Below are 52558 nucleotides of genomic sequence, written 5' to 3'. Positions count from 1 at the left end.
ATTCGGGGCATTCCGCGCAATGGCGCAGCAACTCGGGAGGGCGGTATGAGCACGCTGGCGCTCGACCTTGGCACGGCTACCGGCTACGCGCTGGGCGTCGGCAACGCAGCCGGAAGCGGCACCATGCACTTCCCGCGCCGCCCGAAGGCCCACCCAGGCGCGCGCTGGTCGGCCTACCGGGAGTGGCTGCACAACCTTGTGAGCGTGCAGCGCGTTTCGCTCATCGCCTACGAGGACGTCAAGAGCCACAAGGGAGCACTCGCGGCGCACTGCTACGGAGCGTTCTTGGGCATGACGGAGATGGTCGCCCAGCAGCACAGCGTGCCGCTCCTGCCGCTGGGCGTTGGGCAGATCAAGCGGGCATGGACGGGCCGCGGCGACGCCAACAAGGCGCTGATGATCCAGGAGGCGATCAAGCGCGGCCACGAGACCGACGACCACAACGAAGCTGATGCTTTGGCCATCCTCAACCTTGCAATCCAACTGCGCGCCAAGGAGGCGGCATGAGCCAAGAGATCTACGGATGGCACGTCATCCACGCTGAGACAGGAATCCCAGTCGCGTTTTGCATGCGCGGGGCAACGAGCGGCTGCTGGACGGAAAGCGATGTTCTTCAGGATGGACTGGACCCGAACGATTACAAGCTGGTGCCACTCGTTCGCGCCGGGAGGCTGCAATGACCATCGACCGCGAATCCCTGCGCCCGGCGTTCGAGCGGGCATGTCCGGTGCCGCGCGACGTGTACTGGCACCAAGGAGTATCCCGCTACTGCACAGACCAAGCCCTGATCGAGTGTGTGCAGCAGCAAAGCCGCTGGGAGGGCTTCTGCGCCGCCTTCGAGAGCCTGGGCGAGCCGGTGGGGAAAGTCGGCATCAGGGAGCCAGTGGAGGTGCCGGGGAGGCCAAGCGCTACTCGCATCAAGACCCGTTCCGTGAACGTCTACCGCATTCCGGAGGTGAAGGCATGAGGCCGCTGAGTCTTTTTACGGCACTGGGCTTCTTCATCGCCGCTCACTTCCTGGCGGTAGACGTGGCGACCATGATCTTCGCGTATGCGCTCGGCGTCCTTTGGATTGCTGATGGGATCTGCCATGCGATCAGAGACAGGTGAGCCCATGACCAACGACCAACGCCAGAAGATCGCAGAGCACCTGCGCGCCATCGGCGACGTGCTGACTGAAGTTGGCAAGGGCGACTATGCGGTGGAAGTGCGCAGCTTCAACAAAGCCACCCTTGCGAATCCAAGCGAGGGCAGAGCCTACAGCCTCGAGATGACCGTGCACAGCCAGGAGGTGATTCAGTGACCAAGCACAGCCACTACCACAAGCCCGTCGCGCACCTGCAGACGATCGACGTCTACCGCGTGCTGGACCTGTTTGGCGTCACGAACCCGGCCGTACAGCACTCAATCAAGAAGCTCTTGTGCGCCGGCCAGCGAGGCGGGAAGGACTACGAGCAGGATCTGCGCGAGGCGGCGGACTCGCTCCATCGAGCGCTGCAGATGATCGCGGAGGATTGCAACAAGGTGCCGCAGGCGAGCGAAGGAGAGCGCGCATGAGCAGCAAGAAGAAGCAAGAGTCCGCCGAGCACGACGACACCACCGACGGCTTCGCCCGCATGGTCAAAGACGCCCAGGGCGACATGCGCGGCTACCAGATGGACCCAGCCATGCGCGCGGTGGCAGAGCGGTGCAGCGGCGGGCGGATCGTGACGATGACGAGCAAGATCCCGGGCGAGGACGAGGCGCGGAGGGTGCGGCGATGAGCAGATTTGAAGAAATCCGAAATAGCTTGATTGGGCAAAAGTTCGGTCGCCTCTTGGTGACCAGTTTTGCTGGTACAGACAAACGGAAATCACTTTTCTGCTGTACGTGCGATTGCGGTGCGGTCATACAAGCATCAATCACGCATCTCAAATCAGGGAACACGAAGTCTTGCGGTTGCGCCAGGAGGAATCATGGGCAGACAGGGTCGAGAACTTACTGGATATGGTCCGGGATGAAAGGTCGCTGCGATCGCGCTTCTGATGACGCTTTCGATAACTACGGAGGAAGAGGTATTTCCTACGACAAATCCTGGAGTTCGTTCGAGGCTTTTCTGGCGGACATGGGTGACGCGCCTGATGGAATGAGCCTAGATCGCATAGATGTAAACGGAAACTACGAGAAAGCCAACTGCCGATGGGCCACCAGAATTCAGCAGCAGAACAACATGCGCACCAACAGGCACGTAGAGCACGATGGCAGGCGGCTGACTATTGCGGAGTGGGCTAGAGAAACTGGGCTGGCGCCCCATGTCATTCGAAAACGGCTCAACAAGGGCTGGTCAGTCGAGGCCGCACTGCTGACGCCCAAGAGCGAGAGGCACGCCCATGCAAGTGTATGACTGGATCCAATACCGCGATCCGGTCTTGGTTCTGGAGCGCAAGCAGGAAAGAGAGGCGCGCCAGGTTCGCATGAGCCCGGAGCGCAAGAAGCTGGAAAGGCTGTTCGAAGGAGAGACCGACATGGGCCGCAAGCTGGAAATCCCGATGCACATCACCGCCGTCATGCACCAGTGGGGCGAGTGGGCCGCGCGCCCGAACTTCTGGGCGGACCTGCGCATCACGCCGTTCTGCAAGCTAATGGGCATGGCAAGCGCTGGCAGCCGGGAGCCGAAGGTGCGATTGGACCCGCAGTCGCAGGCCATCCACCGCGCCTACCTGGGCCTCGCCTGCGAGAAGACGAGGGCGGTGCTGTTCGCCTATTACGTCATGGGTGCATCGTGGGATGATCGCCCCGAGTTGTTCGGCCGGATCGGCATTTCGCGTGACCGCTTCTACAAGCTGTTGCGCACGGGCAGCACGATGGTAACCAACAGGGCGCAAGTCAGTTACACAAAACCCCAAACTATTCCGCATGTGATACCATCAAAAGCAGATAGTGTGTGCAAATTGCGCCACGATGAATCGGAGGCTTCATGTCAGGTCGCGGCGGTCGCTTAATTCCTGTGGAAATGGAGTACGCCGAGAAGACAGAAGCCAAGCGCCAGTTCGACGATTTGCTCAAGACGTCCTCGTATTTTCAGGACGTGATCAACACAGTCCGCACTGGTGCGGGTGCAGCGGTTGGCGCTGTTCTCGCGGAAGTTCTTCGCGACAAGCCAGAAGAGGCCTTGAGGGTTCTCGAGGCTTTGCGGGCTGGGGACCGCGGCAGGACTATCCGATTCAACGAGGGCCCGAGCGGGCGCGGGGCGATGGAGTTGGTGCTCCGGGCCGCTGCTGACCGGCTTCAGGTCGAGATGACCGGCAAAAAGAGTGAGGATTGAGCGTGGGGAGCCTGATGGGCTCCCTTGTCATGCCCGGAGAAAATGAGGCCAAGCATGAGCGAAGTCATCAAGTGTAGCGGCGGCAGTGTCCTCGATTCGTTGCGTCGCGTACTTCACGACGCTAAGTTCAGCGGGAATCCGTTCAAGGAAATCAGGCTGAGCGAAGACGACTATATGCGCCTGCGCTATGAAGACATCCACGGATTTGTGAGCGGCGATCCCCCGCATGGCCTCAGGCTGTTCGGCCTGCCTCTCGTTGTGGACCGAGGCCGCCAGGCCAGCTAAACAAGACCGAATTCCAGAAGCCCGCCAGCGGAAACGCGAGGCGGGCTTTGTGCTTTCAGCCGCATGCGTTCTTCCCGAGCGCATCCGAGTGGGAGCAGCCGCAGCAACCAACCAGACATTGCCCCGCGGGCACGCCGCAGAGTTGCGGATCACGCTGGCTCTGGCCTGCGCCTGCGACCCACACCCGTTTGCGCGGTGCCCGAGAGGTTGAAGGGTGACGCCGCTACAAGGATCGGTGTGGCGCGGTAGTCGATACGCTGGTCTTCCTGGGGTCGAGTCCCAGCCGTGCAATAAGCGAATTACAGCGACTGCTGGATCAAGACCCATTGTTCGCCGATTGAGAGGGCATCGCTGGTCAGGTGGATTCGACCACTCAGCCCCACGGTAGCCAGTCCTAGCGCTTCAAGCCTCGGCCCCGCGCCGGCGTATGTGCCGCCGCACCACGCGGCATTGCCACCCGGGTCGGCTGGGTAGAAGTCCCGCTTGCCGGACTCATCCATACAAAGCACCGCCCGCCCGAGGTAGGCGGCAACATCAGGGTCGATATCTTTCATGGTCGGCTCTTCTCCAGATTGAGGATGGATTATGGCGCAGACCGGCAAGGCCGCGCCGGATTGGGAACGAATCGAAGCGGATTACCGCGCCGGTGTCTTGTCGATCCGGGAGATCGCGGCATCGCAGGGCATCACTGAAGGGGCGATCCGCAAACGCGCCAAGCGCGACGAGTGGTCGCGTGATCTGCAGCCGAAGATCAAAGCTAAGGCTGATGATCTGGTACGCAAGGCAGAGGTACGCACCCCGGTACGCAATGAACGTGAAGTTGTCGACGCCAATGCCCAGGTCATCGCTGATGTGCGCGTATCGCATCGCAAGGACATCGCGCGGGCCCGTGGCCTGGCTATGAAGCTGCTGGACGAGCTTGAGATCCAGACAGACAACATCGACCTGCTGGAGCAGCTGGAAGCTGCGCTGTCCGGCGATGGGGAGCCAGACGGACTAGCCAAGGCATTCCAGCGCGTGACTTCGACATCAGGCCGCATCGACAGCGCGAAGAAGCTGGCCGAAGCCATGAAGGTGCTCGTGACGATGGAGCGCGAGGCATACGGTATTGCCGAGGCCGCCAAGCTCGAGATCACCAGCCCTGACGGCAGCATGCGCGGCCGAACACTGGACGACTTCTACGCCGCCGATGTACCAGCTCAATCCGAACCTTCGTGAGTTCTGGCGTACTCGCAAACCGTACAAGCTGCTGAAGGGCGGGCGCTTCTCGTCGAAGACCCAGGACGCAGGCGGCATGGCGGCCTTTCTGGCGCGTAACTACTCGGTCAAGTTCCTCTGCCTGCGCCAGTTCCAGAACCGGATCGCGGACTCGGTCTACACGGTCGTCAAGGAGAAGATCGAGTCCGCAGGCTGGCGCGACGAGTTCGATATCGGCGTGTCCACCATCCGCCACAAGGTGACGGGTTCGGAGTTCCTGTTCTACGGCCTGGCTCGGAACATCGAGGAAATCAAGGGTACGGAAGGCGTTGACGTCTGCTGGATCGAGGAGGGTGAAGGCCTGACCGAGCTGCAGTGGTCGATCATTGACCCGACCATCCGCAAGGAGGGGTCTGAGGTCTGGATCCTCTGGAACCCGGACCTGATCACCGACTTTGTGCAGGCCAAGCTGCCGACGCTGTTGGGCGACGACTGCGTCATTCGGCACATCAACTACCTCGACAACCCGTTCCTGTCGGATACGGCGAGGAGGAAGGCTGAACGGCTGAAGGATGCCGACCCGGAAGGATATCGGCACATCTACCTCGGCCAGCCCCGCACGAGCGACGACGCCGCGGTCATCAAGTTCGCTTGGATCGAGGCCGCAATCGATGCTCACAAGAAGCTGGGCATCGACATGTCGGGCGCGCGCGCGGTGGGATACGACGTAGCCGACTCCGGGGCCGACAAGAACGCCTGCGTGGACTTCGACGGCGCGGTCTGCGTGGCGGTGGATGAGTGGGCGGCCCCCGAGGACGAGCTCAACCAGTCAACGAAGCGCGCCTGGTCCCGGGTCGAGGGTGGAATCCTGATCTACGACTCGATTGGCGTGGGGGCGCACGTGGGGTCGACGCTGGCCGACATGAAGATCCGACGCGGCTACTACAAGTTCAACGCCGCGGGTGCGGTGATGAATCCGGACCGCGAGTACGCCCCGAAGATCCGCAACAAGGACAAGTTCGAGAACCTGAAGGCGCAGGCCTGGCAGGACGTGGCCGACCGGCTGCGCAACACGTTCAACGCGGTCACGAAGGGCGAGCAGTTCGGCGCCAGCGATCTCATCAGCATCAGCAGCGATATCGCCAAGCTGGAGCAGCTGAAGGTCGAGCTCTCCACGCCGCGCAAGAGGTACAGCAAGCGAGGCCTGGACATCGTGGAGCCAAAGGAAGCACTCGCCAAGCGCGGCGTCTCATCTCCCAACCTGGCCGACGCTTTCATCATGGGCGCATGCCCGCATCTGATTGACCGCTCGTCGGTAGACATGAAGAGGTTCCTGTAATGGCTCACCAGTTCAGCGACGGGCTGCAGAACTACGTGGCCAACCTGGGCACGGATCGCGACAAGGCGGCGCACACGGTCTACGTGCATCGGCACATGGACACGCAAGAGCTGCTGACGGCCTACCGCAATTCCTGGCTCGCCCGCGCGATCGTGGACTATCCCGCCGAGGACGCCACCCGCAAGTGGCGCTCGTGGCGCGCTGAGTCCGACCAGATCACCGCGATCGAGGCCGTCGAGAAGCGCCTTGGTCTGAGCCGAAAGGTTCAGCAGGCGCTGATTGCCGCGCGTCTGTACGGTGGCGCGGCGCTGTACCTGAACACCGACGAGGCCGACCAGGACCTGCCGCTGGTGCCGGGCGCTGGCGTCGAGATCAAGTCGCTCATCGTACTGACGCCTAACAGCCTGGCTGCCGACGACATCGTGCGCGATATCAACAGCCCGTACTACGGTCGGCCCGAGCGATACCTCGTTGCCTCTGGTGCCCGTCAGGTCTTCGTCCACGCCAGCCGCTTCGTGATCTTCCAGGGCTCGCCAATCCCCGAGGACGCGGCTGCCGTGTCCTCGCTGGGACAGGGCTGGGCTGATAGCGTGCTTCAGTCCACGTTCGACGCCATCAAGCAGGTGGACGCGACGATGGCCAACATGGCCAGCCTCGTTTTCGAGGCCAAGGTTGATGTTTTCCAGTTCGACGGCTTCGCGCAGGGCATGGAGGACGGCGAGGACTCGCTGTGGATCCGCCGCGCGGGCGTGCAGGCGTCGATGAAATCGATCAACGGCGCCTTGGCGATGGACGCGAAGGACGCCTACTCGCAGAAGTCGGCATCGTTCGCCGGGCTGCCCGAGGTCGTCAGCAAGTTCATGGACGCCGTCTCAGGCGCATCGCGGATCCCGGTAACGCGCCTGTATGGCCGCGCCGCCGTGGGCCTTTCAGGATCCGGCGACGGTGACGAGCGCGTGTATTTCGACCGCATCGGACACATGCAGTCCACCGAGATCGCACCGGCCATGTCGCTGCTGGACGACTGCATTCTGTGGCAGGCGCTGGGCAATCGGCCGGAAGAGATCTTCTACGAGTGGAAGCCGCTGCGACAGCTCACCGAGAGCGAGCGGGCCGACATTTTCGTCAAGACGGCCAACGCCGCGAGGAGCATCGCTGGCGCGAACGCCGGCGACATCATCCCTGTCGACGCCCTGTCGGACGCCCTCGTCAACGAGCTGACCGAGCAGGGCGTTCTGCCAGGCCTCGAGCAAGCCATCAAGGACCACGGAACGCTCGCCGAGCAGAGCCTGCCCGCGGGCGGTGGAGAGATTGAATGACCAAGATCACAGACGCCGTGCAGATTGGCGACGCAGCGGTTGACGCCGCTGGCTACCTGCAGGCGAACGCACGCACCGCGCGCACCGGCGTACAGCAATACCTAGGGCGCGAGCTCGGCCGTCCGGATCTCGACGTGGTGAACGTCTATCGCGACGAGGCTGACGTCTTCTCCAAGCGTTCCCTCGATACGTTCTCCCGTCTGCCGATCACCAACGATCACCCGGGCGTGGATGTCGACGCGACAAACTGGAAAGACCTTGCCGTGGGGACTACCGGCGACGACGTCTTGCGCGACGGCGAGTACCTGAAGATCGGGCTGAAGATCACCGACGCCAGCGCCGTGAAGGCCGTGAAAGACGGAAAGCGCGAGCTGTCCGTCGGCTACTCGGCAGAGATCGAGTGGCAGGACGGCGTCGCCCCTGACGGCACGCCGTATCAGGCCCGCCAGAAGAACATCGTCGCAAACCACGTGGCCATCGTCCAGAAAGGGCGAGCAGGCGCCAAGGCCCGCATCGGCGACGCCTGGGGCGCATCGCCCATCCAAGATTTTCAACCGGGCGCATCGCCCAAAACCGTGGAGGAAGGTCGCATGACCGACTCGCTGAAGACGGTTGTCCTGGGCGACAAGGCCGTCCAGGTTGCCGTGACCGACGTGGCTGCCATCGAGCAGTACAAGGCCACCATGAACCAGGCCCTCGCCGACGCCGACGCCGCCAAGAAGAAGGTGGAAGAGGAGAAGGACGAGGAAATCGGCAAGCTCAAGGCCGACCTCAAGAAAGCCGAGGACGCCGCCAAGATCGATGTGGATGCGCTGGTCGCCTCCCGCGCTGATCTGCTGGGCAAGGTCAAGGCGCTCGACGCCGCGATCGATCCCAAGGGCAAGACGGACGCCGAGTTGCGCAAGGCCGCCGTGGCCGCGCGCATGGGCGACGAGGCCGTCAAGGACGCGTCCGATGCCGAGATCGCCGGCATGTTCAAAGCGCTCACGCGCGACGCCAAGCCGGTCAACCCTGTGGCTGGCGTCATCGCTGACGGCGCGCGCGTCACCACCAACGATGCCTGGGCCGATGCTGTGGCCTCGTCCGGCGTCAAGATGAAGAAGGAGGGCTGATCATGCCGATTCTGTACCAAGGCCGCGACACGGCCCACTTCATGGTCTCCGAAACGCCCCCGGGCCACCTGTCCCGCGAGCAGATCGAGATCACCGGCCCGGCCTATGCCGGCCAGGTGCTCGAAGACCAGACCACGACCAGCGGTCTCGAGCTGCCGGTGTGCATCCTCTGGGAGAACATCGCCGACGGCGAGACTGCCAAGCGCACCGTGATCGCCCGCAACGCCGAAGTCGTGGGCGCCGCGCTGATCTACGGCGCCAGCCCCGACGTCGCCCCGACCCAAGCCGCTGTGGCTGCCGCTCACACGGCGCTGGCGGCGGTCGGCATCATCGTCCGCGAACCCTCGGTTCCGGCGAACGCCACTGCCTGAAGGAGAAACCATGGCAACGATGGATATTTTCAACGGCAGCGCGTTCAACACGACCTCGCTGACCGGCCAGATCAACCGCGTGGACTACGCGCCCGGCTTTCTCGGTGCGCTGAACCTGTTCCGACCGGAGCCGGTGCGCAGCCGCACGATCTTCGTCGACGTGCGCGATGGCGGCCTGCAGCTCATCCCGACGTCTGCGATCGGCGCCCCGCCCAAGGAACTGTCTCCGGACAACCGCTCGGCTGTGCCGCTCAAGACCGTGCGTCTGGCCGAGGGCTTCACCATGTACGCCGAGGAGCTGCAGGGCATCCGTGCTTTCGGCTCGGAGAGCGAGACGGTCCAGGTGCAGGCCGAGTACCTGCGCCGCATGGCGCGTGTGCGCCAGGACATGGAGCTGACCCACGAGCACCACCGCATGGGCGCGCTCATGGGCACGCTGCTGGACGCCGACGGCACGACGGTGATCTACGACTTCTACACCGAGTTCGGGCTGACCCGCCCGGCACCCGTGGTCTGGAACCTGTCGAGCCCGACGTTCAACATCCGTGGCGCTGCAGCCGCGCTCGTGCGCAGCATGGTCACCGGCTCGCGCGGGGCGATGACGACCGGCTCGACGGTGCACGCGATCGTGGGTGATGAGTTCTACGACAAGCTCGTGTCGCACCCCATGGTCGAGCGCACATACCTGAACTGGCAGGCCGCCGCCGATCTGCGCAACAACGGCAACCCTTTCGGCGACTTCACCTTCGCTGGCATCACGTTCCACAACTACCGCGGCACGGACGACGGCACCACCATCGCTGTGGCGGCAGACGAAGCCCGTTTCTTCCCGGTGGGCGCGCAGGACGTGTTCGTGCATGCGATGGCGCCGGCCGAGTTCATGCCGTACGTGAACACGCCGGGGCTGGACACCTACGCGATCAACATCGTGGACCGTGACCGCCAGGCCTGGACGCGCGGCGAGCTCTACAGCTACCCGCTGTACCTGTGCCAGCGCCCGGACCTGCTGCGCACGGCAACCGCGACCTGATGGATAGGGCGGCGCTTCGGTGCCGCCCGATCCTCGTGAGGAGTGAACGTGGAATACACCATCAAGAACACGACGAAGCTGGGCCGGGCCTTCCCTGTAAAGGGCGGCGGCCTGCAGATCGTCAAGCCGGGCGAGACTGCCACACTGACGATGCGCGGGCCGATGCCGGATGCTCGCCTGGCCGCGCTCAAGGGCGACGGCATCGAGGTCACGGCGAACAAGCAGCCCGAGCCTGCACAGGGCTCGACACCTGTCGACACCCCTGCCGCGCCCGCACCCGTCACCCCGGCCGTGCCCGCCGATGATGATGTCGACGTCGACATCGACGCCCTGCGTGCCGAGTACCGCGAGCTGGCCGGCGAGGACGCCGACAAGCGCTGGAAGGCCGGCACGCTGCGCACCAAGATCGAAGAGCTGATGAAGGCTTGACCATGGCATACGGCTCGGACGAGGGATTTGCGGCGTGGCTGGCCGGGCAGGGGCTCGAGTTGCCGGACGGGGCGAATGCTGCTTCGCTGCGCACGATCGGCAGCGTCTACGTGGACGCTGCCTACGAGCCCAAGCTGTCGGCGTGCAGCCGTCGCGCTGGTGGCTTCATGCAGGATCTGGCCTGGCCGCGCGCTGGCCTGCGCCTGAATGGTCAACCCGTGCCGTCCGACCTCATCCCGCCCGCCTGGATCAGCGCCAGCTACCGGGCCGCCTACCTGGAGGCGCTCACGCCGGGCTGGGCTACTGGCTCGGCTGACCCCAACCGCATCACGCGCCGCGAGCAGGTCGACACGATCAGCCGGGAGTTCTTCGCGCCGGGCGACACCGGCGGTGGCGCTGCTGCTCCCGGCATAGCCTCTGACGCGATCATCAACGGCATGGTGCTGCCGTGGCTCTGCTCTGGCGTGCGCACCAACCCTCGCTTTCTGGTGATCTGATGGCCTTCTACGACCAGATGCAGGCCATGGCCCGCGACCTGCTCAAGCCCGACAGCCAAGGCGGATTGGGGCAAGGCTCGATCACGCTCACGCACGAGACGGCCGGAACGCCCGGCGCCAATCCCTGGGATCCGGTCACGCCGACGCGGCAAACGGTCCCGGTTCGCGGCGCGGTTCGCGGCGTGAGCAAGGAGCTCGTTGGCACGGAGGTTGGCGGCACGGTGATCGTCGCGTCCGACCGCATGGCCACGTGCGAGGTGCCGAGCATCGAATACGCGCCCGGCGACGTACTCACGGTCGATGGCGTCCCGGTGACGATCATCGGCTTCACGAAGATTCCCGCAGCGGGCACGCCGGCGGCGGTGCGGTTCATCATCAGGGGCTGACATGCAACAAATCCGGATCGTGTGTGACGGGACGACTTACGGCACCCGGGTGTTCGATGGCGACGGAAACGAGATCCGCGGCATTACGAAGATCGAGATCGAACCGCTCGTCGGTGGTGATGACAATCCTGTGCGTGCCCGGCTGACGTTCGACCTGGTGGAGCTGGACATTACCGCCGAGATGCGGCCGGAATAAATGGCGACCCGTCCCAATCGCCCGACGATGTCGCAGGCGCGACTGTTCGCGCAGCTCATCGCCGAGTTCGAGCCGAACGTCCACCGCGCATTCATGGCATCGGTGACTGACTTGCAGGCCAACGTGGATTGGCGCGCGCTGCTGACGGCGCTTGAGCAAGGGGACTTTGAGGGTGCGGTTGCCGCGCTCAATATCGACGCTGCTGCTTGGGCTGAATACTCGTCGATCATGACCGAGGTGTACGCAAAAGCGGGCGCATCCACTGCTGCGTTGATCGTAGCCACCGGTGCCGGCGACATTGGCATGCGGTTCCGGATGACCAACCCGCGCGCCGAGCGATGGATCCGCGAGAACGTGGCCGAGCGCGTCGTCGGCTTCACGCAAGAGCAGATCGAAGTCGCCCGCACTGTGATCGCCAACGGCTACGCCCGGGGGCAGGGGCCACGCAACATCGCTGTCGACCTGGCCGGCCGCACGTCGGGCCGTGGCACTGCCCGCACAGGCGGCGTGCTGGGCCTGGATGGCCCCCGGGCGGCGCGCCTGCAGGCCGTGACCGAGGGCATGCGCAGCGCAGAGGGTGTGCGCGGGCTGGTGATCGAAGGCCAGGACGGGCGCGTCTCGATGCGCTACCGGGTCAACGCCGCCACGGCGCAGCGCATCCTGCGGGCGCACAAAGCTGGCACTGAGGTGCCGGCCGACGAGCGCGCGATCAGCGAGCGCCAGTACAGCAACGCACTTCTGAAGGATCGGGCTGACACCATCGCTGAGACCGAGACGGGGAACGCTGTGATGTCCGCTCGAGACGACGAGTGGCACCAGCTGGCTGAGTCGCAGGGCTTGGACCGGACTGCGGTCATCAAGACGTGGCAGCACCGGCGCGGCGCGGCCAAGGAGCATCGCCCGGATCACCTGGCGATGAGCGGGCAGTCTGTGCGCGGCCTGGACACGCCATTCGTTTTCCCTGACGGCGTCGCGATGCAGCACGCACATGACCCGGCCGGCGGGCCGCGGCACATCATCAGATGCGGATGCGACACCACCTACCGCCTGGATATTTCAGGGGAGCTGCGATGAGCCTGTCGTTCGGCGATCAGGTGAGCGCGTGGGCGAGGGAGTCCGTGGAGCGGCTTACGGCGGTGCGTCGTCGCTCTATTGAGATGCTGGGCGATGAGATGGCGACGACCAAGCCCCAGGGCGGGCGGGTGCCGTTTCAGAGCGGGAACCTTGCGCGATCGCTCTTGGCCTCGACCGAGGGCATGCCCAAGACAAGCGAGAACCCAACCGCCGGCAGCAATGTGGGCGTTGTGACCGCAACCCTGGATCTGAGTCAGCCAATCTGGATTGGCTACCAGGCGATCTACGCGCGGCGTATGAATTATGGCTATGTCGGCGCGGATGCTCTTGGTCGAGTGTTCAACCAGAGCGGACACTACTTCGTTGAGGGGGCTATCGAAAGCTGGCTGCAGATCGTCGCTCAGGCGGCGCAGGAGGTGCAGTCGGCGTCAATGAAGTGACGCCATCAACTGATCATTCATCCAGCCACCGGGTTTAAAATGAACGAGCCCGCAAAGGACTGGCATCCGATGCGGGCTCTAACCACACCATCATTCACTTGGAGAATGACAGCATGGCTGCGCGCATTGTAAACCTCCCGACGCCCGAGCAACTCCGGCAGCTTCTCCGCTACGAACCCGAGACAGGAAAGCTGTTCTGGAGGCCCAGGTGCTTAAGCATGTTTCCAAACGCAAGAATGGCGAAAACCTGGAACACCAGATTCGCCGGGAATGAGGCGCTGGTGAGCGTTGGTCCAGTTGGGTACCGGTACGGTGCGATTCTTGGCCAAAAGCTCTATGCCCATCGGGTTATCTGGGCAATGCAGTCCGGATGCTGGCCCGTCGCTGACATCGATCACGCCAACACGATCCGAACCGATAACAGGTTTGAAAATCTGAGAGAGGCGAGCCGAGCGCAGAACCTCATGAATACCGGGAAAGCTCGAGGCAAAACCGGGATCAAGGGCGTTACCCAGCGCGCCGACGGAGTGTTCGTAGTGGAGATAAGGGCCAACCGGGAAAGGCATTACATCGGACGATTTCGCAGTCTGAGTGATGCAGCTGCAGCCTATGCCGATGCAGCAACAAGGCTGCACGGAGAGTTCGCGAGGACACGGCAATGAGCGCGAAGGTTGAGACGTCTATCTGGCTGGCCCTGAAGGCGCGCGTTGAGTCGCTGCCGCTGGGCCTGCCGATTGCCTGGCCCGGGCAGACGTTCGAGGTGCCGCACAGTAATGGCGTGCCTTCGCCTTACCTGCGCTGCGGCCGCGTGTCGGTCGCGCCGGTGCGCATGATGGTGGCAGACGGCATGCCGCACACCCGCACTGGTTCGCTCATCGTGACGCTCGTGCATCCACTCGGCCAGGACGTGTCGGTCTATGACCAGATGGCCGCCAGCATTGCCGAGCATTTCAAGGACGGCACGCCCATGGGCTTCGGCGCCGTGTGCGTGACCGTGACCTCGTATCCCCACGTCCAGGAAGGCTATGAGCAGGACGGATGGTGGACGGTCCCTGTCCGCATCCCCTGGCGCACCTTCGCGTAAGGAACCCCATGCCCTGTAAACCCTGTCAGGCCCGCCGCCAACTGGCGCGCGAGGCTGCTGCTGACTCACGCCCGCTCGAAGCGGCCAAACACATTGCCAAGGGCGCCGCTGAGGCGCTCGGGCTCAAGACTAAGACTGGCGAGGCCGAGCTGCTGCGAAAGCGGCAATCGGATCGCGGTGGTGGCGCCGCATAGGCGCGGCGGTAACTGGCTCGCGTCGGCGGGCCTTTTTTTATGGAGTGGTGATGAAAGAACTGATGTTCCAAAACCAAACCATCCGGATGGTCGAAAAGGACGGCAAGCACTGGGCAAGCGCGGCAGACATTGCGCGCGCACTCGGTTACGCACGAGCGGATGCCGTCACCCGGATCTACGACAAGCACAAGGCCGAATTTTCGGCATCGATGACAACGATGGTGATGGTCGAGACGGCAGACCCCCAAAACGACGGCCTGCTCCTGAACAAGACCAATGCTCGAGTTTTCAGCCTTCGCGGCGCCCACCTGATTGCCATGTTCGCTCGCACGGCCAAGGCGCAGGAGTTCCGCCGCTGGGTGCTGGACATCATTGAACGTCACCAAGCCGCGCCATCGCTGATCCAGGAGTGGTTTGCCGCAAAGGCGGCAGTCGACGCCCAGGACCGCTTCGCAAGCCTGTGCGGACGCGGCCTGAGCGAACACAAGCGGCAGAAGCCGCCCCTCATGAGCCGATTGCTCACGATAACCGAACGAATGCAGCCGTCGCTGCAACTCACCTGACCCGGCCCAGCGCCGGGTTTTTCATTTGTGCCGCCAGCTTGGCGCACGCCCCAATCCCGGCGCTGCCGGCAACAACGCCCGATAGGGCAATACGCGCAGGAGCAAAACCATGTCGCTACCCACCCTCGCCGATGCCAAGATCTTCATCGGCCGGCAAGTCGAGAACCAATCCGACGACCTCGTCGCCGCCGACTTCACCGGCGCCACGTGGATCGAGATCGGCTACATGACCAACATCGGCCAGTACGGCGACACGCAGAATGTGATCGAGCAGGAGATTCTCGGGCGTGGCCGTGTGCTCAAGGGCAAGGGCATCAGCAACGCCGGGACCCTCGAGAACACGATGATTCCGGTTCCCACCGATCCGGGCCAGATCGCCCTGAAGGCCGCCCAGGCTTCCCGCTGCAACTACGAGTGGAAGATCGAGTACCCCGGCGAGGAGTGCGGTGAGGGCGAGGACACCACGCAAACCGACATGTTTCACGGCTTGGCCCTGCCCGGCGCCCGTCAGGGCGGTGGCGCGTCGGCGGTGAGCTTGCGCAACTGGTCGGTGGGGATCAACAGCAACATCGTCGAGACCTGATCGCCCCAGCAGTCGAGCAAGACAGAAGCCCCGCGCGCGAGCCTGGGGCTTTTTGCTGTACCCGCGAGAGCGGTTAGGGCCGCCGGGCCTGGTTCACCCGGTGGCCCGCCTTACGAACCAGAACCGACAAGGAAATCACGATGGACATCAACGAACTGATCCTCACCGACGAAGCCATGAAGGTCATCGATGAGGGGGTCTGGGTGGGCGATCTCGACGGCGCGCCCGGCGTGGAGTTGCTGGTCACCGGCCTGCGTGCAGAAGCGGCGCAGAAGTGCCTGAACCAGAAGCAGGCCTACTATCGTCAACGCAACCGCGGCAAGCCGCTCACGGCCGACCAGATGACGCGCAGCATGGGCGAGACGCTCGCCGAAGCCGTCCTGAAGGACTGGAAGGGGCTCAAGAGCGGCGGCAAGGATATTCCCTACAGCCGCGAGCAGGCCGAGAAGTGGCTGCTGTCGCGCAACGGCGACAAGTTTGCGGGCCTCGTGATCCAGGCCGCCAGCCGCGTCGACGATGAGGCCAACTCCTTCGTGAGCGGCGTCGAAAAAAACTGATCACCCGGCTCCGCTGGAGCCTGGAGAATGCCGACGCTCAGAAGGTGATCGCCGCCTATGAGCACTACGGCCTGGAGGTTCCTGGCAACCTGATCCCGCCCGAGCTTCACGACGTGGAGCTCTGGTTCTGGGAGGCTTTCTGGGAACTCTCCACCGAGCGCCAGCGGGGCATGAGCGAGGGCCAGATCCCCTGGTCGGCGATCAAGCGGTATGTGGATGCCCGCCCGGTGTTCGACTTCGACGTGGTGTCGCAGATCGTGCGCACCCTGGACGGGATTTACCTGTCGCGTGACGATGACGCAACAAAGCAACGGAACAAAGGTCGCCGAGGCGGTCGCTGAGCGGCTCTACGACTTCTTGCCCGAATTGTTCTGTTACAGTGCCCCATTGCCTTGTAGGGGGACGCGATGAAAGAGGGCTTTCGGAAAGTGGTTAGAGTCTTCGGCTGGATTGCGGCAGCGATCTTCGCTTTGTTCGGCATCGCGCTTCTTGCTCAAGACGTTTTGGCCGGTGGGTTTCTCCTTTTCGTGGCCGGCGCTCTCTTGGCGCCGCCCGTCTATGGCCGAGTGAATACCTTGGCTGGGGGCAGGTCTTGGGCCGCACCCGTCGCGGCATTGCTGATCATCTTGATACTGGTTCCAATCGTTGCGGTCGTGACCCAGCCGAGCCCGGAAGAGGCGAAGTTGCTGGCAGAGGCGCGTGCGGTGAAGGATGCTGAGAAGGCAGAAGCTCAAGCGCGCGACAAGGCGGAACGTGAATCCAAAGCTGAAAAAGCACGTCAGGATAAATTGGCGGCCGAGCAGCGAGCAGCGGCCGAGAAGAGGAGGCGAGATTGCTCGGACACCACAATGGCGTTCATCATGAGCCGCCGTTTCGTGGAGCGGCAATTGGTGGCGCCAAGCACGGCAAAGTTTCCATCTTCGATGGCAGACGGTGTTTCTTCCCGGGTGGCTGGTGACTGCAAGTTCCAGGTGAACGCATATGTAGATTCACAGAACAGATTCGGCGCGATGCTCCGCGCCAATTACTCGATTGACATGGAGTACGACCCCGTCACTGAGTTGTGGCGAGGAACCAACCTTCGCATGTAGCGAAACCTCCCAGAGCCGCCTTCGGGCGGCTTTGTTGTTTCTCGGCCCGCCATGTGCGGGCTTTTTCATGGGCGCAAGATATGGAAGTCGCTGCACTCGGTCTGCGCGTTGACGGCACTGCCAACATCGACCAGGCCTCCGCCTCCTTGGATCGACTGTCTGCCGCCAGCGGCAAGGCAGAGAAGTCTGCGCAGGGGCTGGGGTCGGAGTCTGGCCGCGCCAAGGGCAGGATCGACAGCGTTGCTACGTCCAGCGCTGGCGCCGAATCTCGAATTTCCGCGATGGCAGCCGCGGCTACGCGCGCAGGCGCTTTGCTGGCCGCGGCGTTTAGCGTGTCCGCGCTTAGGAGCTACGCCGATGGCTGGTCCGACATGCAGAGCCGGGTTGGCGCCGCCATAGGAGATATGGATGCGGCAGCGGATGCGATGGGGCGCGTGGTTGACATTGCCAACGCGTCATACTCGCCCTTGCAGCAGACAGTTGCCGTGTATGCGAGAAACGTCGCCACGTTCGCAGACTTGGGGCGCAGCGCGGCCCAGGCGGCCGACTTCACGGAGGCAATGAACAACGCCCTCGTGACGACGGCAACGCGAGGGCAGGACGCAGACGTTGTCGTGAACTCCTTGTCTCGAGCCCTGGCGACGGGCGGGTTGAACGCGATGGACTTCGACACGATCGTGTCGCGAAGCCCGCGTGTGCTCAAGGCGATGGCGGATCAAATGGGCGTGAACACGAGCGAGCTGCGGGCCATGGCAGCCGCAGGTCTTGTCACGAGCGATGTGATCGCAGACGGCTTGGTGGGCTCGCTGGAGCGCCTGCGCGCGGAAGCCGCGTTGATGCCTGCGACGATGGCGGATGCGTTCACGCGGGTCAACACAAACCTGAATGAGTTTATTGGACGGATCGACAAGGCCACCGGGGCTTCAAGCGCCGTGGCTGGCGTAATCCTTGGGTTTGCCGATGGCATTCGCATCGCCGGCGACTACCTGATCCGCTTTGGACAGCTTGCCGCCCCCGCTTTCCAGGCTGTCGGCGCGGGGCTCTCCATGGTCATGGAGTACGCCGACATTGCGGTCGCAGCGGTAGCCGGCTTTGCCGCCCCCGCCCTGATTGGCGGCGTGGGCCTTCTTTCGGCGGCACTCGCTACCGGGCTTGTCGGGGCGATCAAAGCCGTCACGGCGGCGATGCTGGCCAACCCGATCGGAGCTCTGGTGGGCATCCTCGCGGCTGCTGGGTACGCCGCGTACAAGTTCCGCGACACCATCCAGGAAGCGATTGGCGTCGACGTTGTGGACATCGCCAAGCGCGCAGCCAACTACGTCATCGGCTCCTTCGTGGCGGCCTACGAAGACATCAAGTTCGTCTGGAACAACTTCGGCGACATGATGGGTGCCGCGGTGGTCGGCGGCGTCAACTTGGCGATCCGCGCCATCAATGGCCTGCTCGATGCAGCCTTCAGCGGCGTGAATAGCCTTGTCGCTGCGATCCGTAACATCCCGGGCCTTGGTGACATCGGCGACATCGGCCAGGGGCTACGGCTGAGTGAACTCGCAAACCCGGCCAATGACCGACTGGCTGGCGCCGTCCGTGAACGCAACAAAGCGATTGAGCAGGCCCTGTCCCAGGATTATCTGGGCAAACTCTCTACGGCGATGAGCGGCGCTGCTCGCTCCGCTGATGCAGCAGCGGCCGGACTGAGCAAGATGGGCAAGGCGGGCGCAACAACGCCGGCCGCACTTTCCGGATCGACCAAGGCGGTCACCGCGCAGGCGGATGCTCTTGGCGAGTTCATTGCACAGGTGGAGGCTGCAGACTCGGCGTGGCGCCACCACATCAGGACCATCGAAGACCAAGTCACCGCCACAAACGCCCAAAGGATGGCGCTTGAGGAGCAGGCCCAGGCCTACGGCATGACCGAGTCGCAGCTGATGCGCCTGCGTGCGGCTCAGACGATGGATGCCATCACGAGGCTTGAGTCGGCCCGCGCCTCCGCGCTGCTGACCGACGCATCCGGCAATCTGGCAGCGCGGTATGACGTCGAGATCGACCGCCTGCGCGAGCTGTACGAGTCGCGGCAGATGCTGGCCGGCGTCATGGAGAAAGGTGAGGCTCGTCAGGCGTACCAGGCGTTCTCGGATGAGGCCCAGCGCTACAACGAGCAGATCGGCCAGTCCCTGACCGACGCCCTGCTGCGCGGATTCGAGAGTGGCGAGGGTTTCGGCAAGAACTTCATCAACACGATGGAGAACCTGTTCAACACGCTCGTCCTGCGCCCGATCATCCAGCCGGTCGCGCAGGGTGCGGCGAATATCGTGACCAACGCGCTCGGCATGGGCGGGCAGGGCGGCTCTGGCGGGGTTTCTGCTGGGGGCCTGCTGAATGCCGGCTCGTCGCTGTGGTCGGCTTTCTCCGGTGGGCTGACCTCGACGATGGCATCAGGCGTGGCCGCGATTGGCAACGCTATCGGCTCGTCCGCGGTCACGACTTTCGCGTCTGGGATGGCTGGCGTCATGGGCCCAGCGGCGCCTGGCATGGCCGGCATCATGTCGGCCGGCAGCATGGTCGGCGCAGCCCTGCCGTGGATCGGCGCCGGGCTGGCTGCAATCTCGCTGCTGTCCGGTCAGTTCAAGGGCGAAACCCGCTCCGGCGCCCAATACGGCCTGGCTCTCGACGGCGAGCTCTACAACCCGCGTCGCGGCACGACGGTGGCGAGCGCGAACGGCGTGCAGTTCCTGGAGGGGCCGTCAGGCGGGGGCGCATCCAGCGCTGTGCAGTCCGCGATACAGCAGACGGTTGACGCGATCAACGGGGTATTCAGCACTGTAGGTGCGGATGTCGCGTTGTCCGCGTTCTGGGCGGGCTACGAGGGCAGCGAAAAGGGCAGGGGCGGCGTCGGCGCAGGCGGATCGCTCTCGTCCGGCGCGAGCTTCGGCGAGACCGGGGTAGGCGACAACTACCGGGGCACGCTGTTCGATCCTCTGCGCGCTACGTCGCTGACGGCTGAGGAGGCGCTGAACCTGCTGCCCGCGCAGCTCGCGCAGGCGTCCCTGCAGGCGTGGCAGTCGGCGGCAGATCAGATGCCCGAGGCGCTCGCCCGCATGCTGCGCGGCGTGGATCTCGCGGGACTGGGCGACGAGGCGCTGCTTGGCCTGCGCGATCAGTTCGTGGCTGTCGTGGCCCAGGCGGACATGCTGCGCGCGGCGATGGGCGAGCTGCCGTTCACGCCGGTCGTGGCGCAGACGTTCGCCTTTGCTGCTGCCTTGGCCGATGCCGCCGGTGGTGCCGAGAACGCAGCCAACCTCCTTGCCGGCTACTACTCCAACTACTACACCGAGGCCGAGCGCACGGCGCACCTGACCGAGCAGCTGACGGGACGGTTTGCGGAGTTGGGGCTGGCGCTGCCGCAGACGCGGGATGAGATGCGCGGGCTGGTCGAGGCCAACCTGGCTCTCGGCGAAGCGGGCGCGAAGACCGCAGCTGAACTGCTGGCGATGCAGGAGCCTCTGGCGCAGATCCTGGCAGCCCAGGAGCAGGCCGCGCAGGCGATGCAGGCCATCATGCAGGAGCGGCTGGGCCTTGAGGGCCAGTTGCTGCAGCTGATGGGCGACACGGCCGAGCTGCGCCGCCGCGAGCTTGAGCGCCTGGACCCCAGCAACCGGGCGCTTCAAGAGCGCATCTGGGCGCTGCAGGCCGAGCAGGAGGCCGCGACCGCTGTCGCCACGGCCATCGAAGCCGCCACCCGCGCCGCCGAGGAGATGGTGGAGGCGACGTGGCAGCTCGCCGTGTCCGCGGTGCAGGATGCCATGTCGGCCGTCACCAAGGCGGTGCAAGCCGAGCGCGACGCCGCGCAGACGACGCACAACACCGCCATGTCGCGCATGCAGGAGCAGCTGCAGACGGCCCAGCGCGCGGCGTCGGAACTGTCCTCGGTCTACAACTCGCTCAGCGGCGCTCTGCGCTCGATGCGGCTGGAGTCGGATGCGTTCGAGCAGATGCGCCGTGCCGAGGCTCAGGCGCAGATCTCCGCGGCCCTAGCCATCGCCCGCGCCGGCGGGTCGCTGCGCAATCTGGATCTCGGCGACGCGCTGTCGGCTGTGCAGCAGAACAGCACCAGCATGTTTGCCTCGTACGAAGAGTACGCGCTGGACTGGGCCCGCACGGCCAACGAAGTCGGCGCGCTGCAGGAGATCGCGGGCAAGCAACTTAGCAGCGAGGAACGCGCTGTCACCGCTCTGGAACGTCAGATCGAGCTTGCCGGCCGCCAGCACGAAGCCGAGATGGCGCGGCTGCAGGCCATCGTCGACCAGGCGCAAGCCCAGGTGGACGCGGCGCTCGGCATCGACACCAGCGTGATGACCGTCCAGCAGGCCGTGATGGCCCTCGCGCAGTCCATCGGCAAGCTTGCATCGACGCCCCAGCCGCCGGCCCCCACGCCGCAGACCTCCGGGTCCGTCGTGGACGGCTGGTATCGCAACATCCTGGGCCGGCCTGCCGACTCGGGTGGCGCCGCCTACTGGGAATCTGAGATCAAGCGCATCGGCGCTGCCAAGGCGCTCGAGGACTTCCTGTACAGCGCGCGCGGCATCGGCGAACTCGCCAGCTTTGCGGTCGGCACCAACTACGTGCCGAACGACATGGTCGCCCAGATCCACCAGGGCGAGCGGATCATCCCGGCCGCAGACAACGCGCGCCTCATGGAGATGGTGCAGCAGGGCTCCAACCGCGAGGAGATGCGCGCGCTGCGGGCGGAGATCGTGGAGCTGCGCCGCACCGTTGCAGCAGGCAACGCGGACAACCGCCGTCTGGTGGACATGTTCGATCAAGTCTCGGCTGGCGGCAACGCGATCGTCACCGAGTCCGCGCGCGACATCAACGAGATGGCATAGAGGATCACATGGACGTTTTGGTACCCATCAACATGATGATGCCGGGCCGGCTCATCGATTCCTCCGTGCCGCTGCCTGACGTAAACGCCGATCTTGGCGTGGACGACGGTACGCCTTGGAACTCCACAACGACGTACACGGCAGGGCAGGTCGTCTACATCCCCGAGACGCTGGCCAGGTATCGTGCAGCCGACGTCGCCGGCAACCTCAACAAACCTCCGCGCACGAGCCCGACGTTCTGGGTGCAGATTGGCCTCGTCAATCGCTGGACGATGTTCGACGGTCGACTGTCTACGCAGACCGTCGCCAACGACGAGATCTGGGTGGAGATCCGTCCCCAGCAGGCGGTTTCTGGCCTGGCGCTGATGGAGCTCGACGGAACGTCCGTCACGGTGCAGATGCGCGATCCGGTCGCCGATGTTGTGGTCTACGAGCGCACTGAGTCGCTCGACATGACCATCATCAACGACTGGTGGGAGTGGTATTTCAAGCCATTCGAGCGCCGGCGGGACTTGTATTTCAGCGACTTCCCGTCCTACACGAACGGTGAGTTTCGAGTGACGCTGAACGGCACCGGAAGGATCGGACTGGGGATGATGTCGATTGGCACGGCCCGCAACCTCGGGTGTGCGCAGTGGGGTGCCCGAGCGGATTTCAAAGACTACTCGTTCGTGCGCACCGACGACTTCGGCAACACGACGATCGTGCGCCGTCCAAGCGCCAAGAACGCATCGCTGCGCGTCTCGGTCGAGCCCTGGAGCGCGGACTTTGTGACGAGGACGCTGGCCGACGTGCTCTCTGTCCCGTGCATGTGGATCGCCAAGAACGACCCGGGTTTCGAGGCCTTGCGCATCTTCGGCCTGGGCAGCGGCGAGCTTGAATACAACGCCGGAATCTACAACCTCAATCTGTCCATCAAGGGGCTGATCTAGCATGGCAATTGAACCCCCATACAGCGTATCCCCGGCACCGCCCGCGCCTCAGCGGACGCAGCCGCCGGCGGTCTTCGCCGAGCGCGCCGATCCCTTCGTGACGTACATCGCGGGGATGAGCTTTCAGCTCAACGCCCTGGCCGCCAACGTCAACAACAATGCCACTGAGGCTTTCCAGTACTCCGTGCTGGCCGCCTCGATCCGGGACGCGACTCAGACGATTGCCAACCAGGCGATCGCTCAGATGCAGCAGATCGCAGCGCAGGCGAGCACGGACACGCAGGCCATCGCGGATGAGGCCCAGCGAGCCACACGCCGCGAGTCGCAGCGTGCCAGTCGGTACGCGAGCTACGCGCAGGATTATGCGGGGCAGTCGTATGCGCACTCACAGACGGCAGCTGGGCATGCGTCGAGCGCGCAGGCAGCAGCGGCAGCTGCGCAGTCGGCGGCCGGCCTCCCGGCGATTGCGGGCAAGGCATTGCAGGTGCTTCGCGTCAACGCGGCGGGCACTGGCGTTGAGTTCGGCGTGGGCGTGGCCACGGGCTTCGCTCAGTTCACGTCCTCGGCTTCGTGGACACGCCCGTCAGAGGCAACGTGGGTCTGGGTTGAACTGATCGGAGGCGGCGGCTCCGGCGGTGCGCACACGAGCCCTGGGGCCTCAGTGGGCGGTGGCGGCGGAGGGCTGTTCGTCTCTGGCCTGTACAGGGCCTCCGATTTGCCTGCAACCATCTCGATCGTCGTCGGCGCAGGCGGTGCAGCTGTGTCGTCAGCGAACTCCGGCAATGATGGCGGCTCAACGTCGTTTGACGCGCCACGCCTAGTCGCAGCCGGCGGCGGCCGCGGCGCGTCAGGCACCTCGGCAACTAGCGGTGTTGGTGGTTCAGGCGGCGGGATTTACGCCCAGGGCACGTCTGGGAGCCTCGCCGGCGGTGGAGGCTATTCGGACGGTGTGCGCAATGGCGGCGGTAGCGTCTATGGGGGCGGCGGCGGCGGGGGCACCTCTCAGACGGGCGGTTCGCTGGGCCAGGGAGGCGTTTCAGCCCGAGCAGGATCCGGCGGGGCTGCAGCCCGGTCAAGCCTCTCTGGCTCGGCTGCGACCGCCACAAGCGGCTCGTTCCCTGGCGGCGGTGGCGGCGGCGCTGCCTCCAATGGTGGCACCGCGACCTCAGGCGCTGGCGCCGGCGGCGTCGCCAGGGTGTATTGGTGGTGATGGAGATGAAGATGAACGAGAGCGACAACGACAACGACACTGCGATCCTCGACGAGGACGTGACGCAGCAAGACGGCGGCGCGCCGGCCACGCCGCTGGAGCCTGCGCAGCCGGGCGATGGTGGGGCAGGGGATGGCGACCCGCCTGACGTGATCGAGGAGCCCGAGCAGCCAGATCCCGAGCCGCCCGACATCCGTCGCTTCGCCATCGTGGCCGACGGCACCGTGGTCAACGTGACCGAGGCCGATCTGCCGTACGGTGAGGCCCAGGGCTGGATCGAGAGCGACACCGCCGGCATCGGTTGGCTGTACGCGGATGGCGAGTTCACGCCGCCCGAGCCACAGCCCGAGCCCGTGCCGCAGGCCTGCACGCGCCGCCAGGGTCGTCTGGCGCTGCTGCAGGCCGGCCACCTCGATGCCGTCGAGGACGCCATTGCCGCGATCACCGACCCGACCGAGCGCCGCGCCGCGCAGATCGAGTACGAGGCGGACACCTGGCAGCGGTCCAACCAGTTCCTGATCTCGATGTGGGCGCACCTCGGCGGGACCGAGGCCGAGCTCGATGATTTGTTTCGCACGGCGGTGACGCTGTGATCCGCGCCCGCAACCCCATCCCCCGACCCGGCCACGCGCCGGGTTTTGCACATCTGGAGCCCTGATATGGCAACGTCCCCGAAATCCAATCCGATCCGCACGACGGGCAACACGTGGGTGGCGCTCGCCACCGGCAAGCAGGCGATCACCTCCGTGGGCGTCACGCCCGCCGGCGGCACCGCGACCGTCTCCCTCATGCTGCGCCGTGGTGGCGTGGACTACATGATCCAGGGCCCGCGCAGCGTCACCGAGTCGTCCCGCATCTGGACCGACGAGATCGCGCTTGAGACGGGCGACACGCTGATGGCACGCAGCGATGCGCAGGCCGACTGGATCACGTCGGGCTACGTCGAGGTGTGAGCATGATCCTGCCCAACACCCCACGGCCAACGCTGGAGCCGCGAGCGATCACGGCGTTGCTGCGGGCCACGCCGCCAGTGTCGCCCCCGCCCGGGCCGTGGGCGCTCGACCTCGACTTCCGCCGCGACGAGCTGGACCCGCGCCTGCAGATCACCGCGCCCGGCCCGAAATCCTACTGGGACGCCGACGGCATCCTGCGCGTCGCACCGCCGGGCACGTGGCCTATCGAGTGGGATCCGGTGACGCGTGAGCGGCGAGGGAGGAGCGTGTGGGAGGCGCAGACGAACAGCTATATCCGGTCGTCGACCATTTTCACCGGGAATGCGGGCTTCCTTGGAGTCGCTGGAGAGTCTGGCTGGGACGACCCCATGGGTGGTGCGCAGGCGCAGCTGATCACTGAAACCCTGGCGAACTCCGAGCACTTCGCGAACGACAGGTACATCAACCTGACCCAGGGCGCAACGTACACGTTCAGCTGCTACGCGCGGCTGCCCGAGGGGGTCCCGGCCTCACGACTGATGCTGCGCATCGCCGCCGGCAGCAATCAAGGCTGGGGCGCGTTGGACTTGGCGGACGGCCGCACCTGGACGACAGGAGGTGTCAGTTCAGCGACTTACAAGGCGCTCGGCGGCGGCCTCGTGCGCTTCTGGGTGACGTTCACCGCAGCAGCGTCGGCCCTTACCAACATCCGCGTCCAACTGACAGACGAGGCCAACCGCACCTCATACCCCGGGCGCGGCGCGGGTCTGATCTTGTTCGGCGGGCAGTTCGTCACTGGCTCCGTTCCCGGCCCCTACATCCCCACCGAGGGCGCGGCAGTGACGCGTCCGGCTGAGTCGGTGGTTCTGACTCGGGGTGACTGGTTTGATCTCCGGCAGGGAACGTGGATTGTGGAGTACCGAGGGAGCTCACTGGGCACATCTCAGAGGTCATTCGCACTCGGAACATCTCAATCCGGAGAGTTTCTTGAGGTGGTTGCGAAACGAGCCACGTCTGCTATCGGCCGCCATCTGACCGTTGTGTCGGGAGGCACAACCATTGATGTTGGTGTCGGCCTGCCGGTAGCCAGCAATGATCTAGTGCGGATGTCCTTCGCTTACTCAGAGGTGTCCGGCGGTCTAGCAGACTACGCCGTATCCGTAAACGGGGCCGTGGCGCAGGAAAGGAGCGCGGCAGCGGTGGCTCGGGACGCGCAGCAGTTTTGTTTCGGGACAGGTCGATCCGGAGGCGTGCACCTGAACAACGTTATTCAGCGTGTCCGCTACGCCCCCCGCCGCCTGAGCAACGCCGAGCTGCAATCCCTCAGCTCAGCCTAACCAAGCATCTGGGGCAACAGCGGCATCAGCGGAGTGAGCAGCGGCGCGATCACGGTGATGTGGCTTGAAGCCAGGTGCATGAAATCTTCGTAGTGCTGACGAAAGGAAGGCGTGCATGCCGTCGCTCGCATCGCGCTCGCGTGTTGCAGAAGCGTCGGCTTTACGTCTGCAGGGACGTCGGCGGCTCGGACGCTTTCGTGAAGGCGGTTCAGGGCTTCGGCGACCTCGCGGCTCACGATATGATTGCCGGAGGCGTGCGCGTCCCTCACGCCGTTCAGTTCGATCCCGACGTCCAATCCTTCAATTCGGTTGTTTTCGAGGCGGATGTTGCTGCCGCCTTCTACGACGATGCCTTTGGCCATGACCGGCTCCATTGCGTGGTGGGAGGTCGATCATATAGCCAATCCCTCAGCGCCCTGTAGCGCTAGAAGAACATCGATGCGAGAGGACTCACGTATCATGGCCGTACTGCAACTATTGAGGCATCAATCGTGAGCGGCTGGAACGATGCAAAGCGGGAAGTGAGATTGGCGATCAAAGCCGGCGCGTTGCTGTTGATCGCCGCTCTATGCTTGGCCGCTTATCATGGCTCTACTGGCGCCTTCAACTTCGCCATTGTGGTTTTTGTGGTCCTTGCCGCAGTCGTTGCATTTGCCATCCTCGACATCCAGTTTTCCTCGCCCCACCTGTCGCTGCAAAAGCGAGTGGACATGCTGGAGAGAGAGAATAAGGAGATCCGTGAGCTTGCCGAGGCGCTGCTGCGGACCCAATACGTCTTTGCGGACATCGGGCGGTACCCGCTTATGGACGGGCCATCTTTGATGCACACCCAACTGATAGAGCGGTATCTCGATCCTATCCGCAGGCACCTCAACCCGACGCTGGAAGAGGACACCTTTCGAGATATAGCAGCGCTGAACTTGGAGGATGAGGATCTTGATGCGACCTCGCAGATGGCTCTGATCGACCGATTCAGGGCTGTGCGTGGTCTGAAGCCCTAAACACTCGTTTCCGCATTACCCAGCCCGCCACCGCGCGGGCTTTTTTGTACCCGCTACCAGCCCGCCGAGTGCGGGCTTTTTCTTTGCACGCCTGGAGGAGGGCGACCCATGCAGTTGATCCCGCACTGGAGGCAGTTCCATCGCTTCTGGTCCATACGCCTCAGCGCCCTCGGCGCCATCCTCATCGCAATCACCACGGAGTTTCCCCATGCTGCAACGGCTCTTTGGATGGCTCTCCCAGCTGATCTCAAATCTCTCCTCCCGCCCGACTTCGGCCGATATCTCGGGTACGCCATCGTCGCCTGTGGGCTCTTCGCCCGGGTCGTCCACCAGCCCCGGGTTGCCGAGCGTGCCGCCGCCGCGAGTGGTGACGATGGCGTGGGGGCAGAAGGTGAGCCAGACCTTTCGGGACCGAATTACCTGGACCGCTGATGCACTTGGCGTGGAGCTCGACTACCTGATGGCTGTCATGGCCTTCGAGACGGGCGAAACGTTCTCGGCTTCGGTTCGCAATGGCGCGGGAAGCGGAGCGACGGGCCTGATCCAGTTCATGCCGGCCACCGCGAGAGGCATGGGGACAACGACGGACGCACTCGCCGCCATGAGCGCCGAGGACCAGATCGCGTACGTCTACCGTTACCTGCTGCCGTACAAGGGCCGGATGCGGACACTGTCCGACGTCTACATGGCGGTGCTATGGCCGGCCGCCATCGGCAAGCCTGAGAGCGCACCGCTTTGGACGCAGGCAGAGCGGCCCACGACGTACCGTCAGAACGCCGGGCTGGATGGCAACCGAGACGGCACGATCACCAAGGCAGAGGCGGCAGGAAAGGTGCGGGAGAAGCTGGAGCGCGGCCTCATGCCGCTCTATGCATGGACGGGGGCGGTGCACCCCAGCGTCACCAAATGACGCATGAGGCATGGCAGATAGCGCCGGCCAGAAGGAGGGATTGGATGGACGAGGCTATGGCGCTCATGAAAAGCACGCCGTGGTACGTAGGCGTAGGTGCCGGCATGTGGATGCTTGTGTACGCCATCAGCCATGTGCGACGCCTGTTCTCGCGCGATGCCGCTGAGCGTGCCGGAGACGGTGCGCACGTCGGCGCGATCGCGATGCTCCAGAAGCTGCTCGAAGACGAGCGCAAGGAATGCGCCAGCGAGCGCACATTGAGGATCGCCGCCGAGAAACGCTCCGAGGAAGACCGTCAATCACGAATTGAGCTGAAGGAACAGATGATGATCATGGCAGCCAACATGGCGAACCTTGAGCGCACGGTAGCTGCGCAAGAGGTGACCATCCGGCAGTGCAACGACAAAATTGACCACCTGGAGGGCCTGCTCTATGGGTCGAGCACTAAGGGCGCTTAACCACCTGCGCGCAATGCATTTTTTCCGCATCCAGTCGATAGGGCGGTGGCTGGTTGTCGCCATGCTCGTCGCCGCTGCTGGCGTCACTGGCTACTCAATATCCCGGGTGCAGACGGCCGAGACCGTGGCGGCTCTGAAAATGTCGCAGCAGGAAGAACTGGCGACGTATCAGCGGACGTTCGAACTGCAGCAGGAATGGTCCCAATGGGCAATGGCCCGCATGGACGCCCTGATGGATAGAGCCGATCGGACAACGGCTAGGCAGGACGAGGCGACGGAGAAGTTGGAGCGTGTCGAGCAGCAGTCACGTGCGACCACCCTGGCCGCCAGGGCCGCTGCCCGCGCGGCAGCATCTGATCCCGCTATCAGCGACCAGCGTCGGGCCGCACTCAACCGGGTTATCGAGGACGCCAACAAGGCGTTGGTCCAATGAGGGCCGCGTTGCTGTGCCTACTGCTGGCTGGGTGCGCAACCGTGACTCCATGCGCGCCGCTGCCCACGCTAGGGGATGGCGTGGACCCTGTTGAGCACATGGCGGTGATGGCGCAGATGTATGCCGACTGCTCGGCAGGGAGGCGGTGATGGTGGAAATCCTATCTGGTATCAGCGGCTGGCTTGGCGCTGCCCTCGCAGTCCTCGTGGCTCTCGTCGGCACGTGGATCGCCGGCAGGCGGTCGGGTAGCAAGGTGGCGAGCGACGCCGCCGCCGCCCGCCAGGCCGAGCGCGACCGTGCTCAGGCCGAATCCATCCAACGCAATGTTGAGGAGAGACGCAATGCTGAGATTGACGCTGCCCGGCTGCCTGACGGCGGTGCTGCTGACAGGCTGCGGGATCACTGGGCACGCGACTGATAGTGGCTGCCTATGGACCGCGCCGATCTACGTCAGCCGGGCGGACGTGCTGACGGACGGCACAGCCCGGCAGGTCCTGGCGCACAACGAGACGAGGGCGGCGGTGTGCGGGACTCGGTAGTCACCGCACGCGCCGGCGCGACCACGATGCCTCGATCGCGGCCATCTCTGCATCTCGCTTGGCCTTGTCTTCGATCCAGCAAGGCTCGGCGCGCACCTGGTCGCGAAACCGCGCCGCGCCCTGGCGGCCCGCATCGACCATCCCAGGCGCCACCATCTCGCGCATCTCTGACACACGCCACGCCTCGACGACAAGATCCTGCAGCCGGCGGATCTCCCATAGTGCTCTGCGCATCTCTGGCGATGGTGCCGCGGCATACAGGGCGCGCGCCTCGTCCGCAGTCAGGGCAGGGTAGGGGCTAGAACGGCGCGTCATTGTGCAGCTGATCGGCGCGGATGCAGGCCCAGAAGCGGTGGCGGTGTTTCCCGCTACGAGCCGTCATCCGTTTGAACGTCAACAGCACGCGGCCGAGGTCTGGCCCGCCGTCTGCCTCGACGGACACGCGGTCTTTCTCGCACGCAGCGGGATCTGGCAGCAGCTTAATGGCGTCTGCAGCGTAGCCGCCAGGGAGGCGGCGGAGCACGCCGTTGTCAGTTACGAATGGCTCGGTCATGGTTACGATACCTGGTTTTATATCCAGCAATCGTATCGCATTCCCGAGCCCCCGCCCGTCAGCTTGGTAACGCCGCTGTCAGGCCGGCGCGTCCTCTAGCTGCTCGGTAGTGGCTACACATGGCGGTTCCTCCTGCCCCATTGTGCCCTGAAGTGGTGGGGGGAATCTTGCCAAAATGCCTGCGAATTGGGGAACTCAGGGCACTGGATGCAAAGCCAGTCAGCTAGTATTCATGCGGCTCTCCGGGGAGTGCATGCTTTGCACTTGGGACTCGAAATCCGGTATACGTTTAGGCGTATCGTGGGTTCGAATCCCACCCCTTCCGCCAGAAGTTGAGCAAGACACTGAAAAGGCCCTTCGGGGCCTTTTTTGTTTTGGGCTGTCGTTGCCCAACGATCATGGCCTAAAAAATTCCCGCCAACCGGGCCATGTCCTGCAAGGTAAGATACGCCGCCTGCTGGCCGCACCGATGCCGGCGTCTTTCGACCGTTTCCTCTCAAGGATGCCCCGCCCATGGCGATCGACACGCTTCGCAGAATCGTTGCCGCGCTCATGTTGACCTCATCCGGCGGGCTGGCAGGTAGTGCGATGGCCTCGCCGGCGGATGCCGAGCCCCCGATGGTCTGCGTTCAGGATACCAACGTCGACAGCTGCTGGCGTGCGGGTGTGCAGGCTCAGCAGCAGGGCGACATCGCTCAGGCCTTGCAACTGCACGAGCGTTCGTGCGATGCGAGGCTGCAGGAGGCCGGCTGCTATGAGGCGGGCAAGATCCTGCTGCTCAACGCACGCCTGCGCGACGTGCCGGCAGCCGAGGCCAGGTTCAAGCGGGTCTGCGATTCGGACGACATCGGACTTGGCCCGTATGCGTGCAAGTATCTTGGCGTGATCTATCGCGATGGGTTCATCGATGACCGCGAACCCGCGCTGATGTTCGAGCGGCTCGCCAGTGCGTGCTTCCTGCACAACGCACACCCGTTCATCGACGGTGACGGCTGCGGCGTCCTGGCCCGCAACGTTCCCAAAGCGCAAGCGATGGGGCTCCCCCCGGACGGCGATTGGGACCAGGACTACACCGGGTACCTCGCTGAGGCCATGGGGTGCACGGATGACATGCCAGATCTGTGTGTGCGTGCGCTGTCCCGCCTGGATCGGGCCACCTCGCAAGGTGCTGCCTGGGTGGCTCGCTGCGACGACGATGTCCGGGACGAGGTTGCCGCTGACCAGGATTGCCGCTCGCTCGCGATGCGCCCGCAGGATCCGTCGTTCGAGGACCGGCAAGCCCGCCGGCTGCATCTGGTCAGTCTTTTTCGAACGGCGGCGTTGGCATGGGACGCCCGATAGCGCGACGAGCGGGCCATCGGCGATACGCGCGTGCTGTGCCTGGCGCGTCAGGCGCGATTGCCGCAGAATGTGCCTCTGACCTCCACGCCAAGGTGTTGCGATGATTTTTCGTACGTCTCTGCGCGCTGTTCCTTTCTGCCTGGCCCAGTGTGGCGCTGCCGTGCTGGCGGTCCTCATGCTCACGGCTTCACCTGCCTCGCATGCCGCGCAGCCGAGGGGCGATGCGTGTCGCTTCGAGTCGTTGTCGGCAGAACAGCAGCAGCGTTACCAGTCCCGCTACAAACGCCGTCTGCGCAACGACGGCGCCGCCGTGGCTGACCGCTGGCTTTACGAGCAGGTGTGCATGACGGCCGCAGAGCGCCGCGCTGCCCGGGAAAAGCCTGTGCTCGATCGGTAGGGGCGGCCCTGCGCGACAACCCGCACGGAGATGCGCGTGACCCCGGGCTGGGACGGCGCCATGACGATGACGCCCGTTCGGGTCTGCGCTCGGTGAGCGCCGGACGACGCGGGCCCGGCGCACGCTGGCGGCGTGCGCTTGATCACGGGCCCTGTCCGACTGTCGGGCCTGATGGAGTCAACCCATGATGTTTGCACGATGCCGGCGCGTTGCCGGCCTGTCCGCGGTTGTCGCGTTGACGGCGCTCGCGCCTGCCCACGGCGCGCAGGCGCCGTCTTCACCCCCCTCGTATCCTGCGCTGGCCGGTTCAGGGCAGCCGGTCGCCCTGGCGCGCACCCACGAATTCACGATGCGCTCCCGGGCAGGGCGCGATTACCGCCTCTTCGTCGCCGTGCCGCCCGGCGAGCCGCCTGCGCAAGGCTATGGGGTCATGACCGTGCTCGACGCCAATGCCTACTTCGGCGTCGCGGCGCAGGCCATGGGCTTGATCCAGCAGTTCCCGCGGATTCCCGAGAAGGGCGCGCTCGTCGATGCGTATCCCACGCTGGTGGTGGGTGTGGCCTATCCCGGCGACGAGCCCATCCAGGGCGAGCGCCGCACCTGGGATTTTGTGCCGGCGGCCCGCAACCCGGCTTCGCTCGAGCGGCTGCGCGGCCCGCAACCGGGCGGGGCCGACGCGTTCTCGGATTTCCTGGTGCGTGAACTGCGTCCCGCATTGGCCGCCCAATACGCGATCCATCCGGAACGGCAGACGCTGGTGGGTCACTCTCTGGGCGGCTACTTCGTCCTGCATCAGCTCGCGCGCGATCCGGCGGCGTTCCAGCGCTACGTCTCGATCAGCCCTGCCGTGTGGTGGGACGACAGCCGCATCCTGCAGGACCTCGCCACGCTCGCACCGGGCAGGGCGCTGTTGCTGCTTGCCATGGCGCAGCAGGAGTGGCCGGGCTTCGCTGACGGCTCAGCCGAAATGCTCAATGGCGCCCGCGCCTTGCACGACGTGCTGCGCAAGCAGGGGCTGGCGGGCGACGCCTTGCGTTATGTGGAAGTGCCGCTGGAAGACCACATGACCACGCCGTTCTCGGTGATGCCAAGCGCCGCCCGATTCGCCACATTGCCCTGATCGCGTGACCGTCAAGTCTCCTGTATCCCTCGCTGAGCCCCAGGGCCTCAAGGCCATCCCGCGTGGCGTCTGGGCCCTGGGTTTCGTGTCTATGCTCATGGACATCTCCTCTGAGATGATCCACGCGCTGCTTCCCATCTACATGGTGGCCGTGCTGGGCACCTCGGTGCTTGCCGTCGGCATTATCGAGGGCATAGCCGAGGCCACGGCCTCGATCGTCAAGGTGTTCTCGGGCGCGCTGAGCGACAAGCTCGGCAAGCGCAAGCTGCTCGCCGTGGTGGGCTATGGCCTGGGTGCGATCACCAAGCCGGTGTTTCCCCTGGCCGGAACCCTGGGCTGGCTGGTGGGTGCCCGCTTCATCGACCGTGTCGGCAAGGGCATTCGCGGCGCGCCCCGGGATGCACTGGTTGCGGATCTGACGCCGGCGCATCTGCGCGGCGCGGGCTTCGGGCTGCGCCAGACGCTGGACACGTTCGGGGCGTTCCTCGGCCCGGTACTGGCGATCGTCCTCATGGGCGTGACAGCGGGCAACTTCCAGCTCGTGTTCTGGGTGGCCGTGATCCCGGCCTTCCTGGCCGTGCTGGTGCTGAGCGTGGCCGTGAAGGAACCTGCCCGCGCAGCGGTGCGGGCGGTGCGGGCGCCGCTCAGCCGCGGCGAGCTCGCCCGGTTGCCGGCGGCTTACTGGTCGGTCGTGGTCGTCTCGGTGGTGTTCACGCTGGCTCGCTTCAGCGAGGCCTTCCTGCTGCTGCGGGCCGAATCGCTGGGGCTGCCCCTGATGTGGACGCCGGCCGTCCTGGTGGTGATGGCGCTCGCGTTCTCGGCGTCCGCCTATCCCGCGGGCGTGCTGTCGGATCGTGTCGGGCGCATCGGTGTGCTCGCGATCGGTCTCGTCCTGCTCGCGGTGGCGGATATCGTGTTGGCGTATGCCTCAGGGCTCGCAGGCTTGCTGGTGGGAGTTGCCCTGTGGGGTCTGCACATGGGCTTCACGCAAGGTGTATTCGCCGCCATGGTGGCCGACACCGCGCCTGCCGAACTGCGCGGCACCGCATTCGGCATGTACAACCTGCTCACGGGTGTCGCGTTGCTGGTGGCGAGCGTGCTTGCGGGGGCGTTGTGGGATTGGGCCGGGCCGCAGGCCACCTTCGTGGGCGGTGCCGGATTTGCCGCCGCCACGCTCGCCGGGCTGGGTGTTCTGGTCAGCATGCGACGCCGCGTCGAACGCTGAGCACAGTCATCCGAAGGGGGCGTGCGAGACATCGCCACCGCCTGTCAGCCCTTGCGCCGGCGCCAGAGTTCCTTTCCGATGGCGTAGATCACGCCAATGGCCAATCCGAGGCCAATCCATTGCCATATGGTCATGGGCGAGACCATACCATGGCGAGCCCCGCCATGCGCTGCCAGGTGACAGGGCCCTCAGGGCCTTCGGACTGCGTTACCTCGGCGTGTCGGCGGGTTGCTGCGGATGCGAGCTGTCGCCTTCGCCCAGGGTGCGCTGCATCATCACGGTATCGATCCACTGGCCCAGCTTGTAACCGACGGACGTATGGGTGCCGATGGCCCGGAACCCATGACGAGCGTGGAGCGCGACCGAGCCAGCATTGTCGCTGCCACCGACCACCGCAATCATCTGCCGCCAGGGGCCTCGCTCACAGCGGGCGATGAGTTCGCCGAGCAAGGCCGAGCCGACGCCGCGACCGTGGCAGCCCGGGTCGATGTAGACGGAATCCTCGACCGTGTAGCGATAGGCCGGACGCGGCCGGTGGGTGGCGGCGTAGCAGTAGCCCACGACCTTCCCGGCCAGCTCGGCCACGAGGTAGGGCAGGCCGCTGTCGAGTACAGCGGCACGGCGAAGGCCCATCTCTGCGACCGAAGGCGGTTCGACCTCGAAGGTTGCCGTGGCCGTCAGCACGTAGTGCTGGTAGATCTGCTGGATCGGGGCGATGTCGTCGATGGTCGAATCCCGCACGAGCAAGGCGGGCTGGGGCTCAGCAACTGGGGCAGACATGGTGCAGGCGATGACGGCGAACGAGGAGCGCCAGTATATTCGCGCGCTTGGCATCGTCAGCCTGTCAGCTGTTGCCCTCGCGTGGGCAATCGAAGCGGTACACGCGCTCGGCGGCTTGGTCTGAATGCAGCCGCAGTTCGACGTCGCAGGTGTCGTTCGCGCCTGCGTTGATGCTCACCCGGGTAAGCGGCGTAGCCGTGCCGGCGGAGGTGCGCACCGTGCCTTGCTGCTGCGTCTCGGAGCGGCCGTTGCGGCCCTCGCGCAGCACGCGCAAGTGATATTCGAAGGTGGTCGCCTGGGTAGTGCGCACATAAGGCGCGATCACCATGTCCAGCGCGGCGGCCTGGTCCAGCCAGACCTGGATGTTGGCATCGATGGGCATGACGGGATCCCTTCGCGGCAGATAGAGACGGCCCGGGCATGCGCCCGGGCCGAGAAGGCATCGTCAGATGACGATGGCTGATCAGCGCTGCGTGACCATGGCGTAGTTGTGGTTGCCCGACTGCGTCACGTTGGCGTTGAAGTTCTGACCCATCTGCTCGACGCCGGCGTGGTTGTAGTTGCCGGGTTGGGAGATGAACGAACGCAGGTTGGACCCGGATTGCTCGGTGTAGGCGTAGTTCAGGTCGCCGCCTTGCAGGATCTTCGCTTCGTTCGTGGCACCGTAGCCAGCCTGCGTGATGTAGGCTTCGTTGCGGTAGCCGTCCTGGCCGATGTAGGCGACGTTGTTCACGTTGCTTTGCTTGATGTCGGCCGTGCTGTAGCGCGAGTTGTGCTGTTTGATCTGCGCGCTCTGGTTCTGGCCAGATTGCGTGATCCACGCGCCGTTGTAGTCGCCGCTTTCCCAGAAGCCCTGGTTGGCGTTGATGCTGGCCTGCAGGTTGTTGCCGAAGGTCTGCTTGATGCCGGCCGAGTTGTAGTCGCCATTCTGGGCGATGGTGCCGCGGCTGTTGCCGACGTCTTGCTGCTGCACCCACGAATCGTTGTAGCCGCCACGATGGCTGATCGCCGCGTTCACGCCGTTGGTCGTGACTTGCGTGATCGTCGACGTGTTGAAGTCAGCACGCGAGCCTTCGTAGATCGAAGCCGTGGCGTTGCCGGTCACGCCGCGTTGCTCGACGTAGCCTTCGTTGCGATCGCCCAGTTGGGTGACGCTGGCGTTGGCGTTGCCGTTGTTGGTGAAGGATTGCGAGACCGTGGCGCTGTTGGCGTCACCGTCCTGCAGCACCGTGGCGGTGCCGGCGGCCATGACGGGCAGGGCGCCGAAAGCGAGGGACAGACCGAGAGTCAGCGTGGAAAGCTTGCGTTGCATGGTGATATCTCCTGGGGGGGGTAAAGACCTGGAACGACCTCGTAGACCCAGCGGTCTTCAGTGCTGGACTACCTTTGCGTAGCCCGCATCGCCGTACTGCGTCACGACGGCTCTTGCGGACTCCGACATCTGGATGACCTCGGCGGTATTGCCGCGGCCGTACTGCCCGACGAGGGCCGCGTTGTCGCGACCCACTTGCGTGGCATGGAGCCGGTTGTCGCTGCCCGTCTGCGTGGCGGCGATCCGGTTGTCCTGCCCGATCTGTGTGATGTCCATCTGGTTGTCGTAGCCCGCCTGGCGCAGATTCGCGGCATTGCCCGCGCTGGCGCCGGACCGCTGGGTGAGCCGGATGGCGCCGCGCTCTCCGCTCTGCGTCGCGTCCACGCGCTGGCCAGCGCCGTACTGCTGGATCCGGGCGGCGTTCGCGTCCCCGCTTTGCAGCAGGTTCACGCGACCCTGCGAGCCGAGTTCGGCGGCCGGCAGGTGTTCGGCCGGGCCCAGGTCGCTGGCCTGGGCCGAGGGCAGGGTGAGCCAGAACGTGGCGGCGGTGAGGGCGGCGAGGCAAACCCGCTGTCGGCGCGTGAGCGTGGTGGGGCGAATGGCGGTCATGGCGGTCTCGGTGCGGGGCCGGGGCGTGGGTGCCCCGGCCGGGTTCATCGGCGTCACTGCTGCGCGGGAGCTGCGGCCACGGCCTGTCCGGCCGGGGTTTGCGCGGCGGCACTCTGCTCGGCGGGGTCGACGCCGTAGTTCTGCGCCTCACGCAGGTAAGCCTGGACGATCGGGGCATTCCAGTCCTTCTCGTCGCGCAGCACCCAGCTGCGATCGCGCAGGCCTTGCACGGTCAGATGCATCACTGCGGTCTCGATGGCCTCCTTCACGCAGAGCTGGGCAGGCTCGTTGTTCGTGACGCCAGCTTCCACCTCGAGCAGCTCCTTGAAGTTCACGAACCGGAAGACGCTCGGCCGGATCTCGTAGGAGTAGATGGTCTTGGTCGTGGACACGCTGTGCAGGATCTGGCCGTTGCGCACATCGATGCTGCGCAGCGCGACGGTGACCTGGTCGACGCGATACTGGGTGGACAGGCCGATGCCGAGGAAGCGGGCGCCCGCGCCACCGGTGCGGACGTTGCTCTCGTAGGCGATCACGCCGCCGTCGATCATGATGGCCGCGGGCATCAGCGCGGGCACGTTGGCCGTCGCACCCACCGCGTCATCGGTGCCGCCATCCAGGGCGCGCACGATCCGGCGTTCCGTGAGCAACTCCTGCAGGCTCTCGCGCTCGACCGGGGTGAACCAGCCAGAGTCCTTCAGCGCCTTGACCAGCATCGATGCTGCGCCCTGCGTCACCGAGGTCGAGAACGAGCTGTCCGGCGCCGGCTTGTACTGCCCGGTCTGATCCCGAAAGCCGTAGACGGCGACGACGATCTTGCCCTTGGGCGGCGGCAGCTTGAGCAGGTCCCGGGTGGCGGGCGAGGCGGGCGTGAGCGCCGCGGGCTCGGTGACTTCCACCGGTTGGCGCGTCGGGCCGGGACCGGCGCAGGCCGTGAGCACGGCGCAGGCGAGTACGGCCAGGGCGAGGTGCGTGCGTTTGCCGATCGAGGGCAGGCGCGGCGTGGCGCGGGGCAGGGCGAGGCTGGTCATTTGCCCACCTGGAAGGAAGTGGAAGTACCCAACAGCTTGTCGGTGGTCGTGATCTGCAGGGCGCCGGAGCCCAGATCGACGATGTCGATCACGAAGTTGCCGGTCTGCACCGTGCCGGGGCGAAGCCCGCCGTCCGTTCCTGTGATCTGCGAGGAGGCCGAGGCCGCGAGCCGGCTCAGGATGGCGCGTTCGAGCGAGTCGTTGAACGACTGCAGGGGGCTTTGCGAATTGAAGCCTGCACCGCCGATGTCGGCTTCCGGATCCTTGTGCTTGTTCTGCGCTTGCGCGGAGTTGAGCAGCACCGCGCCATTGAGGGGGCTACCCCCGAAGGACGGATTCACCGGGTAATAGATCATCTCGGTGGCGTGCCCCACGATTGGGGCGGCGGCCAGGAGGAGCGCGGTGGCCGAAGCCTGCGCGATCGCTCGCAAGGACAGCGTGTTCATTACAGTTCCTCCGCACCGAGATCGGTGTCTCGAAAGAGAAGACGGGCTACGTCGATGTCGATGACGTTCTTCAAGGCGATGGCGGCGGCGCGTCGGCTGACCGGTCGGGCGGCCGAGCGCTGCGGTGACAGATAGGCATGGAACACGCGGCGCTGGCCGTATTGCACCCACATTTCGCTGCCGCGCTGGGCGGTCGGCCGCTCGTGCACCGATACCGTGTAGCGGGTGCCATCGGGCTGGTCGCGCCAGGCAGCGGCGAAGAACTGATAGAAGTCGCGGCCAAGCACGGTCACCGTGCGATTGATGACGATGCCCGAGAGCGGGTCGCGCGAGACGGGCAGGGTGAGCGCAGGTTTGCTGGCGTCGATCGGCGCGGTGCTGGGTGGGGGCGGCGCGGCGTGGCCGGCAGCGCACAGCAGCAGTCCCATCGCACCCAGCATTGGCAGCGTCTTGCCCATCGCAGTCTCCGCATCGTTGTCAGCATTCCGGATCGCGCCGTTCTGGCGTGTCCGGGTCAGATCGGGGGCTGGTGGCAAACCGTGTCCCGATGTGAAAAATGATAGGTGTGACAACCTGTCATCGGTATCTGGTAAACGGACTAGACCGGGGTGCGTTTTCGGCTTAGTCGCTAGACCTGTGGAGGCTTAGGTCGTATGTCGGAGGTGTGCGGATGAGTCGGCGACTGGCATTGCAGGTTGGTGGCAGTGCGACGGTCGGGCATGCAACAGGCCAAAAGTCTGCTTCTTCATCAGATTGTCAAATGAGGATGCTGTTAGCATGGACGCCCATCCGTCGTTCGCTCCCACGCCTCCCTACAGCGACATGTTTCGCATCGACCTACGTCGTCTCATCCTGACGCTGTGCCTTCTGTCGGTCGCGGCGGCCATGCTCAATGGCCTTTACTCGAGCCTCGTCGTACAACGCGACGTGCTGGTGCAGACCACTCTCGAGACAAATCGAGCGTATGCCGCCAAGCTGGCCAACACGACTCGCCAGATGGTCGACAACGCCCGCGCCAGCCTGCGCTATGGGGCCGATGTCTTTGGCGGGAGCCGGGGTGATAGCCTCACCGCCCGTCGCGAAGTCGAGCGGCTGCTGAACCAGTCGTCGTTCTTCAACTCGGTGATCGTCATCGACAGCACGGGTGTCGTGCGTGCGTCCACGCCCGGCACCACGCTCGCCGTCGGCCAGCGACTGGCCACGACGGAAGGTGTGGGTGCTTTGCAGCGGCGCGAGTCCTATGTGTCCGAACCGTATCTCGCCAGCACGGGCCGCTGGCTGCTCACGCTCTGGGAGCCTGCGTTCTCGCCGGACGGCGTCTATCAGGGGATGATGGTGGGGTCCTTCTACCTGCACGAGGACAACATCCTGAGCGCCCTGCTGGGCGAGCAGAGCAGCCATGACGGGTCGTACGTGTACGTCGTGGACGATTCCGGCAAGCTCATCTACCACCCCGTGCGGGCGCGCATCGGCGAGCTGATCTACGATCGCAACCCGGCCGTGCGGCGCGTCCTCCATGGCGAGGCGGGCTCCATGGACCTCGTCAACTCGCAAGGGATTCGCATGCTGGCCGGATTCGCCCCCGTTCCCGGCGTGAATTGGGGTGTGATTTCCCAGCAGGCTTACGACACCGCGGTGATGCCGTTGACCGACCTCATGTGGCGCACCGTGCGCAATTCGCTGCCGCTCCTGATCTTCGTACTCGTGGTCATCTGGTGGACCTCCGAGCGCATCGCGTTGCCGCTGCGGCGTATGGCGCGTGTGGTGCGCCAGCTCGAGGGCAAGCGTGCCGCCGAGATGATCACGTCCGTCAACGCCTGGTACTTCGAAGCCGAGCAACTGCGCCGCGCGTTGCTCACGGGCCTGTCGTCGCTGCAGCGCGTGCTGGCCGGCTTGCGCCAGGACAGCATGACGGACGCACTGACGGGCGTGCTGAATCGCCGCGGCATGGATCTGGTGCTGGACGAGCTCTTCGCATCGCGCACGCCGTTTGCCGTGGTGTGTTTCGACGTCGATCACTTCAAGCGCGTGAACGACACATACGGGCATGCGCTGGGCGACAGCATCCTGCGGCGCGTGGGTGAGATCGCGCGCGACAGTTCGCGCGACGACGACGTCGTGTGCAGGGCGGGCGGGGAGGAATTCCTGATGCTGCTGCCCAACAGTACCCAGCGCGACGCCGAGATGGTGGCCGAGCGTCTTCGTCAGGCAGTGGCGGACACGGCCATGCCGGGGGGCGTGCCGATCACGATTTCGCTCGGGGTCGCGCACTGGCCGGCCTCCGCGGAGACGCCTGCCGCGGCCGTCCACGCGGCGGACGCCGCCATGTACCAGGCCAAGCACGCCGGGCGTAACTGTATGCGCGCGGCTGCGCTACGACGCGGTTAGGGCGTAGGTTGCATCTGCTACACTCTGAAGCCTGTCCGACCTGACGTGTCGCCATGTCCTGCCGCCTGCCCCGAACTACGACCGAAACCATCCCCGCCTGAGGCGCGTTGGTGGTTTCGTCCTGGTCGTGTGGCCGCCCGCCGGCGTCCGATGCAACACCTTCAGGTCAACCCTTGAACGCGGCCCCCGGGCCGCTTTCTTTTTTGGAATTTTTCGCATGGTCCAGATCCGCCTGCCCGATGGCTCCCAGCGTTCGTACCCGCAGCCCGTGACGGTCGCCGAAGTGGCGCAGTCCATCGGCACCGGGCTCGCGCGCGCCGCGCTGGGTGGCCGCGTCCGTCTCGACGAGGGCGAGCCTCGTCTGGTCGATACCAGCTATCGCATCGAACGCGACGCCGAGCTCGCGATCGTCACCGCCAAGGACGCCGACGGCCTGGACCTGATCCGCCACTCCACGGCGCACCTGCTAGCCTACGCCGTGAAGTCGCTGTTTCCCGAGGCTCAGGTCACCATCGGCCCGGTGATCGACAACGGCTTCTACTACGACTTCTCCTACTCTCGTCCTTTCACGCCGGAAGATCTCGCTGCCATCGAGAAGAAGATGGCCGAGATCGTGAAGGCCGACATCCCCGTGAGCCGGGAAGAATGGATGCGCGACGATGCCGTGGCGTTCTTCTCGTCGATCGGTGAGAAATACAAGGCCGAGATCATCGCCTCGATTCCGTCCAACGAGGCCATCAGCCTGTATCGCGAGGGTGATTTCGTCGACCTGTGCCGCGGCCCGCACGTGCCCTCCACGGGCAAGCTGAAGGTCTTCAAGCTCATGAAGGTGGCCGGTGCCTATTGGCGCGGCGACAGCAACAACGAGATGCTGCAGCGCATCTACGGTACGGCCTGGGCCACGAAAGAAGAGCAGGACGCCTACCTGCACATGCTGGAGGAAGCCGAGAAGCGCGATCACCGCCGGCTCGGCCGCGAGCTCGATCTCTTCCATTTCCAGGAAGAGGCGCCTGGCCTCATCTTCTGGCACCCCAAGGGCTGGACCCTCTGGCAGCAGGTCGAACAATACATGCGCCGCGTGTATCGCCAGAACGGCTACCAGGAAGTGAAGGCGCCACAGATCCTCGATCGTTCCCTGTGGGAAAAGACCGGGCACTGGGAGAACTACCGCGAGAACATGTTCACGACGGAGTCCGAGAACCGGTACTACGCCTTGAAGCCGATGAACTGCCCGGGTCACGTGCAGATCTTCAATTCGGCCCTGCGCTCGTATCGGGATCTGCCGCTGCGCTATGGCGAGTTCGGCCAGTGCCATCGCAATGAGCCCTCCGGCGCACTGCACGGCATGATGCGCGTGCGCGGCTTCACTCAGGACGACGGCCACGTCTTCTGTACGGAAGACCAGATCCTGGACGAGTGCGTCGCCTTCACCGAGCAGTTGCAACAGGTGTATGCCGACTTCGGCTTTGCCAACGTGCTCTACAAGGTCGCCACGCGCCCGGCCAAGCGGATCGGCTCGGACGAGATCTGGGACAAGGCCGAGCATGCACTCATGGAGAGCCTGCGCCGCTCGGGCGTGGAATTCGAGATTGCCCCGGGCGACGGCGCCTTCTACGGCCCGAAGATCGAATACACCCTGAAGGATGCCATCGGTCGCCACTGGCAGTGCGGCACGATCCAGGTCGATTTTTCCATGCCGGGGCGGCTGAATGCCGAATTCGTCGACGCCTCGGACCAGCGCCGCGCGCCGGTCATGCTCCACCGCGCCATCCTGGGCTCGCTCGAACGCTTCATCGGCATGCTGATCGAAAACCACGCGGGCGCCATGCCGGCGTGGCTCGCGCCGGTGCAGGCGGTGGTGTGCAGCATCTCGGAAGGCACGGCCGATTACGCCCGCGAAGTGGCCGAATCGTTGCGCGCACGCGATCTTCGTGCAGAAAGCGATTTGCGCGGAGAAAAGATCACTTATAAAATCAGAGAGCACAGCCTGCAAAAAGTGCCGTACATCCTTGTGGTCGGCGAGAAGGAAAAACAGGCCGGCGCGGTGGCCGTTCGGGCCCGCGGCGGCGTGGATCTGGGTACCATGCCCGTGTCCGATTTCATCGCCCGCATCGAAGCTGAGGTACAGCGTCGTCGTGACGACACCGTCGTCGCCGCCGCCAAGCAGGCATCCTGATGACCCTGGCCGCTCAGGCGGCCAGCGGCATTGACACTTTAGGAGTCGTCAACATCGCAACCGAGAAGTCCAATCGCATCAATGGCGAGATTCATGCCCCTGAGGTCCGCCTCGTAGGTCTGGAAGGCGAAGCCCTCGGCATCGTCAAGCTGGCCGAAGCCTTCAGGCTGTCCGAGCAGCACGACGTCGATCTGGTCGAGATCGCACCGACGGCGCAGCCGCCGGTCTGCCGCCTGATGGATTATGGCAAGTTCAAGTACCAGGAGCAGAAGCGCCAGCACGAAGCCCGCGCCAAGCAGAAGGTCATCCAGGTCAAGGAGGTGAAGTTCCGCCCCGCGACCGACGACGGCGACTACCAGGTCAAGCTGCGCAATCTCAAGCGCTTCCTGGAAGACGGCGACAAGGCCAAGGTCACCCTGCGGTTCCGTGGGCGCGAGATGGCGCACCAGGAACTCGGCATGCGGGTGCTCGAGCGCGTGCGCGACGATCTGGTGGACTTGTGCCAGGTCGAAGCCATGCCCAAGCTCGAAGGCCGGCAGATGGTCATGGTGTTGGCGCCCAAGAAGAAGGCGCCTGCCAAGACGGACAAGGTTGCATGACCCCTCTCGGGGCGGGCTGTATCAGTCCGCCCCGTCCACCGCGCGCAACCTCAGTTGCGCTGCGGTCTGAAAAGACACTATAATCAACGGTTTGTGACGATTCCTGTCGGGCTTTGGCTGCCCGGGTCGGGATCGGTGCGAATCCGCTTGCGCGATGTTCGCGTGAGCACAACCTCAAGCAAAGATCGGGCTGGCCGCCATCGGTGGCCTCAAGTCGGTTGTCTTGGGCATTGCCCAGCACGCCGCGCCTGTCATTGCCTCAAAGCCACTGGAAGTCATCATGCCGAAAATGAAGACCAAGAAGAGCGCTGCAAAGCGCTTCAAGGTCCGCGGTAGCGGGTCGATCAAGCGGGGCCAGGCCTTCAAGCGCCACATCCTCACCAAGAAAACCACGAAGAGCAAGCGCCAGCTGCGTGGCAGCACCGCCGTTCATGAGTCCGACGTCAAGTCCGTCCGGGCCATGATGCCCTTTGCCTGATTGATCCCGGAGTACCGATATGCCTAGAGTCAAACGTGGCGTAACCGCCCGCGCCCGCCACAAGAAAGTCATCGCCGCCGCCAAGGGTTACCGTGGCCGCCGCGGTAATGTGTTCCGTATCGCCAAGCAGGCGGTCATGCGTGCAGGCCAGTACGCCTACCGCGATCGTCGCAACAAGAAGCGCACGTTCCGCGCGCTGTGGATCACGCGTATCAACGCCGCCACGCGCGAGCACGGCCTGTCCTACAGCGTGTTCATCGCCGGTCTGAAGAAGGCCAACATCGACCTCGACCGCAAGGTCCTGTCCGATCTGGCCGTGCGCGACAAGGCGGGCTTCGCCGCCATCGTGCAGCAAGCGAAGAGCGCCTTGGCCTGATCGCAGGTCACGCACCATCCCGGTCGCCGCGTCACGGCGTGGCGACCGTCTCAAACGGGGCTCTTCGATGCCCCGTTTGTTTTTTCCGTCGGCCGAATGTGTTGCCGCACGCGAAGGAGCTTGAATGTCATCGAACCTGGAGGCGCTGGTCCAAGACGCCGCGCAACAGTTCGCCGAGGCGGCCGATCCGGCTTCGCTCGAGAATGCCAAGGCCCGATTCCTGGGCAAGTCGGGTGCGCTGACCGCGCTGTTGAAGGGGCTGGCCTCGCTGTCTGCCGACGACAAGCGTGCCGAGGGTGCCCGGATCAACCAGGCCAAGGTCCAGATCGAGAACCTGCTCACCGAGCGTCGCCAGGCCATGGCCGACGAGCGCCTGCAGGCGCGTCTCGCGCAGGAAACCATCGACGTCACCTTGCCCGGTCGCGGTCGCGGCGTGGGCGGTGTGCATCCGGTGATCCGGACGTGGCAGCGCGTCGAGGAGATCTTCCGATCCATCGGTTTCGACGTGGCCGACGGCCCCGAGATCGAAACGGACTGGTTCAATTTCTCCGCGCTGAACAATCCCGAGAACCATCCCGCGCGTTCGATGCAGGATACGTTCTATGTGGACATGAAGGATAGCGGCGGCCTGCCGCTCGTGCTGCGCACGCACACGAGCCCGATGCAGGTGCGTCATGCACGCACGCACCAGCCGCCGATCAAGGTGATCGCCCCCGGGCGCACCTATCGCGTGGACAGTGACGCCACGCACTCGCCGATGTTCCACCAGGTCGAAGGCCTGTGGATCGACGAGCACATCTCGTTTGCGCACCTGAAGGGCGTCTACACGAACTTTCTGCGCTGCTTCTTCGAGACCGACGATCTCGTCGTGCGGTTTCGTCCTTCGTTCTTCCCGTTCACGGAGCCCTCGGCCGAAATCGACATGATGTTCACCTCCGGCCCGAACCGCGGCCGCTGGCTGGAGATCTCTGGTTCTGGTCAGGTGCATCCCACCGTCGTGGCCAATTTCGGGCTCGATCCCGAGCGCTACATCGGTTTCGCGTTCGGCTCCGGCCTCGAGCGCCTCACCATGCTGCGCTATGGCGTGGATGACCTGCGCCAGTTCTACGAAGGCGACCTGCGCTTTCTGCGCCAGTTCAATCAGCGTCTGTAAGGACCCGCGATGCAATTCCCCGAATCCTGGCTGCGCGCCTTCGTCGATCCCGCGCTCGATACCGAGGCGCTGGCCCATCAACTCACCATGGCGGGGCTGGAGGTCGAGGATCTCGCCCCCGCGGCGCCGCCCTTCAGTGGCGTCGTCGTGGCGCATGTGCTGGAGGTCACGCCGCACCCGGACGCCGACAAGCTGCGCGTGTGCAGCGTCGATGACGGCTCCGGTGCGCCCGTGCAGATCGTGTGCGGCGCGCCCAACGTCGCCGTCGGCCTGAACGTACCGCTCGCGCGCATCGGTGCGGAGCTGCCGGGCGGCATGCGCATCGGCAAGGCGCGCATGCGTGGCGTCGAATCCTTCGGCATGCTGTGCTCGGCCCGAGAGCTGGGCCTGTCGCAGGAGCATGCAGGCCTGCTCGTGCTCGATCCCGCGCTGCCGGCCGGCGCTGCGCTGCGCGAAGCGCTCGATCTGGACGACACCGTCTTCGAGATCAAGCTCACGCCCAACAAGGCAGACTGCCTGTCGGTGCTGGGCGTAGCCCGTGAAGTCTCCGCGTTGACCGGTGCGCCACTGACGACGCCAGCGATGCCGGCGGTCGCGCCCACCCTCACGGATCGTCTGCCGGTGACGGTGCAGGCGCCCGATCTGTGCGGACGTTTCGCAGGGCGCGTCATCCGTGGCGTGAACGCCCGCGCCGCCACGCCCGACTACATCCGTACGCGTCTGGAGCGCGCGGGTCAGCGTTCCATCTCGGCGCTGGTCGACATCTCCAACTATGTGATGCTTGAACTCGGCCGTCCGTCGCACGTGTTCGATCTGGCCAAGCTGCACGCCGACGGCCTCGTGGTGCGCTGGGCGCGTCCGGGCGAGTCCCTGGCGTTGCTCAATGGTCAGACGGTCGAGCTCGATGCGAGCGTGGGTGTGGTCGCGGCGGGCGAGGGCGTGGAAAGCCTCGCCGGCATCATGGGTGGCGACGCCACCGCGGTGTCGCTCGATACGCAGGACATCTACGTCGAGGCGGCCTTCTGGTGGCCGGAATCGATCGCTGGCCGCGCGCGCCGCTTCAATTTCGCGACGGACGCCGGGCACCGCTTCGAGCGCGGTGTCGACTACGCCAGCATTCCCGAGCACCTGGAATACCTGACCGCGTTGATCCTGGACGTGTGCGGTGGGCAGGCGGGCCCCCTGGATGATCAGGTCGTGGCGCTGCCCGAGCGCAAGCCCGTGCGCCTGCGCACGGCACGCTGCCGCCGCGTGCTTGGCATCGACGTGAGCGACGATGAGATCGCGTCGATCTTCACGCGCCTGAACCTGCCGTTCACGCGTGAAGCCGATGCGTTTGTCGTGTCCCCGCCGTCCTATCGCTTCGATCTGGAGATCGAGGAGGACCTCATCGAAGAGGTTGCCCGCGTCTATGGTTTCGAGCGCATTCCCGATCTGCCGCCAATGGCGCGCGCCACCATGCGCTGCGTGCCCGAGCGCGTGCGTCCGGCGCATGCGTTGCGCGAGGCCGTGGCGGCGCAGGATTATCAGGAGGTCGTGAACTTCAGCTTCGTCGAAGAGGCCTGGGAGCGTGATCTGGCCGGCAACGCCGATCCGATCCGCCTGCTCAATCCGATCGCGAGCCAGCTCTCGGTCATGCGCAGCAGCCTCCTGGGTGGGCTCATCGAGAACATCCGCTACAACGCCAACCGCAAGCAGCCACGCGTGCGCGTGTTCGAACTCGGTCGCGTGTTCCGCCGTGACGCCACCGTCGCAGACGGCGATCTGGCCGTGGCCGGCATCGATCAACCGCTGCACCTGGCGGGTGCGGCCTGGGGGCCGGCGGTCCCGGAACAATGGGGCGTGGCGACGCGCGCGGTGGACTTCTTCGATGTCAAGGCCGATATCGAGGCGTTGGCGGGCGAGGGCGTGCTCCGCTTCGAGGCGGCGAGCCATCCTGCGCTGCACCCGGGCCGCAGTGCCCGCGTGTTGGTGGACGGCGCGCCCGTGGGCTGGCTGGGCGAGCTGCATCCGCGCTGGCTCGAGGCCACCGGCCTTGCGCAGGCGCCGGTCCTCTTCGAGGTGCAGGCCAACGCCTTCATGCGCCAGGCCTTGCCAGTGCCCGCGGCGCTCTCGCGTCAGCCGTCGGTGTCGCGCGATCTCGCCTTGTGGGTGGCCGAGGACGTGCCGCTGCAGAGCATGCTCGACACCGTGGCAAAGGTCACTGCCGAAGCCGGCATGGACATCGTCCAACACGTCTCGCTGTTCGATGTCTACCGCGATAAGTCTTTGTCTACAAAGGATAAAAGCCTTGCGTTCCGCTTCCGCCTGCAGGATACTGAGGTGACGTTGGACGATGCCCGTGTGGATGCCTGCATGGACCGTGTGCGCGATGCCTTGATCGCGGCCCACGGCGCCCGCCAGCGCGTATGACCGGAACCCCCATGGCCGACTCGTCCCTTCCTGCTCCCGACTCCACCGCGGCCAACGAGCCGCGTGAGGCCGAGCTGCGCACGCTCACCAAGGCCGAACTGGCCGAGTTGCTGTTCGAGAGCGTGGGCCTGAACAAGCGGGAGGCCAAGGATCTCGTTGAATCATTCTTTGACGAAATCCGGGTCGCGCTGGAGGAGGGCGATGCGGTAAAGTTGTCCGGCTTCGGCAATTTCCAGGTGCGCGACAAGCCGCAACGGCCCGGTCGCAATCCGAAGACGGGTGAAGTCATCCCCATCGCCGCACGCCGCGTCGTCACCTTCCATGCCAGCCAGAAGTTGAAGGGCATGGTCGAGCGCGTGCCGGGCACGGCAGAGCCGGGCGATGATGACGACGCTCAGGTGTAAATTCGAAAAAGGTAGGTCATGACACGATCGGAAACCGGCACGGTGCTGCCTCCCATTCCGGCCAAGCGCTATTTCACGATTGGCGAAGTGGCCGAGCTCTGCGGCGTCAAGCCGCACGTGCTGCGCTACTGGGAGCAGGAGTTCACGCAACTGAAGCCGGTCAAGCGTCGCGGCAACCGTCGCTATTACCAGCATCATGAAGTGCTGCTGATCCGGCGCATCCGCGAGCTCCTGTACGAGCAAGGTTTCACGATCAGCGGTGCGCGCAATCGCCTGAGCGATCCGCGTGAAACCCCGGTCGAGGAATCCGTCTCGCTGTCCCGCAGTCATGTCCTTGCGCTGCGCAAGGATCTGGCCGAGCTCTCGCAATGGCTGACGGACGAAACTACCCGACTGGGCATCGAGCCGCAACGCGCGGCGTGATCGGGTCGGTCGTGGTGAAATGAAGAGGGGCGCGATTCGCGCCCCTTTTTCATGCTTGCGAGATTTGTTGGTATTTTTCGCTGTGCGCAGTCTGCGTCGCCTGGCCATTGCTGTGTCTGGTCATGGCGCCACAGTCTTGACGTGCGATCGCCCAAAGAAAAACCGGTCAATCGCCAGGCGATTGACCGGTTATCTCTGCCAGGTCAGGCTTTCGGAAATGTCCGACCAAAATATGGTCGGGGCGGCGGGATTCGAACTCGCGACCCCTTGCACCCCATGCAAGTGCGCTACCAGGCTGCGCTACGCCCCGAAGAACGAAACTATAGCAGAGTTTCAGAAGATTGCGCAACTCTGCTCAAGGTTTCGGTCACTTTTTCTTGGGGTGGTACTGATAGGCCCACGTTTCGGACAAGGTAGTGTCCTTGTTGCGCAGGAAGAGACGCATCTCGACCGGCTCATCGCCGTCGACGGTGAAGTCGAACTGCGCGCGCCAGTGGCCCGAGACGTCGTTCGGCACGGCTTCGGTGAACACGTACGAGAACTCGCCGCGCGAGGCCCAGAGCACGGCTTCGGGCTTGGTGCCGAAGGGCAGCTTGGCGAGCGGGCCGCCGAGGAACTCCACCATGAACTTGCGCACGTTCTCGGGCCGCGGCTGGCCGGGCTGGCCACCGTTGCCGGTGCGCGTGGCGACCACGCGCGAGAGCGGCGTGGGATTGGGTTCGTCCGCCTGCCAGTACAGCCGATAGGCGAGGGCGATCTCGTCGCCCGCCTTGGCTGGCGTTTCGCGCACCCACATGGCCACGACGTTGTCATGGATCTCGTCGTCGGTCGGGATCTCGATCAGCTGGATCGCACCTTTGCCCCAGTCGCCCTTGGGTTCGACCCACAGGCTCGGGCGGCGCTCGTAGTGCACGCCATCCTGATAATGGTCGAAGTTGCGGTCGCGCTGCAGCAGGCCAAAGCCACGCGGGTTCTCGTCGCCGAATGAGGAGACATGGTGTGCGGCGGGTTGTTCAGCGGTCGCCAGACGTGTTCGCCATCGCGCGTCCAGAGCGCCAGGCCGTCCGAGTCGTGGACTTCCGGCCGCCAGTCGATGGCACCCGGCTTGTTGTTCTCGGAGAACCAGTACATGGAGGTGAGTGGGGCGAGGCCCAGGCGCTCGATGTCGCGGCGCGGAAAGATCGCCGCTTCGATATCCATCGTGACCGAGGCCGTGCGGCGCATCACGAACTTGAAGGCACCGCTCACGCTCTGGCCATCGAGCAGCGCATAGACCGTGACGGTGTCACTGTTCGGCTTGGGCGTCTCGAAGTAGAAGCGGGTGAAGGTGGGGAAGTCCTCGGGCTTGCCACCGACGGCCGGATCCACCGCCACGCCGCGCGCCGACAGGCCATATTGGTACAGGTCGCCAATCGCCCGGAAGTACGATGCGCCGAGAAAGGCGACCCAGTCGTTGCTGCGCCAATCTGGATCGGACTTGTCGCCGAGCCGGCTTTCCTGGAACCGGAACCCCGCGAAGCCGCTGCCGCGCGGCAGCTTGCGTGCCGGGCTGTCGGACGGCATCGTGAAGTATTCCTCGTCGTACACGATCTCGCGCGCCTGGCTTTGCTGGCCGTCGATGACGAACATGCGCACCGGCACCTGGAAGAAGCGGCCCAGGTGAAAGAACGTCACCGGGAACTGCCCCGGGCCTTCGGCAAATAGCGCGAGTTCCGGCTTGAAGCGGATCTTGCCGTGGGCGTCGTAATCGATGCGTTCCAGAATGTCACGCGGCAGGTTGGCCGGCGCTTGATAAGGCTTGGTGGCCAACTCGCGGGCCTCGTCGCGCAAGGCGGAAAACGAGAACGCCTTGGGTTCGCCGAACGCGAGATGTTCGGCGGCGATGGCAGGGCGCGCGCCCGTCGCGGCAAGAGCGGCAACGGCGGCGGAAGTGGTCAAAAAGCGTCGGCGATCAGTCATGGATTCCGGGTTGGCGTTGGGCGTGCGGGTGCTGCAAGTGTTTACAGCCAAGTTCGGCACTATTGTGCAACAATCGTCGGCGCATATGAAATGCACCCTTCCCACTGTCGCATCCGAGGTATTGTGATCGTCAATTCTGCTCGTACCCGACCGATGTCGCGGGTATTTGCTGCTGTCTTTGCCTGTGTCGCCACGCTGGCCGCCGCTCAGGCCGCCAACGCCTTCACTTTCTTCGATGTCGTCAAGCGCGCGCGGGGCCTGTCGGCCGAACGCTACGTCGCGCCCGCGAATGCCGGGCCCGAAGCGCTGCGCGCCTTGAACTTTGGTCGCTACCAACAGATCCAGCATCATCACGAGCGCTATCTGTGGTCCGAGGACAAGGGCAACTTCCAGCTCAAGTACAACCACCCGGGCATGCAGTTCAGTGTGCCTGTGCGCGTGAACATCGTCGAGGAAGACGGCGTCAAGGAAGCGGCGTTCGATCCCGCGCTCTTCGACTACGGCAATCTCGAGATCGATCGCGAGGCCATGAAAGGCCTGGGATTCGCGGGCTTTCGCATCCTGAACGCCATCAACAGCCCAGACAAGCCCGATGACGAGATTGCCTCGTTCCTCGGCGCCACGTATTTCCGGATGATCGGGCGTGGCCAGTGGTATGGCGCCTCGGCCCGCGGGCTGGCGATCGACACGGCCCTGCCCAGTGGCGAGCAGTTCCCGCGCTTCACCGAGTTCTGGATCGTGCATCCGGCGCCGGACGCCGAGGCCGTGGTCCTTTACGCCCTGATGGATTCGCCGAGTGTGACGGGCGCGTTCCGCTTCGAGATCCGTCCGGGTGAGGACACGGTCGCCGATGTGCAGTCCCAACTCTTCTTCCGCTCGCAGGTCGGCAAGCTCGGCATCGCTCCGCTCACGAGCATGTTCCTCTACGGTTCGAACCAGCCGTCGCCCACGCCGAACTTCCGGCCCGAGTTGCACGATTCGGACGGCCTGGCCATTCGCTCGGGCAATGGCGAGCTGCTGTGGCGTCCGCTGAACAACCCGCGTCGCTTGTCCGTAAGCAGCTTCCAGATCACCAATCCGAAGGGTTTCGGGCTCATGCAGCGCGGCCGTGGCTTCGCACGCTACGAGGATCTCGAGGACCGCTACGAACTGCGCCCCAGCGTGTGGATCGAGCCGTTGGGGGATTGGGGCAAGGGTCGCGTCGAGCTGGTCGAGATTCCCACGGCGGACGAGACCAACGACAACATCGTGTCCTTCTGGGTGCCCGAGCAGATGCCGGCCGCTGGTACGCCGCTGCGGCTGAACTATCGCATCTACTGGACGCGTAACGACATCGCCTTCCATGATCCGAACCTGTCGTGGGTGTCGCAGACGCGCCGCTCGCCGGGCGAGGTGCGCGGTGACGACCTGATTCGTCGTCCGGACGGCACGGTCGCGCTTCGGGTGGACTTCCGCGGCACCGTGCTGGAAGATCTCGACCCGGCATCTGCCGTCGTGGCGGAGGTCTCCTCCAACGGCAATGCCGAGATCGTCGAGAATCGCGTCGTGCGCAATCCGGCCACGCGCGGCTTTCGCCTGATCCTCAAGGTCAAGCCCACGGATGCCACCAAGCCGACCGAGCTGCGTGCCTTCCTGCGCGTGGGTGAGATGACGCTGTCCGAAGTCTGGAGCTATCAGCTTCCCGCCA

67 protein-coding genes, 1 tRNA gene and 1 pseudogene (2 of these 69 cut by a window edge) are annotated in these 52558 nt (G+C 64.9%); 56 read left to right on the top strand and 13 right to left on the bottom strand.

All coding sequences use genetic code 11. The features are described from left to right. The 11 genes from IMZ29_RS00895 to IMZ29_RS00845 all read left to right on the top strand — a co-directional run. On the top strand, positions 1–49 hold the final stretch of the coding sequence (locus tag IMZ29_RS00895) for a MarR family transcriptional regulator (RefSeq protein ID WP_216179296.1). 284 nt of this gene lie to the left of the window's left edge; 49 of the gene's 333 nt are visible here — the last part of the coding sequence; the start codon falls outside the window, past its left edge; it ends in the stop codon at positions 47–49. Next, a complete protein-coding gene (locus tag IMZ29_RS00890) occupies positions 46–507 on the top strand; it encodes a crossover junction endodeoxyribonuclease RuvC (RefSeq protein WP_216179294.1) in 462 nt (153 codons plus the stop codon). The genes IMZ29_RS00895 and IMZ29_RS00890 overlap by 4 nt, the downstream gene beginning before the upstream one ends. A 169-nt stretch (positions 508–676) precedes the next feature. Next, positions 677–967, top strand: a complete 291-nt coding sequence (locus IMZ29_RS00885) for a hypothetical protein (RefSeq protein ID WP_216179292.1) — start codon at positions 677–679, stop codon at positions 965–967. After that, the gene (locus tag IMZ29_RS00880) at positions 964–1110 is read left to right on the top strand and encodes a hypothetical protein (protein ID WP_216179290.1); all 147 of its coding nucleotides are present in this window, start codon (positions 964–966) and stop codon (positions 1108–1110) included. Before IMZ29_RS00885 ends, IMZ29_RS00880 begins: the two co-directional genes overlap by 4 nt. A gap of 4 nt (positions 1111–1114) precedes the next feature. Continuing rightward, positions 1115–1303, top strand: a complete 189-nt coding sequence (locus tag IMZ29_RS00875; protein ID WP_216179288.1) for a hypothetical protein — start codon at positions 1115–1117, stop codon at positions 1301–1303. Next, a complete protein-coding gene (locus tag IMZ29_RS00870) occupies positions 1300–1557 on the top strand; it encodes a hypothetical protein (RefSeq protein WP_216179286.1) in 258 nt (85 codons plus the stop codon). The genes IMZ29_RS00875 and IMZ29_RS00870 overlap by 4 nt, the downstream gene beginning before the upstream one ends. After that, positions 1554–1763, top strand: a complete 210-nt coding sequence (locus IMZ29_RS00865) for a hypothetical protein (protein ID WP_216179284.1) — start codon at positions 1554–1556, stop codon at positions 1761–1763. The genes IMZ29_RS00870 and IMZ29_RS00865 overlap by 4 nt, the downstream gene beginning before the upstream one ends. Before the next feature lie 233 nt (positions 1764–1996). Further along, positions 1997–2383, top strand: coding sequence for a hypothetical protein (locus IMZ29_RS00860; protein WP_216179281.1), 387 nt, complete (start codon positions 1997–1999; stop codon positions 2381–2383). Beyond that, positions 2370–2981 carry a hypothetical protein gene (locus IMZ29_RS00855; protein WP_216179279.1) on the top strand — a complete coding sequence of 204 codons (612 nt, stop codon included), beginning with the start codon at positions 2370–2372 and terminating at the stop codon, positions 2979–2981. The genes IMZ29_RS00860 and IMZ29_RS00855 overlap by 14 nt, the downstream gene beginning before the upstream one ends. Next, entirely contained in the window at positions 2957–3304 is a 348-nt protein-coding gene (locus IMZ29_RS00850) for a hypothetical protein (protein ID WP_216179277.1), read from the top strand. Before IMZ29_RS00855 ends, IMZ29_RS00850 begins: the two co-directional genes overlap by 25 nt. Positions 3305–3358: 54 nt before the next feature. Continuing rightward, complete coding sequence (locus IMZ29_RS00845) at positions 3359–3589, top strand: hypothetical protein (protein ID WP_216179275.1); 231 nt, start codon at positions 3359–3361, stop codon at positions 3587–3589. Between the two features lie 299 nt (positions 3590–3888). On the opposite strand, the gene IMZ29_RS00840 is transcribed toward IMZ29_RS00845, so the two are convergent. Further along, the gene (locus tag IMZ29_RS00840; protein ID WP_216179272.1) at positions 3889–4143 is read right to left on the bottom strand and encodes a hypothetical protein; all 255 of its coding nucleotides are present in this window, start codon (positions 4141–4143) and stop codon (positions 3889–3891) included. A 31-nt stretch (positions 4144–4174) separates the two neighbouring features. On the opposite strand from IMZ29_RS00840, the gene IMZ29_RS00835 reads away from it, so the two are divergent. The 25 genes from IMZ29_RS00835 (at position 4175) to IMZ29_RS00715 (ending at position 26348) form a co-directional block, all read left to right on the top strand. Then, positions 4175–4807 carry a hypothetical protein gene (locus IMZ29_RS00835; protein WP_216179263.1) on the top strand — a complete coding sequence of 211 codons (633 nt, stop codon included), beginning with the start codon at positions 4175–4177 and terminating at the stop codon, positions 4805–4807. Then, positions 4779–6125 (top strand): PBSX family phage terminase large subunit, encoded by a 1347-nt coding sequence (locus IMZ29_RS00830; protein ID WP_216179261.1) that lies wholly within the window; start codon positions 4779–4781, stop codon positions 6123–6125. The genes IMZ29_RS00835 and IMZ29_RS00830 overlap by 29 nt, the downstream gene beginning before the upstream one ends. Then, complete coding sequence (locus IMZ29_RS00825; protein ID WP_256445138.1) at positions 6125–7444, top strand: phage portal protein; 1320 nt, start codon at positions 6125–6127, stop codon at positions 7442–7444. Before IMZ29_RS00830 ends, IMZ29_RS00825 begins: the two co-directional genes overlap by 1 nt. Beyond that, entirely contained in the window at positions 7441–8556 is a 1116-nt protein-coding gene (locus IMZ29_RS00820) for a DUF2213 domain-containing protein (RefSeq protein WP_216179256.1), read from the top strand. The genes IMZ29_RS00825 and IMZ29_RS00820 overlap by 4 nt, the downstream gene beginning before the upstream one ends. A gap of 2 nt (positions 8557–8558) precedes the next feature. Then, positions 8559–8927, top strand: coding sequence for a head decoration protein (locus IMZ29_RS00815; RefSeq protein ID WP_216179254.1), 369 nt, complete (start codon positions 8559–8561; stop codon positions 8925–8927). 10 nt (positions 8928–8937) lie between these two features. Beyond that, positions 8938–9957 (top strand): major capsid protein, encoded by a 1020-nt coding sequence (locus IMZ29_RS00810; RefSeq protein WP_216179252.1) that lies wholly within the window; start codon positions 8938–8940, stop codon positions 9955–9957. Between the two features lie 48 nt (positions 9958–10005). Further along, positions 10006–10386: a hypothetical protein gene (locus IMZ29_RS00805; RefSeq protein WP_216179250.1), complete on the top strand. Its 381-nt coding sequence runs from the start codon at positions 10006–10008 to the stop codon at positions 10384–10386. A 2-nt stretch (positions 10387–10388) separates the two neighbouring features. Continuing rightward, on the top strand, positions 10389–10883 hold the full coding sequence (locus IMZ29_RS00800) for a DnaT-like ssDNA-binding protein (protein ID WP_216179248.1): 495 nt from the start codon (positions 10389–10391) through the stop codon (positions 10881–10883). Then, positions 10883–11269, top strand: coding sequence for a hypothetical protein (locus tag IMZ29_RS00795; protein ID WP_216179246.1), 387 nt, complete (start codon positions 10883–10885; stop codon positions 11267–11269). Before IMZ29_RS00800 ends, IMZ29_RS00795 begins: the two co-directional genes overlap by 1 nt. A gap of 1 nt (position 11270) precedes the next feature. Continuing rightward, entirely contained in the window at positions 11271–11465 is a 195-nt protein-coding gene (locus IMZ29_RS00790) for a hypothetical protein (RefSeq protein WP_216179244.1), read from the top strand. Beyond that, the gene (locus IMZ29_RS00785; protein ID WP_216179242.1) at positions 11466–12539 is read left to right on the top strand and encodes a putative phage head morphogenesis protein; all 1074 of its coding nucleotides are present in this window, start codon (positions 11466–11468) and stop codon (positions 12537–12539) included. Next, complete coding sequence (locus IMZ29_RS00780) at positions 12536–12979, top strand: hypothetical protein (protein ID WP_216179240.1); 444 nt, start codon at positions 12536–12538, stop codon at positions 12977–12979. The genes IMZ29_RS00785 and IMZ29_RS00780 overlap by 4 nt, the downstream gene beginning before the upstream one ends. 113 nt (positions 12980–13092) lie before the next feature. After that, positions 13093–13641, top strand: a complete 549-nt coding sequence (locus IMZ29_RS00775; RefSeq protein WP_216179238.1) for an HNH endonuclease — start codon at positions 13093–13095, stop codon at positions 13639–13641. Further along, positions 13638–14063 carry a DUF4128 domain-containing protein gene (locus tag IMZ29_RS00770; protein WP_216179236.1) on the top strand — a complete coding sequence of 142 codons (426 nt, stop codon included), beginning with the start codon at positions 13638–13640 and terminating at the stop codon, positions 14061–14063. The genes IMZ29_RS00775 and IMZ29_RS00770 overlap by 4 nt, the downstream gene beginning before the upstream one ends. A gap of 244 nt (positions 14064–14307) precedes the next feature. Further along, on the top strand, positions 14308–14820 hold the full coding sequence (locus IMZ29_RS00765) for a BRO family protein (RefSeq protein WP_253206623.1): 513 nt from the start codon (positions 14308–14310) through the stop codon (positions 14818–14820). 109 nt (positions 14821–14929) lie between these two features. Beyond that, complete coding sequence (locus IMZ29_RS00760) at positions 14930–15403, top strand: hypothetical protein (protein ID WP_216179231.1); 474 nt, start codon at positions 14930–14932, stop codon at positions 15401–15403. Positions 15404–15543: 140 nt separating this feature from the next. Beyond that, positions 15544–15960: a phage-derived protein YdaY family protein gene (locus tag IMZ29_RS00755; protein WP_216179229.1), complete on the top strand. Its 417-nt coding sequence runs from the start codon at positions 15544–15546 to the stop codon at positions 15958–15960. 44 nt (positions 15961–16004) lie between these two features. Further along, positions 16005–16301, top strand: a complete 297-nt coding sequence (locus IMZ29_RS00750) for a phage tail assembly chaperone (protein WP_216179227.1) — start codon at positions 16005–16007, stop codon at positions 16299–16301. A 66-nt stretch (positions 16302–16367) separates the two neighbouring features. After that, the gene (locus IMZ29_RS00745; protein WP_216179225.1) at positions 16368–17051 is read left to right on the top strand and encodes a hypothetical protein; all 684 of its coding nucleotides are present in this window, start codon (positions 16368–16370) and stop codon (positions 17049–17051) included. Positions 17052–17383: 332 nt separating this feature from the next. Further along, positions 17384–21937, top strand: coding sequence for a tape measure protein (locus IMZ29_RS00740; protein WP_216179223.1), 4554 nt, complete (start codon positions 17384–17386; stop codon positions 21935–21937). 32 nt (positions 21938–21969) lie between these two features. Continuing rightward, positions 21970–22869 (top strand): hypothetical protein, encoded by a 900-nt coding sequence (locus tag IMZ29_RS00735; protein ID WP_216179221.1) that lies wholly within the window; start codon positions 21970–21972, stop codon positions 22867–22869. Between the two features lies 1 nt (position 22870). Next, entirely contained in the window at positions 22871–24079 is a 1209-nt protein-coding gene (locus IMZ29_RS00730; protein WP_216179219.1) for a glycine-rich domain-containing protein, read from the top strand. 11 nt (positions 24080–24090) lie between these two features. After that, a complete protein-coding gene (locus IMZ29_RS00725) occupies positions 24091–24672 on the top strand; it encodes a hypothetical protein (protein ID WP_216179217.1) in 582 nt (193 codons plus the stop codon). 66 nt (positions 24673–24738) lie between these two features. After that, positions 24739–25032: a hypothetical protein gene (locus tag IMZ29_RS00720; protein WP_216179215.1), complete on the top strand. Its 294-nt coding sequence runs from the start codon at positions 24739–24741 to the stop codon at positions 25030–25032. A 2-nt stretch (positions 25033–25034) separates the two neighbouring features. Beyond that, the gene (locus IMZ29_RS00715; RefSeq protein ID WP_216179213.1) at positions 25035–26348 is read left to right on the top strand and encodes a phage head spike fiber domain-containing protein; all 1314 of its coding nucleotides are present in this window, start codon (positions 25035–25037) and stop codon (positions 26346–26348) included. On the opposite strand, the gene IMZ29_RS00710 is transcribed toward IMZ29_RS00715, so the two are convergent. After that, positions 26345–26710 (bottom strand): hypothetical protein, encoded by a 366-nt coding sequence (locus IMZ29_RS00710; protein ID WP_216179211.1) that lies wholly within the window; start codon positions 26708–26710, stop codon positions 26345–26347. The two genes, IMZ29_RS00715 and IMZ29_RS00710, sit on opposite strands and share 4 nt — an antisense overlap. A 129-nt stretch (positions 26711–26839) precedes the next feature. Here IMZ29_RS00710 and IMZ29_RS00705 point away from each other — a divergent pair, with 129 nt between their 5' ends. From IMZ29_RS00705 to IMZ29_RS00685, 6 genes are all read left to right on the top strand, one after another. Next, positions 26840–27349, top strand: coding sequence for a hypothetical protein (locus IMZ29_RS00705; protein WP_216179209.1), 510 nt, complete (start codon positions 26840–26842; stop codon positions 27347–27349). 108 nt (positions 27350–27457) lie between these two features. Next, positions 27458–27781 (top strand): DUF7940 domain-containing protein, encoded by a 324-nt coding sequence (locus tag IMZ29_RS23455; RefSeq protein ID WP_443083787.1) that lies wholly within the window; start codon positions 27458–27460, stop codon positions 27779–27781. Beyond that, a complete protein-coding gene (locus IMZ29_RS00700; RefSeq protein ID WP_443083786.1) occupies positions 27741–28259 on the top strand; it encodes a hypothetical protein in 519 nt (172 codons plus the stop codon). Before IMZ29_RS23455 ends, IMZ29_RS00700 begins: the two co-directional genes overlap by 41 nt. Positions 28260–28303: 44 nt before the next feature. Next, a complete protein-coding gene (locus IMZ29_RS00695; protein WP_216179205.1) occupies positions 28304–28717 on the top strand; it encodes a hypothetical protein in 414 nt (137 codons plus the stop codon). A 61-nt stretch (positions 28718–28778) separates the two neighbouring features. Beyond that, positions 28779–29150 (top strand): hypothetical protein, encoded by a 372-nt coding sequence (locus IMZ29_RS00690; RefSeq protein WP_216179203.1) that lies wholly within the window; start codon positions 28779–28781, stop codon positions 29148–29150. A gap of 148 nt (positions 29151–29298) precedes the next feature. Beyond that, complete coding sequence (locus tag IMZ29_RS00685) at positions 29299–29568, top strand: hypothetical protein (protein WP_216179201.1); 270 nt, start codon at positions 29299–29301, stop codon at positions 29566–29568. 121 nt (positions 29569–29689) lie between these two features. Here the strand turns inward: IMZ29_RS00685 and IMZ29_RS00680 are convergent, their stop codons facing one another. Both IMZ29_RS00680 and IMZ29_RS00675 read right to left on the bottom strand, forming a co-directional pair. Then, complete coding sequence (locus IMZ29_RS00680; RefSeq protein ID WP_216179199.1) at positions 29690–30004, bottom strand: hypothetical protein; 315 nt, start codon at positions 30002–30004, stop codon at positions 29690–29692. Then, entirely contained in the window at positions 29988–30242 is a 255-nt protein-coding gene (locus IMZ29_RS00675; RefSeq protein ID WP_216179197.1) for a hypothetical protein, read from the bottom strand. The genes IMZ29_RS00680 and IMZ29_RS00675 overlap by 17 nt, the downstream gene beginning before the upstream one ends. A gap of 552 nt (positions 30243–30794) precedes the next feature. On the opposite strand from IMZ29_RS00675, the gene IMZ29_RS00670 reads away from it, so the two are divergent. The 4 genes from IMZ29_RS00670 to IMZ29_RS00655 all read left to right on the top strand — a co-directional run bounded on the left by IMZ29_RS00670 (position 30795) and on the right by IMZ29_RS00655 (position 34325). Next, positions 30795–31583: a hypothetical protein gene (locus tag IMZ29_RS00670; protein ID WP_216179195.1), complete on the top strand. Its 789-nt coding sequence runs from the start codon at positions 30795–30797 to the stop codon at positions 31581–31583. A 100-nt stretch (positions 31584–31683) separates the two neighbouring features. Beyond that, positions 31684–31980, top strand: coding sequence for a hypothetical protein (locus IMZ29_RS00665; protein WP_216179194.1), 297 nt, complete (start codon positions 31684–31686; stop codon positions 31978–31980). A 184-nt stretch (positions 31981–32164) separates the two neighbouring features. After that, entirely contained in the window at positions 32165–33100 is a 936-nt protein-coding gene (locus IMZ29_RS00660; RefSeq protein WP_216179192.1) for an alpha/beta hydrolase, read from the top strand. Positions 33101–33191: 91 nt separating this feature from the next. After that, positions 33192–34325, top strand: coding sequence for an MFS transporter (locus IMZ29_RS00655; protein ID WP_216179579.1), 1134 nt, complete (start codon positions 33192–33194; stop codon positions 34323–34325). Positions 34326–34532: 207 nt separating this feature from the next. Here IMZ29_RS00655 and IMZ29_RS00650 read toward each other — a convergent pair whose 3' ends face one another. The 7 genes from IMZ29_RS00650 to IMZ29_RS00620 form a co-directional block, all read right to left on the bottom strand. Beyond that, positions 34533–35105, bottom strand: coding sequence for a GNAT family N-acetyltransferase (locus tag IMZ29_RS00650; RefSeq protein ID WP_216179190.1), 573 nt, complete (start codon positions 35103–35105; stop codon positions 34533–34535). A gap of 64 nt (positions 35106–35169) precedes the next feature. Continuing rightward, complete coding sequence (gene csgH / locus IMZ29_RS00645) at positions 35170–35487, bottom strand: curli-like amyloid fiber formation chaperone CsgH (RefSeq protein WP_216179181.1); 318 nt, start codon at positions 35485–35487, stop codon at positions 35170–35172. 81 nt (positions 35488–35568) lie between these two features. After that, a complete protein-coding gene (locus tag IMZ29_RS00640) occupies positions 35569–36417 on the bottom strand; it encodes a hypothetical protein (protein WP_216179179.1) in 849 nt (282 codons plus the stop codon). Between the two features lie 57 nt (positions 36418–36474). Next, the gene (locus tag IMZ29_RS00635; protein ID WP_216179177.1) at positions 36475–37026 is read right to left on the bottom strand and encodes a hypothetical protein; all 552 of its coding nucleotides are present in this window, start codon (positions 37024–37026) and stop codon (positions 36475–36477) included. A gap of 53 nt (positions 37027–37079) precedes the next feature. Beyond that, on the bottom strand, positions 37080–38057 hold the full coding sequence (locus IMZ29_RS00630) for a CsgG/HfaB family protein (RefSeq protein ID WP_216179175.1): 978 nt from the start codon (positions 38055–38057) through the stop codon (positions 37080–37082). Then, positions 38054–38503, bottom strand: a complete 450-nt coding sequence (locus IMZ29_RS00625; RefSeq protein ID WP_216179173.1) for a curli assembly protein CsgF — start codon at positions 38501–38503, stop codon at positions 38054–38056. The genes IMZ29_RS00630 and IMZ29_RS00625 overlap by 4 nt, the downstream gene beginning before the upstream one ends. After that, positions 38503–38961 (bottom strand): CsgE family curli-type amyloid fiber assembly protein, encoded by a 459-nt coding sequence (locus tag IMZ29_RS00620; RefSeq protein WP_216179171.1) that lies wholly within the window; start codon positions 38959–38961, stop codon positions 38503–38505. The genes IMZ29_RS00625 and IMZ29_RS00620 overlap by 1 nt, the downstream gene beginning before the upstream one ends. A gap of 319 nt (positions 38962–39280) precedes the next feature. Between IMZ29_RS00620 and IMZ29_RS00615 the strand changes: the two genes are divergently transcribed. The 9 genes from IMZ29_RS00615 (at position 39281) to IMZ29_RS00575 (ending at position 48912) form a co-directional block, all read left to right on the top strand. After that, the gene (locus IMZ29_RS00615; protein ID WP_216179169.1) at positions 39281–40891 is read left to right on the top strand and encodes a sensor domain-containing diguanylate cyclase; all 1611 of its coding nucleotides are present in this window, start codon (positions 39281–39283) and stop codon (positions 40889–40891) included. A 217-nt stretch (positions 40892–41108) separates the two neighbouring features. Beyond that, positions 41109–43067, top strand: a complete 1959-nt coding sequence (thrS, locus tag IMZ29_RS00610) for a threonine--tRNA ligase (RefSeq protein WP_216179167.1) — start codon at positions 41109–41111, stop codon at positions 43065–43067. After that, positions 43067–43666: a translation initiation factor IF-3 gene (gene infC, locus IMZ29_RS00605; RefSeq protein WP_216179165.1), complete on the top strand. Its 600-nt coding sequence runs from the start codon at positions 43067–43069 to the stop codon at positions 43664–43666. The genes thrS and infC overlap by 1 nt, the downstream gene beginning before the upstream one ends. Positions 43667–43946: 280 nt before the next feature. Then, complete coding sequence (rpmI, locus tag IMZ29_RS00600; RefSeq protein WP_216179577.1) at positions 43947–44144, top strand: 50S ribosomal protein L35; 198 nt, start codon at positions 43947–43949, stop codon at positions 44142–44144. 19 nt (positions 44145–44163) lie between these two features. Beyond that, positions 44164–44520: a 50S ribosomal protein L20 gene (gene rplT, locus IMZ29_RS00595; protein ID WP_216179163.1), complete on the top strand. Its 357-nt coding sequence runs from the start codon at positions 44164–44166 to the stop codon at positions 44518–44520. Between the two features lie 124 nt (positions 44521–44644). Beyond that, positions 44645–45673, top strand: coding sequence for a phenylalanine--tRNA ligase subunit alpha (gene pheS, locus IMZ29_RS00590; protein WP_216179161.1), 1029 nt, complete (start codon positions 44645–44647; stop codon positions 45671–45673). Positions 45674–45682: 9 nt separating this feature from the next. Next, a complete protein-coding gene (gene pheT, locus IMZ29_RS00585; protein WP_216179159.1) occupies positions 45683–48085 on the top strand; it encodes a phenylalanine--tRNA ligase subunit beta in 2403 nt (800 codons plus the stop codon). An 11-nt stretch (positions 48086–48096) separates the two neighbouring features. After that, positions 48097–48489: an integration host factor subunit alpha gene (locus IMZ29_RS00580; protein WP_216179157.1), complete on the top strand. Its 393-nt coding sequence runs from the start codon at positions 48097–48099 to the stop codon at positions 48487–48489. Positions 48490–48507: 18 nt separating this feature from the next. After that, positions 48508–48912: a MerR family transcriptional regulator gene (locus tag IMZ29_RS00575; RefSeq protein ID WP_216179155.1), complete on the top strand. Its 405-nt coding sequence runs from the start codon at positions 48508–48510 to the stop codon at positions 48910–48912. 233 nt (positions 48913–49145) lie between these two features. Here the strand turns inward: IMZ29_RS00575 and IMZ29_RS00570 are convergent. Together IMZ29_RS00570 and IMZ29_RS00565 are read right to left on the bottom strand one after the other, a co-directional pair. Continuing rightward, a tRNA-Pro gene (locus tag IMZ29_RS00570) sits at positions 49146–49222 on the bottom strand. 57 nt (positions 49223–49279) lie between these two features. Further along, positions 49280–50871 (bottom strand): annotated as a pseudogene (locus tag IMZ29_RS00565) (OpgD/OpgG family glucan biosynthesis protein). 90 nt (positions 50872–50961) lie between these two features. Between IMZ29_RS00565 and IMZ29_RS00560 the strand changes: the two are divergent. Beyond that, positions 50962–52558: the 5' portion of a glucan biosynthesis protein G gene (locus IMZ29_RS00560; RefSeq protein ID WP_253206622.1), read on the top strand. It continues 8 nt past the right edge of the window; the window shows 1597 of its 1605 coding nt (coding positions 1–1597); its start codon is at positions 50962–50964; the stop codon falls past the right edge of the window.

Origin of the sequence: Verticiella alkaliphila, assembly GCF_018904615.1 — a bacterium.
Classification (GTDB): Bacteria; Pseudomonadota; Gammaproteobacteria; order Burkholderiales; family Burkholderiaceae_B; genus Verticiella; species Verticiella alkaliphila.
This window is presented reverse-complemented; position numbering and strand designations above follow the sequence as displayed.

Bases quoted from the DNA above. Each gene is read 5' to 3' on its own strand.
- IMZ29_RS00890 (WP_216179294.1), top strand. From the start codon at position 46: ATGAGCACGCTGGCGCTCGACCTTGGCACGGCTACCGGCTACGCGCTG.
- IMZ29_RS00885 (WP_216179292.1), top strand. From the start codon at position 677: ATGACCATCGACCGCGAATCCCTGCGCCCGGCGTTCGAGCGGGCATGT.
- IMZ29_RS00880 (WP_216179290.1), top strand. From the start codon at position 964: ATGAGGCCGCTGAGTCTTTTTACGGCACTGGGCTTCTTCATCGCCGCT.
- IMZ29_RS00875 (WP_216179288.1), top strand. From the start codon at position 1,115: ATGACCAACGACCAACGCCAGAAGATCGCAGAGCACCTGCGCGCCATC.
- IMZ29_RS00865 (WP_216179284.1), top strand. From the start codon at position 1,554: ATGAGCAGCAAGAAGAAGCAAGAGTCCGCCGAGCACGACGACACCACC.
- IMZ29_RS00860 (WP_216179281.1), top strand. From the start codon at position 1,997: ATGAAAGGTCGCTGCGATCGCGCTTCTGATGACGCTTTCGATAACTAC.
- IMZ29_RS00855 (WP_216179279.1), top strand. From the start codon at position 2,370: ATGCAAGTGTATGACTGGATCCAATACCGCGATCCGGTCTTGGTTCTG.
- IMZ29_RS00850 (WP_216179277.1), top strand. From the start codon at position 2,957: ATGTCAGGTCGCGGCGGTCGCTTAATTCCTGTGGAAATGGAGTACGCC.
- IMZ29_RS00845 (WP_216179275.1), top strand. From the start codon at position 3,359: ATGAGCGAAGTCATCAAGTGTAGCGGCGGCAGTGTCCTCGATTCGTTG.
- IMZ29_RS00840 (WP_216179272.1), bottom strand. From the start codon at position 4,143: ATGAAAGATATCGACCCTGATGTTGCCGCCTACCTCGGGCGGGCGGTG.
- IMZ29_RS00835 (WP_216179263.1), top strand. From the start codon at position 4,175: ATGGCGCAGACCGGCAAGGCCGCGCCGGATTGGGAACGAATCGAAGCG.
- IMZ29_RS00830 (WP_216179261.1), top strand. From the start codon at position 4,779: ATGTACCAGCTCAATCCGAACCTTCGTGAGTTCTGGCGTACTCGCAAA.
- IMZ29_RS00825 (WP_256445138.1), top strand. From the start codon at position 6,125: ATGGCTCACCAGTTCAGCGACGGGCTGCAGAACTACGTGGCCAACCTG.
- IMZ29_RS00820 (WP_216179256.1), top strand. From the start codon at position 7,441: ATGACCAAGATCACAGACGCCGTGCAGATTGGCGACGCAGCGGTTGAC.
- IMZ29_RS00815 (WP_216179254.1), top strand. From the start codon at position 8,559: ATGCCGATTCTGTACCAAGGCCGCGACACGGCCCACTTCATGGTCTCC.
- IMZ29_RS00810 (WP_216179252.1), top strand. From the start codon at position 8,938: ATGGCAACGATGGATATTTTCAACGGCAGCGCGTTCAACACGACCTCG.
- IMZ29_RS00800 (WP_216179248.1), top strand. From the start codon at position 10,389: ATGGCATACGGCTCGGACGAGGGATTTGCGGCGTGGCTGGCCGGGCAG.
- IMZ29_RS00795 (WP_216179246.1), top strand. From the start codon at position 10,883: ATGGCCTTCTACGACCAGATGCAGGCCATGGCCCGCGACCTGCTCAAG.
- IMZ29_RS00790 (WP_216179244.1), top strand. From the start codon at position 11,271: ATGCAACAAATCCGGATCGTGTGTGACGGGACGACTTACGGCACCCGG.
- IMZ29_RS00785 (WP_216179242.1), top strand. From the start codon at position 11,466: ATGGCGACCCGTCCCAATCGCCCGACGATGTCGCAGGCGCGACTGTTC.
- IMZ29_RS00780 (WP_216179240.1), top strand. From the start codon at position 12,536: ATGAGCCTGTCGTTCGGCGATCAGGTGAGCGCGTGGGCGAGGGAGTCC.
- IMZ29_RS00775 (WP_216179238.1), top strand. From the start codon at position 13,093: ATGGCTGCGCGCATTGTAAACCTCCCGACGCCCGAGCAACTCCGGCAG.
- IMZ29_RS00770 (WP_216179236.1), top strand. From the start codon at position 13,638: ATGAGCGCGAAGGTTGAGACGTCTATCTGGCTGGCCCTGAAGGCGCGC.
- IMZ29_RS00765 (WP_253206623.1), top strand. From the start codon at position 14,308: ATGAAAGAACTGATGTTCCAAAACCAAACCATCCGGATGGTCGAAAAG.
- IMZ29_RS00760 (WP_216179231.1), top strand. From the start codon at position 14,930: ATGTCGCTACCCACCCTCGCCGATGCCAAGATCTTCATCGGCCGGCAA.
- IMZ29_RS00755 (WP_216179229.1), top strand. From the start codon at position 15,544: ATGGACATCAACGAACTGATCCTCACCGACGAAGCCATGAAGGTCATC.
- IMZ29_RS00745 (WP_216179225.1), top strand. From the start codon at position 16,368: ATGAAAGAGGGCTTTCGGAAAGTGGTTAGAGTCTTCGGCTGGATTGCG.
- IMZ29_RS00735 (WP_216179221.1), top strand. From the start codon at position 21,970: ATGATGATGCCGGGCCGGCTCATCGATTCCTCCGTGCCGCTGCCTGAC.
- IMZ29_RS00730 (WP_216179219.1), top strand. From the start codon at position 22,871: ATGGCAATTGAACCCCCATACAGCGTATCCCCGGCACCGCCCGCGCCT.
- IMZ29_RS00725 (WP_216179217.1), top strand. From the start codon at position 24,091: ATGAACGAGAGCGACAACGACAACGACACTGCGATCCTCGACGAGGAC.
- IMZ29_RS00720 (WP_216179215.1), top strand. From the start codon at position 24,739: ATGGCAACGTCCCCGAAATCCAATCCGATCCGCACGACGGGCAACACG.
- IMZ29_RS00715 (WP_216179213.1), top strand. From the start codon at position 25,035: ATGATCCTGCCCAACACCCCACGGCCAACGCTGGAGCCGCGAGCGATC.
- IMZ29_RS00710 (WP_216179211.1), bottom strand. From the start codon at position 26,710: ATGGCCAAAGGCATCGTCGTAGAAGGCGGCAGCAACATCCGCCTCGAA.
- IMZ29_RS23455 (WP_443083787.1), top strand. From the start codon at position 27,458: ATGCAGTTGATCCCGCACTGGAGGCAGTTCCATCGCTTCTGGTCCATA.
- IMZ29_RS00695 (WP_216179205.1), top strand. From the start codon at position 28,304: ATGGACGAGGCTATGGCGCTCATGAAAAGCACGCCGTGGTACGTAGGC.
- IMZ29_RS00690 (WP_216179203.1), top strand. From the start codon at position 28,779: ATGCTCGTCGCCGCTGCTGGCGTCACTGGCTACTCAATATCCCGGGTG.
- IMZ29_RS00685 (WP_216179201.1), top strand. From the start codon at position 29,299: ATGGTGGAAATCCTATCTGGTATCAGCGGCTGGCTTGGCGCTGCCCTC.
- IMZ29_RS00680 (WP_216179199.1), bottom strand. From the start codon at position 30,004: ATGACGCGCCGTTCTAGCCCCTACCCTGCCCTGACTGCGGACGAGGCG.
- IMZ29_RS00675 (WP_216179197.1), bottom strand. From the start codon at position 30,242: ATGACCGAGCCATTCGTAACTGACAACGGCGTGCTCCGCCGCCTCCCT.
- IMZ29_RS00670 (WP_216179195.1), top strand. From the start codon at position 30,795: ATGTTGACCTCATCCGGCGGGCTGGCAGGTAGTGCGATGGCCTCGCCG.
- IMZ29_RS00665 (WP_216179194.1), top strand. From the start codon at position 31,684: ATGATTTTTCGTACGTCTCTGCGCGCTGTTCCTTTCTGCCTGGCCCAG.
- IMZ29_RS00660 (WP_216179192.1), top strand. From the start codon at position 32,165: ATGATGTTTGCACGATGCCGGCGCGTTGCCGGCCTGTCCGCGGTTGTC.
- IMZ29_RS00655 (WP_216179579.1), top strand. From the start codon at position 33,192: ATGCTCATGGACATCTCCTCTGAGATGATCCACGCGCTGCTTCCCATC.
- IMZ29_RS00650 (WP_216179190.1), bottom strand. From the start codon at position 35,105: ATGTCTGCCCCAGTTGCTGAGCCCCAGCCCGCCTTGCTCGTGCGGGAT.
- csgH (WP_216179181.1), bottom strand. From the start codon at position 35,487: ATGCCCATCGATGCCAACATCCAGGTCTGGCTGGACCAGGCCGCCGCG.
- IMZ29_RS00640 (WP_216179179.1), bottom strand. From the start codon at position 36,417: ATGCAACGCAAGCTTTCCACGCTGACTCTCGGTCTGTCCCTCGCTTTC.
- IMZ29_RS00635 (WP_216179177.1), bottom strand. From the start codon at position 37,026: ATGACCGCCATTCGCCCCACCACGCTCACGCGCCGACAGCGGGTTTGC.
- IMZ29_RS00630 (WP_216179175.1), bottom strand. From the start codon at position 38,057: ATGACCAGCCTCGCCCTGCCCCGCGCCACGCCGCGCCTGCCCTCGATC.
- IMZ29_RS00625 (WP_216179173.1), bottom strand. From the start codon at position 38,503: ATGAACACGCTGTCCTTGCGAGCGATCGCGCAGGCTTCGGCCACCGCG.
- IMZ29_RS00620 (WP_216179171.1), bottom strand. From the start codon at position 38,961: ATGGGCAAGACGCTGCCAATGCTGGGTGCGATGGGACTGCTGCTGTGC.
- IMZ29_RS00615 (WP_216179169.1), top strand. From the start codon at position 39,281: ATGGACGCCCATCCGTCGTTCGCTCCCACGCCTCCCTACAGCGACATG.
- thrS (WP_216179167.1), top strand. From the start codon at position 41,109: ATGGTCCAGATCCGCCTGCCCGATGGCTCCCAGCGTTCGTACCCGCAG.
- infC (WP_216179165.1), top strand. From the start codon at position 43,067: ATGACCCTGGCCGCTCAGGCGGCCAGCGGCATTGACACTTTAGGAGTC.
- rpmI (WP_216179577.1), top strand. From the start codon at position 43,947: ATGCCGAAAATGAAGACCAAGAAGAGCGCTGCAAAGCGCTTCAAGGTC.
- rplT (WP_216179163.1), top strand. From the start codon at position 44,164: ATGCCTAGAGTCAAACGTGGCGTAACCGCCCGCGCCCGCCACAAGAAA.
- pheS (WP_216179161.1), top strand. From the start codon at position 44,645: ATGTCATCGAACCTGGAGGCGCTGGTCCAAGACGCCGCGCAACAGTTC.
- pheT (WP_216179159.1), top strand. From the start codon at position 45,683: ATGCAATTCCCCGAATCCTGGCTGCGCGCCTTCGTCGATCCCGCGCTC.
- IMZ29_RS00580 (WP_216179157.1), top strand. From the start codon at position 48,097: ATGGCCGACTCGTCCCTTCCTGCTCCCGACTCCACCGCGGCCAACGAG.
- IMZ29_RS00575 (WP_216179155.1), top strand. From the start codon at position 48,508: ATGACACGATCGGAAACCGGCACGGTGCTGCCTCCCATTCCGGCCAAG.